This window comes from Pseudomonas sp. DSP3-2-3 (genome assembly GCF_049898225.1).
GTDB lineage: Bacteria > Pseudomonadota > Gammaproteobacteria > Pseudomonadales > Pseudomonadaceae > Aquipseudomonas.
This window is the reverse complement of the sequence record NZ_JAFCXH010000015.1, coordinates 115,343-173,013: the sequence shown is the minus strand read 5'-3', so window position 1 is coordinate 173,013 and position 57,671 is coordinate 115,343. Positions and strand designations below refer to the sequence as shown.

The window sequence follows — 57,671 nt, the reverse complement described above, 5'->3', positions numbered from 1 at the left end:
ACAAATAAGTGCGTGCCAGGGCAGCAGCGGCGGCGCCGTTGTAGCCGGCGATTTCAGCGTTAGTGTCGATCTGCGCGGTGAAGGCTTTGGCGGCAATCAGTTTGTTGTTCACAGCGCTGGCATCGCCAGGACCGGCTGCTTGCTGGATGGTCCACGAAGCCTGAGCCTGGGAGACTTTGCCGGAATCCAATTGTGCAACCCAGTAAGCCAGGCCTGCAGCTTCAGGCGCACGGCCAAAAGCGTTTTGATAGATGGCGGTAACTTTCTGCGCGCTGGTGGCGGTGCCGAACAAGGCAAGCGATTCGGCAGAGGCCGAGAAACCGGCAATAACGGAAGCGATGCTGCCATTGGCGGCGTCGATTCGGTCGGCCCAATAGGCTTGACCTACCGTGTCAGCCGGGCGGCCAAAGTAAGCGATATAAAGTTGTTGAACCTGATCAAAATACGTCGAGGCGGCCATTTTAATTCCTAAATCCATTAGTTAAATAATCCTGACGTTACGCAAAGCGTCTAAATCGGGATTATTGAAGGAAACTGAACGTACCACACATACGCGTAGGAAATAATGACAAGTGCCTGGTTCATGATCTGAGTCAGAGATTATTTTGGCTGAGGGTCAATTCATTTTGTTATATTCGGATTAGTTCCAAAATAAATATTAATATCGATGTCGGCTGACAGCCCCACCGGTTCAGCGCCGTCCCGGTAAGACCGGACTTGTCCGGGAAGATGTGTGGGTTACACAGTATTTGTGGGGAACGCGTTGCCTTGGTGGGAGAGGACTTGTCCTCGATAGCGGTGGCTCAAGCAATGAGCCGGGGCAGGCAGATTGAGGTTGGCTGGGCTGGCCTTATCGAGGACAAGTCCTCTGCCACCGGGTAGTGTGTAGTGCCCGGTAGGACCATAAACGCAAAAACCCCGCCTTCTTTTGAAAGGCGGGGTTTGTGTTTACGGCATAGCGCTTCACAACCTACCGACGCAGGGTACGCGATGAAACCCTCTAAAGCGAGCCTCATCCTGCACAGAGTCGCTAACTGGGTCACAAACTGGAGCCTGGCAGCGGCTTTTTTATGTCGTCGCCTCTGTTCAAGCCTTGAAACCCGTGAGCTAGAGCGGAAAGTCTCGCTCTAAAAAAATTTCCTCCCAGTAAGCAAAAAATACCCTACCAGCACGCGATTAACTGCGCGCGCGCTATGCTAATGTGCCATTACGGTATTTTGTGCCCCTCAATTGCGTGTACATGGAGTTCTACCAATGGCAGCTTCGACATATTTCGATCAAATTCAGCAGCTGTATATCGCCTACTTCGGGCGCCCAGCTGATCCGGTCGGGCTGGCCTATTGGGCTGCCAATGTAGATGCCGCCAATGGCAGCGTCGCGCAGGTGATTGCAGGGTTTTCCGCGTCCACCGAATCAGGCGTGCTGTACGCAGGCGCGACCACTGCGCAAAAGGTTTCTTCTATTTACCTGGCGCTGTTCAACCGTAATCCAGAGCCCGCAGGTCTGGCGTACTGGGTTGCCCAGATCGACTCCGGCACCGTGAACCCGGCGCAGGCCGCCTATCAGATTCAAACTTCGGCAGGCCCGGGCGATGCCACTTCGGTCGCCAACAAGCTGGCTGCAGCCAAAGCCTTTACCGCGCAGATCGATACCAGCGCCGAACTTGCCGGGTATGTCGGCACAACGGCCGCGTCCAGTGGCCGCGCCTTCCTTAATGGCGTCGATGCAACACCCGCTTCCCTTGTAGCTGCGACGTCCACCACGACGCTGGCCACCAGCGTGGCGACGGCCACCAATACAACCACGACCCCACCGGTTACGCCCGTTACGCCTGCCACGGGGCAAACGTTCACCCTGACTGCCGGGGCCGACAACTTCACCGGCACATCATTTAACGACACCTTCACTTCGACCCTCGTGGGTGGCTTCGGCACTGGCGATGTGCTCGACGGCGGCGCGGGCATCGACACGCTAACCGTCAGCGGCACATCCGCTATCAGCTCTGCGGGGCTAAAAGTCGCCAACGTCGAATCAGCGTCCTTCACCTCCAGCGGTAGTGTGGACCTGGATACGTCGAGCTGGACCGGCCTGACCAGCCTCACCGCTCAAAGCAGCAAAAGTCCTATGGAGATCCTGGCCGGGACAGCCACTGCTGTCACTGCAACAGCGCTTATTAACGGCGCCAACACAATAGTGGTGAATGGCGGTTCAACGGTCTCGGTAATCGCGAGCGGTTCAACCACGGGCTCAATCACTGTGGGCTCGACCCTTGCGCCGACTGGCACCGTCACCGTCAGCAACAGCTCCTCTGCTGCGGGGAGCATGGGCGCGACAACGGTCAAGGGCGGTACGGCTGTCAAAGTCGCCCAGATAGCCAGCAACGCCGTCAACACTGAGACCGAGCTAGGTTCAGTCACGGTTACCGGCACAGCCGTAACCACCACAGTGGACATCACCAACACCGCCCTGGCCACTGCCAGCGGTAGCGCAGCGGGTGTGATCACCAACAGCGTAACGATCACCGATGTAAATAGTGGCAGCGCAACTCTGGTGGGGACCATCAGCAACGTAGCGGTGAGCAATGTCACCAACATAACCATCTCCGGCACTGCACTGACCCATCTGAGCGTGAAAGGCGGGGTAGGCAACATCATCACCAGCAACAGCGGCCTGAGCGTCCCAGTCGTCACCACACTCAACTTGACGCTGGACGGCCAGTCGGGCGGAAGTCTGATCGACGCGGGTATTTACTCCACCCTTAACCTGACCACGACAGGGAGTGACTCGACACTCACCAATATTTTTGAAGGCGGCATTACCACGCTTAATCTCGCGGGCACCCAGGCGCTGACGCTGGCCAGCGCTACCGGCCTGTCATCACTGACCAGCCTTAAAGTCAGCGGCTCGGCAGGCCTCACTGCGGACCTGAGCAAGATCACGAAACTGACCTCGATTGACGCCTCCGCCACGTCAGGCAACGTTACCGTGAGCATCGACAGCACGAAAGCCAGCTACCTGGGCGGATCTGGTATCGATACGGTCACCCTGACCGGCATGGCTAGCCAAACCATCAACGGTGGTGCGGGTACGGCTGATGTGTTGAAGGTGTCAGCAACGAATGCGGCCACGCTGAACAGCGCTGCACTGGTTTCGGGTTTTGAGGAAGTGGTGTTCAGCGGCTCGACCAATCAAACCATCAATACCAGCAACTTCGTGGGGGCCACCCAGTTCACCACCAGCGGCGGCAATGGTCAGACGCTGTCCAACATGGTCAGCGGCAGCACGCTGCAACTGACCGGCGCAGGCACGAGGTATGTGGTTGACGGTGCCGGTTTTGCTATCGGGACCAACGACATCCTGAATATGAAGCTGACAGATAAGTCGACGGCGGGCGTTCAGTTCGCCAGCACAGGCATTAATGCCGTGAACGTCGAGAACATCGCGATCACTGTCACTGACGCCCAGGCCAACCCCACCGGTACGTTTAATGATTTTTTGACCCTGCAGGGCAATTCGGTCAACACCATCACCGTCGCGGGCAACGCGGGCCTGACCCTCACAGCAACCAGCACTGCCCTGACGTCGGTCGATGCCAGCGGCATTACCAAGGGTGGCTTTACCTGGACCTCAGGCAGCCTGGCCAATGCCATTACCGTGAAGGGCAGCGAGGCCGGCACTAACAACATCAATCTTTCGGGAGTCAGCGCCGCAGTGGTCAATTACACCGGCGGCAGTGGTAACAACGTCCTGACCACTGGCAACGGCAACGACATCGTCACCCTTGGCAATAGCGCTGGCACCAACATCATCATCTTTGGTTCAGGGACCGACAAACTGGTGCTGGCAGGCATTGCCACCACCAAGGCGGCCTACACCCAAACCACCGGATTAGGCATTGGCGACTCCATCGACTTTTCGGGGGCCAAAGGTGCGGCTATCAACTCTGTGCAAGCCAACCTTGGGGCCAAATTAACCGGGCAGGCCAGTCTGGATAATTACCTGGACGCAGCGACAACAACCAGCGTCACTGCGGGTGCCAGCGCTGTCCTGAACTGGTTCCAGTTCGGCGGTAATACCTACATCGTGCAGGACACTTCGGCGAACAGCGTCTTTACTGCGGGTGCCGATAGCGTCGTGATGTTGTCCGGTACGATTGAACTCTCAGGGTCCAGCGTGACAGCGGGCGTTGTTGCCATGAACCCCGTATAGAGCCTTCCCGCCAAGCAAAATCGAGGACAAGTCCTCTCCCACAAAGTGTGGTGCTGACAGCCTTGGTTGCCTGATTGGGATTCATTGCCTGAACCACCGCCTTCCCGGACAAGTCCGGTCCTACCGGATCTGCGCAAAACTTGTGGGAGAGGACTTGTCCTCGATAAAGCCAGCCCAGCCAACCTCAATCTGCCTGACAGAACTTCATCGCCCGAGCCACCGCAATCGGGGACAAGTCCCCTCCTACCAAAGCCACACACACCCGGTGGGAGAGGACTTGTCCTCGATGGGGCCATCAATGCACCGTCGCGCGTACCTGTTGGCTCTCGCTTGGCGCGCTGTCGATGATCCAGTCCGGCCAGATATCCAGCGTCCATTCGCCCTTGCGGCATTGGTCATGCAGGATCGCCAGCCATTGCCGCAGCGGTTGCTGGGCCATGAGCAGCGTGGCTTTCTGTTCGCCGAACTTGAACGTCAGGGCGACGATTTCCGGGGTGCGGACCACATCAATCGCGTCGATCAGCCATTTGCTGTCCTGCTGCGCAGCCTGCACGGGCGGTTGTTCGGGCAACTGGGCGATGGCGGCCTGCTGGGCGAAGCTCTGGATCGCATCGGTGTGGTAATCCGGCACCGGGGCCGCCGCATTGGCGCCCATGGCAGCCGGGTGCAACCAGCTCAACAGATGCGGCACCAGGCGTTTGACCAGGCGCTGGGTCAACCAGAACACCACCGGCCCGCCCGACTCCAGCTCGCCCACCACTTGCAGGCGGTCTTCGAGTTCATGCATCTCGGTGGTAATACGCTTGAGGTCCATCGGCGCAGGCGCCGGCGTAGCAGATTCCGTACTCACTCATACACTCCAGATTCAGTGCGCAGCCCGAAGATAAAGGCCGCAGTCCCTGTTGTAGATGGCCGCTAATGGGGCGGTTATCAAGGGCTGAGCGGGCAGACGGCTAAATTAGCCGGAGATGTCGGGAATATCGGTTCGATTTACGAAGGGATTCAAACGCAACAGAGCTTTATTTCCTACACGCACCGGCCCGCCTCGACCAATGCGCTGCATTTCGTCAGACTATCGGCCTGAATGGTGTAGGACATGACACCACCGAGCGTGGCTGTTAGGGTCGGGCACAGGTTTTTGGTCGCTTTGGGCGATGGTTTTTAACAGGAGTATTTAGATGTCGTATGTGCCGGTCAGCAGTGAAGTGCATAAAGACAAGCGTTGGTTGCGTCATCCTTCAATGGCATTTGCCAAGAAAGAAATCGTAACGCCGATTTTCGTCAATGAACTGGTAGACGCTATTCATACAATGCCTGTCGCTTTCGTCAGGCATGAAGATCGTTTTGTGTTGGTCGCGGTTATGGGGCTACGGACCGAAGAAAATTTGCTGCTGACCGAAAACAATGAATGGTTGGGAGGCGCTTATATACCGCTCAGCTATCGCGCTCGCCCCTTCCAGCTGCTGGAAATACCGGATAACAAAGAGCAACAAGTATTGTGCATTGAGGAGTCGAATCTGACCGATGGCATGCTGGGTGAAGCGCTATTTGGCGAGGACAACCAAATTGCTGAAGGCGTTAGCAAAATTTTCAAATTGCTGACCCACTACAACACTACTCGTTTTCTGACCGAGGATATCTGCGCAGCATTGGCCGAGCAGGGTCTGATTCAACCATGGGAATTGACTGTGCATGACGGTGAGACACAGCAGCCATTGACTGGCCTCTATCGCATTGATGAAACCGCCTTGAACGCTATTACCGATGAGGCTTTTCTGGCCTTGCGCAAGGCAGCTGCATTCCCGGTTATTTACGCTCAGCTCCTTTCAATGAATAACATAGTTTTTCTGTCGCAATTGCTGGTGAAGAAAACCAAAAAAGACAGCGCCAAAACTGAAGAGGCTGGCGGCGGAACCTTTAGTTTTGCAGGTCTGTGAACCTCCAATGCTAACGATATAAACGCGTAAAACGGAAAACCCCGCTTCCTGTGAAGGAAGCGGGGTTTTCTTGTTATCACCACACCTCTCACTTGCGTGAGAGGTGTGCCTCCGAGGAGACTTAGGCGATTACGTCAGTAGCGGTCAGAGTAACCAGACCAGCCAGCTTGATCACAGTGTCAGTAGCGGCTGTGAACGTGGCACCTGCAGTGTTATCACCAACAACGTAGGTGTTGGACTGGAACTGGAAGTACTTAACTTGGCCGGCACCAGTAGCGAGGCTACCGTCACCAGTAGCAGCCAGATCCAGAGCCTGAGCCAAGGTAGTTGCAGCAGTAACGTTTACTGCAGTAGCGGTGAACACACCAGTACCGTTGGAGAATGCAGACAGGTCGATCTTGTCTGTACCAGCAACGAAGTCAGTAATGGTGGTCATCGAAGTTGCAGACGACTGTACAAACGCAGGGCCAACTACGGTATCAGCGCCAGCGCCCAGAGTGATGGTATCTGCACCAGTCGACAGAGTGACCTTATCAGCACCAGTACCGCCGATGATCACGTCAGCCAGGGTCGAACCAGTCACGCTCAGTTTGCCAGTGAAAGCAGAAGCGTCAACTTTGGAACCAGTAGTAGTACCAGCAGCCAGAGTCAGAGTCAGGTCAGTAGCGCCCTTGACAGTAACAGTGGTGTTGTCGCTGTTGTTCAGGCCAACAGTGTTTGCAGCTGTACCGTTCGAAGTCAGACCCAGAGTGGTCAGGCCCGAAGTAGTCAGGGAGGTAACAGCAGTGCCAGCAGTAGTAGCAGTACCAACAGCGATTTCAGTAGCGGTGTTGCCCAGAGCAGCGCCCAGAGTCAGAGCAGCAACGTTAGCGGTAACGGCTACCGAAGTACCAGCACCCAGGTTGCTGATGGTGTCGCCAGTCAAGCCAACAGAGAAGGACTTGATAGCAGTCAGCTGAGCAGCGTCAACGGTAGTGTTGGTAACGCCCAGACCCAGAACTTCAAAGCCAGTAACGGCGTTCAGTTTGGTGTAATCAGCAGTTACCAGAGCGGCGTCTTTGATTACCAGAGTGTCGGTGCCAGCGCCGCCATTCAGCTGAGTACCAGCTGTCAGAACGCCAAGGTCGCCTGCACGCAGGGTCAGAGTGTCGTTAGCAGCACCGCCAGTGAAAGCGAAAGCAGCAACAGCAGCGTTAGCCGAACCGTCAACGCTTACAGCGCCAGTAGCGGTAGAAGCGTTAACCGAAGTCAGACCAGCTGGAGTAACAACGGTCAGGCCGCGGTCGCCAGTGATGTTCAGCGTTTTCAGAGCCAGACCAGTGTCGGTCAGGGTGATCGAGCTGTTTGCGCCAGTAACAGTCAGAGTTGCGGTAGCAACTTTGGTGCCTGCCAGGTCAACAGTGCTACCAGTCCAGCTGTTCAGAGTAACGTTCGCAGCGGTATCAGCTGTCGAAGCGATAGTCGTGGTGCCAGCCAGAGCGGAACCTTTCAGAGTTACGGCTTGGCCAGCAACAGTGTAGGTAGCGCCCAAAGCAACTGGAGCTTCGATGGTCAGACCAGTAGTGCCAGCAGCTGCTGTGTAAGCAGTAACGATGCCGCCGTTGATGGTAACGTTTTCAACGTTGTTCAGAGTTGGGTTGGTGAAAGAAGAGTCACCAGCAGCCAGGAACACACGCAGGGTGTCAACACCAGCGCCACCGTTGATGGTGTCAGCAGCGCCCAGAGTTTTAGCAGTCTGAGTGTTGTCAGCAGTGAAGATGTCGTTGCCCGAAGTGCCGGTCAGAGTGTCAACGCCAGCAGTCAGAGAGAAAGACGAACCAGTACCGCCAGCAGCTACAGCAGTAGCCAGAGCCGAAGGAGCGTTGGTAACAGCGGTAGCGCCAGTAGCGGCGGATACAACGGTAGCCAGGAATGCACGGCCTGCATCAGCAGCGCCAGTACCCTGGTAGCCAACGATTTCAGCAGTGGTGTCGATCTGAGCGGTGAACGCTTGAGCGGCAACCAGTTTGGCTTGAACTACAGCAGCGTCGCCAGCACCAGCGGATTGCTGGATGGTCCACGAAGCTTGAGCCTGAGTAACTTTACCGGAATCCAGTTGAGCAACCCAGAAAGCCAGGCCAGCTGGTTCTGGAGCGCGGCCGAATGCGTTCTGGTAGATCGCGGTCACTTTGTCGATAGTCGACTTGTTGCCGAACAGAGCTTGGGATTCGGTCGAAGCCGAGAAGCCAGCCTGAACTGCAGCGATGCTGCCGTTAGCGGCGTCGATTTGGGTAGCCCAGAAATTCAGGCCAATGGTGTCAGCTGGACGGCCAAAGTAGGCGATGTACAGTTGTTGAACTTGTGCAAAGTAGGTGGAAGCAGCCATTGTTTACTCCAGGAATCATTATAAAAAGAAGCTGACACACAAACGGACAATCTTTGTCTCGTTCATCAGCTGCCCAGCACTACCGTGCAGCCTTGGGCGGCACTCTAGCATAGGTAGTTGTGTATCTCAGCCATTACGGTAGGAAAAATTGCAATGTTTCGTAGGAAATTTTTCTAGATAGTATTTATCTATCGAAACATCCTACAGCTATAGTTCCCACCTACTAGGTCTCAATCATGTCGTTTTGACACTGATCGGCACCTAATAGGCAGCATTCAAAAACAAATGTAAAGGGAATTTTTAGCTAAAAGAGCGGCTTACAAAACCTTTCTTACGGAACGCACAGATCTTTCCTACGCGCTTCGTGGCTACACAATACTAGCTTTCGGCAGCGTTGTTAGAACCTTTAGGCCTAAGGCTGTTTGATTTTTTCCGCGCACCTGCAAGGCGTTCTCGGTGCGCCGTGCAACGAAGATGTTGCGCTCGTCTAACACAACCGGTTTTTCCAGTTCACGATACGCCGCAATTTGTTGCAGAGCTGTGTCAGGGTCACCTGTCACTGCACCGGACACCCAGAGCAATGCTGCTGCTTCAGGTTTGATCCAGTTGACGGGGATGAAGCACGGCTGCGTTACAGGTTGCGGCCGGTTGGCGGGGACCGGGGCAACTTCTTCGAGCACGGCGCTGAACGTTGCGTCCAGAGGTGCGCCGTGACAGGCGATCAGGCGCAACGACTCGCTGCGCTCGGTGGCCGGGGAAGACAGCAAGGCTTCAATTCGCTCGATCTGCAAACCGAACGCAAACGCCTGGATACGCTCACGGCTGGCTTTGCCGTGGGCGGCGATCTGCTCCGGGTTGGCGATGTAGTAACCCAGGCGCTCGGCCAGGTCTGCGGCATCGCCCGGCTCGGCCAGCCAGCCGGTGTGGCCTTCATCGACCAGTTCGGAAATACCGCCAATGCGCGACGCCACCACCGGCAGGCCGCAGGCCATGGCTTCGGTGATGGTGACGGGTTGGTTCTCGGGGCAAACCGAGGGCAGCACGAATACGTGGGCCTCGGCGAACCGCTCTGCAATGCGGGCATTGGGCAGGCGGCCCCAGAATTTGACCGAGACATTTGGGGCGTTTTTCTTCATGATAGCTATATAGCTAGCTAGCATATGACCATCGCCGACCAGGTCCAGATGGACCTTTTCCTGGGGCAATAACGCTACTGCATCGAGCAACGCGGGCACGCCTTTATGCCCACCCATGTAGCCGGTGAACAGGATACGCAGGCGTTCGCCGGGCGCAGGCGGCGCGGTATTAATGAAGCGTTCGAGTTCAATGCCGTTGGCGATCACGTGCATGCGCTCAGCGGGAATGCCGTTGAGGATGTATTGATCGGCCAGGTAGCGGCTCGGGGAGATGAAGTAATCCACGGCGTCGAGCTGCCAGCGCAGGTAGTCCTGGCGCATGCGTTGCGGCAGTTGCACGTCGTCGTCATGGATGTGTTCATGGCAGGTGTGGCACTGGGTGCTGTCCTGGCACAGGGTGTTTTGCGTGGTGATCCGCGTGCTGTTCATGCAGAAACCCCAGTGGTCGTGCAGGGTCAATGCGATGCGGATGCCGTGTTCGCGTGCCAGTTGCAGGATGCCCAAGGACAGGCCAGCCATGTGGTGGGCATGGATGACGTCAGGCTGCCAGTCGGCAATCAGGTTGAGGAAGATACGTTCCACGCCGGGGTGGCAGACGTTGTTGCCGGTCGGAGCGAAGTCGCGTTGGGTCAAGGACACGCGGGTGATGGGCAAACCATCGAAGACTTCGGTCTGGATCGGGTAGCCGGGCAAGCCATGGCTGTTGTCACCGGCCAGCACCCGGACATCATGGCCACGGTCCGCGAGAGCACGGGCTTGATGATGGGCGATGATTTCCGCGCCGCCGATGACGTGCGGCGGGAAAAAGTTGGAGATGACGAGGACTTTCATGGCTCGGTTCCTGCCGCTGCGTAAGGGAAGCGATAGCCGCGCAAGCCGGGCAGTTCGATGTCGGCATCAGCGGCCAGGCCCAGGGTCAGGGCAATACCGCTGGTGTTTTCCCCTTCTATTAATAGAAGGCCTTCGGCGCCCTGCCCTGTCACGCGACTGCCGAGCAGGTGTTGCAGGTCCAGGCTGTCGGTTTGATCAGCGGCGAGGATGATCAGGTCGATGTCGATTTCGTTGATCAGCAATTCATCGAGCAACAGCCGCAGCGCTTCCTTTATAGGCGCGTTGATGCGGCTGAGGTTGCCTTCGCGGGTCACCGAACCGGATGCATCGCCTTCGGCCAGTTGCCAGGCGCGCACAATGTGCCGACCGGCCAGCGCCGTGAGCCATTGCGGGTGCTCGCCGATGATCAAGGCGCAAGCCGCAGGACGATGGGTCAGCAAGGTGGCGAGGGCCAATTGGCCTGGCGCTTCTACTAAAGCAAGCTCCGGCGCGATGAGGAAGTGTTGCCACTGGCGCGGCAATGGCTTGAGGGCCAGGCGCGGGTTGTGGCTGGCCAGTTGACGCAGCAGTTCCCGGGCGTAGCTGCGCCAGGTCAGGATCGGACGGGCCACGGCTTCGCTGGCCAGTTCCAGATACTGCGCGGGCTGGGTCGCGAGTTCGTGGATCATGGCCGCCAATGCTGCGGGGTCGGTCATGTCGACGGTGCGGCAACCGCCTTCGGCAGCCAGTTCAGCCATGACGCCGCCGTTGTGGCAGATGCACGGGCGCGCATGCCAAAGGCTTTCAACGATGGGCATGCCATAGCCTTCGACCAGCGAGGCGTAAACGCTGACGTGGGCGCGGGCGTAATAATCGTTGAGGGTGTCGTCATCGACCACGCCGTGCCAGACGATGCGCGGATCGGCGGCGCTGGCTTCGCGCACCGCTTCTACTATGTAGTCGGCACCGGCGTAGCGGTTGCCGATCATGTCCAGCTGCCAGTCCAGATCCGGGTAATCCGCGGCCAGACGTGCGACGGCGGCGAGCAGGACTTTATGGTTCTTGCGCGGTTCCAGGGTCGAGACGCACAGAATGCGCAGCGGTTCGCCCGCACGCGGCGCGTCGGCCGGGGTAGTGGCGCGTGGCGAAGCGGTCAGTTCGCCGGGAATCCAGCAGGTGCGAACCTGGGCGCGCGGGGTGATGTTTTCCCGCTGCCAGAAGGCTTGCAGTTGTTTGCCGGCGTCCGGAGAGATCGGCAGCACGCGGTCGCATTCAGCCAGGCCGCTCATATAAGCCGCGTGGTTGTCGCGAATGCTGATGTCGGCGACCCATTCCGGGTGGGTCACGGGGATGGCATCGTAGAAAATGGCCGCGACTTGCAGGCCAAGTTCCCGCGCGGCTTCCCGGCGAGCCGGGCCCTGACGTTCGAAAACGATTTCACTTTGCAGCAACCAGCCACCTTTGAGGTGACGACCGCCAAGGCTGGCCAACGTTTGCGGCGCATGGGCCGGTGAACGCGGCAGCACGTAATGCTCCGGATCAGGCAGCGGGCCGCCGTACAAGGCCAGATTGCGGTATTCGGCTTCGGTGGGCAGCACGTAGGCGCGCAGGTTTTCGTTCCAGGTGACGAACAATGGCTGGCCGAAATTCTGCAATTTGCGGGTCAGGCTGCGTACCACGCGGGCCACGCCAGTGTTGGCGGTGTCGCGCAGGCAGGCGCTGGTGTCGATGACCAGTTGCGGCACCGGCAGATCCTGAATCGGCGCCAGGTCGGCGAGCAATTCAGCGTACGCCTTGATGGTGTGCTGCCAGGTGAAGGTCTGCTGGAAGGTGTCGAGGCGGGTTTCCCACTCGGCGCCGGTCAGCAGTTCACCGGCCAGCACGCGCAGGGCTTTTTCGGCGATGTCGTGTTCATCGCTGCACAGCTGTTGCTCGTCGGCGACGACTTCCGGATGGGCGCCGATGTTCAGCACCAGCACCGGTTTGCGCAGCTGCTGCATTTCCGCCAGCGGCAGGTTGAAGCCTTCCCAGTGGGAAACGCTGATGCCCAGATCGGCGTTGGCCATCAGGGTATTGAGGTCGGCATCGCTCGGGTGGCCCAAGGGCAAAATGTGCGCCTTGAGGTCGTCGGGCAAATCCAGTTCTTCGGCGGTGGCCAGCACACTGAAGCGTGCTTTGGGATGCACGGCGATGATTTGCCGGGCAATCGGGTACAGGCCTTCGCTGTTTTTGTAGTTGCCGGTTTCCCAGCGACCCAGGTTGATGATGATCGGGCCGTCGTCGGCATCGGCTGCGCTGAGTGCGCTTTCAGCCTGATGGCCGTTTTGCCAGAGGCTTTGATCGACGCCGCCGGTCAAATGGTCGGCGCCCAGGTGAATCATCGAAATCTTCACGCCGGGGCCGGCATCGGGCAGGCTTTGGGTGCGGGAAACGAAGTGGCTGATGGGCGTAACCACTTGGGCTTCGGGCAGGAATTCCCGACGCTGAGCGCGCAGACGTTCCTGAACCAGACGCGCCGGACCTTGCATGTCTTCATACGGCACGCCGCCACAATCGAGGGCCACGGTGGGAATGCCCCACTGACGGAACACGGCGATGGAGGCATAGAACGGCCAGCCGCCGATCAACGCTACAGTGCCGGCCGGATCATGACCGACCGGTACGAAGTGGTGACGGTTGTCACGCAGCCATTCGGCGGTGACCTGGTCGAGTTCGGTGTACGGGCCGTGGTGCAGCGGCGGCGTGTGGATGTCATCGGTGATGCTGCGCAACACGTCATGGTTGGCGCGCTGGGCGACGAAAGTGATGTGCCAGCCGGCCGCTTTCAGGCCTTGAGCAAGCAACAGCAAAACGCGGTCGACACCGAAACGAAACAGCAGGCGTTCATTGCAGATAATTAGATGCATGAGGTCAGTTCAGTCTTATTCAGGCGCATAGCCGATGGCGGCGTAGTCTTGCGCGCCAAACAGCAGTCGATTGAGAGGGCCGGTGATCGCTTCGTCGTTGCCTTTGAGGTGCAAGATCGGGTCGCCAGGGTGACGGCGGTCGATTTCGACGCGCTCGAAACCACGTGCCTTGAGCAGGAACCCCACCAGCGCCGGCGGCATCGGGTTGCGATGCGTCGGGTCGATGTAGAAGTTGCAGGCGCCGACGATCAGGTTTTCCGGGTTCGGCGTTTCGAACAGCACCACGCCACCGGGGCGCACGACGCGAAGGGCTTCGTCGAGCAGGGCAATGAACACGTCAATCGGGATGTGCTCGATGATGTGAAACGCGGTCAGGCCACTGAGGCTGTGGGCGGGCAAACTGGCCAGGTAGCGCAGGGCATCGCCGACATAGGCTTCAAGACCGGCATCGGTGCAGCACTGGATCATGGCGGTGTTGGTATCGACGCCAACGGCCGGGATGTTGGCTTCTTTAAGCAGTTGCAGCCATTCGCCACGGCCACAGCCCAGGTCCAGCACCGGATCGGTGGTCAATGCCGCGTCGGCATTGCTCATGAAATACGGCAGGTTGGCTTTGAGGCGCTCGCGGATCATTTCTTTCGAGCCACGGAAATTGGCTTCGAATTCCAGATACAGCTCAGGCGGCATGCCTGGTTCTTCGGCCTGCGCCGCAAACACCTGGTTGCCACTGCCCGCTTGTGCCTCGGACACCATCACCGCTTGTTCGCGCTGACGCTGTTCAAGGCGTTCCAGGCGCGTGACCAGGTATTGCTCGTTCTGCTCGATGGCCAGCGCGTGGGTGTAGAGACTTTGGTTGGTCTGGTTCTGGATCTGCAAACCGATGTTGCGCAGGCGGGTATTGCCGTCGGCGAGGTGGTATTCGAGGGCATTCATGCGCTCGGGCATATGGCGCAGAGCCATGCCGACATAGACCAGACGCTGCATGCCTGGAATGCGATAGACCACCGCACGCACGAGCATGATGACCACGTTCTTCACCGACGCACCGCCCGGTCGCTGCCGCGCACGGGTCAAGAAGCTCATGACCCGAGGATGACCGACGTATTTGCCGATCACCGGAATGCCACGCAGCTTGCGATACAGGCTCGGCGGCGGGATCTGCGCCTGGGCCGGCTGAGCGTCGCCGCTGGTGTCGTCGGTCATGGTCGGAATGTAGCGCTCCGGACCCGGCGGCAAATAGCCTTCGAGCTCCATCGGCTCGAAAGCGCGAATCAGGTCGTTGGGCAGATTGGCCGAGAGCTTCGACGCCTGGGCGCCCGCTGAAACACGCTCGTATTCGCGGCGATTGACTTCAGCCACGATGTCTTTTTGCAGTTTTTTAAGATCGATAGTCATTATTTGCGTTCAAGACCGGTTAGCAGCCAGTACATGCTGATGAGTTCATAACGCTATAAAGCTGCGTTATTTCGGGAATATGAAGGCGGCCATTCTACGCAGGTGAAGGGCTGGGTGGGAGGGGACTTGTTTTTGATTCGGATGTTGCGTGACTGACTGTGGGAAATTTCGTTGGTGGCCAGGGTTTGCGCTGAACCGGTAGGACCGGACTTGTCCGGGAACGGCGTTGGGTCAGGCAGATGGGGGGGGGCTGGGCTGGCCTCTTCGGGGACAAGTCCCCTCCTTCCGGGTTGGTGTGTGTCAGCTCAACCAGTCATGCTGGGTTGAGCTCCCCGGTGTGGATTCAAGCCATGCCGCATCCCACAATGGGTAGTCGCCGATGTATTGAACCAGGTTGGCACGCAGGGGATTGGCGATGATGTAGCGGGCCACGTTTATCAGCTCTTGATCACGGCGAATGGTCTGGTCGTGGAAATCCGCCTGCCACAAACGCCCATTGCTGCATCGGGCTCTATTGATGGCTATAGCACTGCGGGCTTTGACTTGTTGAATCAGGCAGCTCAGCGTGCCTTTCTGCAGCTGGAACAACCAGTGCAGATGATCCGGCATTACGACCCATGCCAAGGACTGCGCCAATTCTTGTTTTTGTGCGCGCCTCAATTCATTGACAACCAGGCGACCCAAATGAAAATCAGCGAAGACAGGCTGCCGGTCCTGTATGACCGAGGTCACCAGATAGATTTGACCTAGTTTAGAGAAACGTCCATAGCGTAGATGTGAACCTGGCATTCCCTTGCCCTCATGAGCGGATGAGCGGATGAGCGGATGAGCCGCCAGAATGCGTCAGGCAATAGTGGGATGCTGGTGCAGTGTTTTTCGGGGAATTTCAGAGGGGTGTCAGGCGAGGTGATGCAAGCCAATCCGACGCCTCGGGGACAAGTCCCCTCCTACCGGGCTTACATTGGACCGGTAGGAGGGGACTTGTCCCCGAATGGCGTTGGGCGCATCAATCCAGCTTGAACGAAGCTTCCAGCGCGCAGACGCCAGCGAAGTGTTTGTAGCCGGTATGTCCGGTTACGTTGAACACCGCGGCCTTGTCCCACCAGTCGAAGTTGTCTTCGATGTGGTCGGCGCCGCCATGCAAGGCCAGGGTCAGGCTGTAGCTGCCGGGTCCGATGTTCAGCGCCGGGATGGTCACGGTCAGGGTTTGTTCCACGCCCGCGTTGACGCCCAGGTCGCGCAATTCACCACGCAGCCAGGTGTTGGTGCCGAAGATGTCGTAGCCGGTGCGGTCCTTGAACATGAAACCCAGGGACAGATCGTAGATCGGCTCGTTGGCTTTGATTTTCAGGGTCAGGGTCAACGGCGCGCCAACTTCCAGCATGTGCGCGGCGTTGCCATTACTGCTGATGGTCAGTTCTTCAATGCGCGCCTTGCCATTGCCGGAGCGGCCAGCGTAAGGCGCGTTGACGGCCTGGGCCTGCAACGAGCCTTCTTCCTTGCGGGCGATCAGCGAGTTGTAGAAATCCAGCACGTCGTCCGGTTTGCCGTCCATGAGCATCTTGTGATCGCCCAGCAGGATGGCCCGGTCGCACAGACTTTTGATCGCGCCCGGATCGTGGGACACGAACAGCAACGTGGTGCCTTGCTCACGGAAATCACGAATCCGCGCGAAGGATTTGTGCTGGAAGTAGGCATCGCCCACGGCCAGCGCTTCGTCGACGATCAGCACTTCAGGACGCACGGCAGTGGCCACGCTGAAGGCCAGACGTACGAACATCCCTGAGGAATAGGTGCGCACCGGCATGTCGAAGTAATGACCGATTTCAGCAAAGGCCTCGATCGCGGGCATCAGCTCGATGATTTCATCGCGCTCCAGCCCTTGCATGCGACCGGCCAATGCCACGTTCTGGCGACCGGTGAATTCCGGGTGAAAGCCCATGCCCAACTCAAGCAACGCAGCGATGCGCCCGGTCGTGGTGATGGTGCCTTCGGTGGGCATTGCGGTGCCGGTGATGAGTTTGAGCAGCGTGCTTTTACCGGCGCCATTGACGCCGATGATGCCCACGGATTCACCCTGCCCGACCTTGAAGCTGACGTCGCGGATGATCCAGTTCTGATCGCGTTTGCACAGCCCGAGCCATGTGCCCAGTGCGTGCCAGCGACCTTTGAGTTTTGGATAGGCCTTCCCTACCTGGTCAACGAGAATAGTCATATCAGATCTGATCAAGTAGGTCGTTGTAGCTGCGCTTGTACAACAGCACAGCCAGAAGGAAGACGATAAGGCCGAACACCAGCGGGTAAACCAACGGGCGCATGCCCAAGGCTTCGCCCAACAGCGCACGTTGCGCGGTCAGTACCAGCGGGAACACCGGGTTCCACGACAGGATTTCCTGCACCCGCTCAGACAGAATGCTGAGTGGATAAACGATAGGCGTGGCCCAGAACAGTGCCTGGAAAAACACGTCGGACAGTTGCCCGATATCGCGGAAGAACACGTTCAGGGTCGCCAGCAATGCACCGACGGCAATGCCCAGCAACACGGTAATGCCCAGAATAGGCACCAGCACAAGGATGGTCGGCATAATCGGGTAACCCGAGATCAGCATGAAGCCGATCACCAGCACCAGCAGAATCAGGCTGTTCAGCGCCGCGACGGCAATCACCGGAATGAACAGGATGAATTTGGGGAAGCTGGACTTCTTGATCAGGTTGGCGTGTTCAAGAAACACCCCTTTGCCACGCTGAACCAGCTCCAGCAGCAAATTCCAGGTGATCAGGCCGGCACACAAATAGATGCTGTAGGCGTATTGGTGCTCGATGCCCGGCATTCGTGCCTGCATGAGGCGCGAGAAGATCACGGTATAGATAAACACCATGAAGATCGGGGGTACGACCAGCCATAAGGCGCCGAACGTCGAACCGGCGTAGCGGCTTTTTATCTCACGCAGGGTAATGGCGTAGATCAGCCCCCGAAAACGCAGGACATCTTTCAATAAGGAGAAAACTGACAAGGTCGTTTTCATTGTGCTCGGCTCGCCATGTTCAGGAAAGTTCCTAGTTGTAGGGCCACGTCATCCCAGGTGCGATAAAAGGGCTGGGCCGTTTTACGCTGGGCAAAAGTGTCGATGGCCTGGATTAGTTCGGGGAGGCTGTCTGGCTTTATGTAACAGGGCCATTGCCGGCCGGCTTCGCGTAATACCGGAATGTCTGCGGCAATGACCGGACAGCCCTGCATGGCAGCTTCAAGCACGGGAAGGCCGAAACCTTCGTCTCTGGGCACATAAATCAGGGCGGTGGAGTTCCGGATCAGCCAGAGCAGTGCAGGATCGCTCAGGTTGGCCGCATGAAACAGGCGCTCATTGAGCAGCGCGTGAGTTTGCAGACGCTCAAGCAACCGGTCAACCTGCCAACCGACATTGCCCACGAACAGCAACCGCGGCTGTTTGCCCTGGGCCCATAACGTGTCGAACGCATCGAGCACCAGGGCGTGGCTTTTGCGCGGCTCCAGCGTACCAATGACCAGAAACAACGGATCGTCAGCAGTGGCTGGAGCAGGCAGCGAAGCCTTGTAGCTGTGGATTTGCTCGGCGCTGGGCATCAGGGTGCAGAAATCACCGCCATGGGGCAGAACACTGACGGTTCCTTGCAGGTCATGTCGCGCCAGACGTTCCACCAGACGGCTGCGCACAGCCTGCGTGGGCACGAACAATTGCTCGGCGCGGCTGGCCAATGCGTGCAAGTGCTCGCTGAAGCGTTGCTCCAGACCGTCGCGAAACCATTCGGGGTGTTCCAGCGGCAGCAAGTCGTGGACCATGCCGACCAGTCGCGCGCCACGGGCCAATGCGGCATCCACTGCGGGCCATGGGTTGGCGTACCAGGAAGCATCGAACAGCAGGAGGATATCGCCGTCACCTGGTTCGATCTTTTGACCCGGGGGTTGTGCATGAATGCCCAGCCCCTGACAGGGGTGCGGAGCCAGACAGTCGAAGGCTTGCCACTGATCGCCGTCGAAGGTGACCGGCAGGATCTGCCAGCCCGGCTGACCGAATTGACGTTGCGCTGCGCTCAGCAGGCAACGCACGACACGCTGGATGCCCGTGTGCAAACCCGATTCAAGCAGGCGAGTGGCGTCGAACAGGAGACGGTTCATAGGCAGGCAGCCCATTGGTCGAGCTGGCTGACGCTTTCGGGGACAAGTCCCCTCCTACCGGCTTTGCACGAATTCGGTAGGACCGGACTTGTCCGGGAAACGTCGGCGCAGACACCGGATTGGATCAGGCGAAATGATGTCGGCCGATCCGGCGCCATCGGGGACAAGTCCCCTCCTACTGGGTTTATACGAATCTTGTACCGGGTTGTTACAGGCAGCAGGGATTTCATCGAGGGCAATAGATGTCTTGCATACAACAAATGGCTAAAGATACGGCTCACCAAAAGCAGGCGCGCCCGCCGGCAGAGCAGAGGCTCCAGCGGCGGGCGGCACATACTGAAACTTAGAAGGATTTACCGGTTTTTACGCGTTCCAGGTCAGCATCAACCATCAACTGGCACAGCTGCTCCAGGGTGGTCTTGGCTTCCCAGCCCAGCACGCGCTTGGCTTTTTCCGGATCGCCGATCAGCAATTCGACTTCAGAAGGACGGTAGAACTTCGGGTTGACCTGGATAACGGTCTTGCCGGTGTTGGTGTCGATGCCGTGTTCGTTGTCGGCGCTGCCTTTCCATTCCAGATTGATGTCAACGGCCTTGAAGGCCATGGACACGAAATCACGAACGGTTTCAGTGCGGTTGGTGGCCAGGACGAAGGTGTCCGGCTCATCGGCTTGCAGAATGCGCCACATGCCTTCGACGTATTCCTTGGCAAAACCCCAGTCACGCTTGGCGTCCATGTTGCCCAGTTCCAGGACGTCCTGCATCCCTAAGGAAATGCGCGCTACGGCGTCAGTGATCTTGCGGGTCACGAATTCTTTACCGCGCAGTGGCGACTCGTGGTTGAACAGGATGCCGCTGGAACCGAACATCCCGTAGGACTCGCGGTAGTTGATGGTCATCCAGTGGGCATACAGCTTGGCCACGCCGTACGGGCTGCGCGGGTAGAAGTCGGTGGCTTCGGTCTGCGGAACCTGTTGGACCTTGCCGAACATTTCCGAAGTCGAGGCCTGATAGAAGCGGATCTTCGGGTTAACGATGCGGATCGCTTCGAGCAGATTGACCGCGCCCAGACCGGTGATTTCAGCGGTGGTCAGCGGCTGGTCGAACGACACGCCCACGAAGCTCTGAGCAGCCAGGTTGTAAACCTCGGACGGCTCGGCTTTCTGTAGCAGGCGAATACTGGCGCTCAAGTCAGTCAGGTCGTGCTCGACCAGTTCCAGGTTCGGGTGGGTAGCGACGCCGACTTCTTCAAGACGCCAGAAATTGACCGAGCTGGTGCGACGATAGGTGCCGTAGACCTTGTAGCCTTTTTCCAGCAGCAGCTGGGTGAGGTAAGCGCCGTCTTGACCAGTGATACCGGTGATAACTACAGATTTGGTTGGTGCGTTCATTGTTTAGTATTCCGGTCGGGGACTGGGTCCGTTTTACTGTTATTGCTCAGCCAAATGTTGACGCTCTCGACGCTTTCATCGGACAGCTTGCCAGCCCAGCGGTTGAGGATGAACAGATTGGTAATGAAGTCATATTGTGTCTTGAGCAGATCACGACGAGCCTTGAACTCATTCTGTGTCGCGGTCAAAACATCCACAGCGTTGACGACACCGTAGGTAAAAGCTTTTTCAGAGGCAATGGTCGACTGCTCAGCGGATGCCAAGGCATTGCGATTGGCACGTATTTTTTCGACGCTTGAGTCTGCGGTCAAGTACGCATTGGTAGTTTCTTTGACGACCTGCCGACGAGTCGCTTCCAATTGCTGCTCGGCGGATATCTGGTCCTGCACCAAACCACGCACTCGCGCCGACGTCGAACCGCCGCTGTAGATCGGCACGGACAACTGCAGCCCTGCTACATAGCTGTCGGTTTTAGGTGCCAAGGCATTGTTATAGCCTTCGTTGGTATTTTGTGCACTCAGATTCAGGGACAAGGTCGGATAGTGTCCGCCTTTGCCGCCGCGCACCGCTGCGCCGGCAACTTCCACGGCGCTGAGGGTGGATTTGAGCGACGGGTTGTCCTGCATCGCCTGTTGTACCCAGGTGTCCAGACTCTCCTCCGACACCTTGAGCTCCACGTCGGAGCGGATGCGGCTGAGTTTTTCAGTCACCGGGCGACCGACGATTTCAGACAATGCAGCGCGGCTCAGGCGTACCTGATTGCGCCCGTCGACTTCCTGGGCGGCCAGGGTATCGACCCGCGCGCGCAGGTCGAGTACGTCAGTGATCATCGCGTACTTCTTCTCATACAGGGCGTTGACCCGGTCGAGGTTTTTTTGCGTGGCGCGGCGCTCGGCCTGGGTCAGCTCCAGCTCATCGTCCGCAGCGAGTGCGGCAAAATAGCGCTGGGCCAGGTCGACCGTGGCTTCGGCCTGAGCTTCAACGGTTTCTGCTTCGGTCTGCTTGATGGTCAGTTTGAACTTCTGATAGTTCTCCCAGGCCGCCTTGTTGTAGAGGGCCTGGCTCAGGCTAAGGCTGTAGTTTTCACTGTTGTAGATCTGGTTGGTGGTTTCATTGACCTGCTTGATGCGGTTGGCACCGGCATTGGCGGTCAACTGCGGCAACAACGAACCGAATGCTTCACGGGCGTGTTCCTTGCTGGCCTGGGCACGCGCGTAAGACGCCAGCACGCGCGGGTCTTCAAGACGCGACTCGCGGTACAGCGACATCAGGTCTGCCGAGTATTCCTTGGCGCTGACGCTGGTCGGTGGCGGCTTGGGCGTGGTCGGGACGGCGATTTTCGGTTCGGCGGCCTGCACTTGAAACGACAGCATTCCCAACATCATGTATGGAAACAGGAGGCGCACGATCATTCCTCGATCATCGATTCGGAGATAGCGTTGCGTGCCGGCTGCAAGATGTACTGCAACATGGTCCGCGAGCCGGTATTGATCAAGGCATCGGCCGGCATGCCCGGAACCAGCTTGCGATCACCCAGCTTCCTCTCGCCATCCTCGGTCACGCGCAAGCGAGCCAGGTAATACGGCGCGCCGGTACGCTCATCGGTCAGGCGGTCAGCCGACACCTGAGTCACGACCCCTTCGATTTCCGGAGTGGTTGCGCTGTTGAACGCACTGAAACGGATCTTGGCGGTTTTGCCGACGCCGATACGGTCGATATCGACTGGCAACACATGCACTTCGACGATCAGGTCAGAAATCGACGGTACGATGTCCAGCAACGGCGTCGCCGCGCGAACAATACCGCCCACGGTATGGACGGTCATGCCGATCACCATGCCATCATCCGGAGCACGAATGACGATGCGGCTCATACGGTCTTTGTAGGCAGCCGTACGTTCCTGCAGGTCGTAGACCTTGGTCTGGGTATCAGCCAATTGCTTGGCGACGTCGGAGTTGAAATCCTTGGTCAGCTGCACGATCTGCAACTGGGTTTCGTTGATCTGCAGGCGGGTCTTGGTGATCGTCGAGTTGTGGTCGGCAATCTCGGACTTGAGGCCGTCCAGTTTGCGTTCCTGTTCCAGCATGCGTTGTTTATCGACGAAGCCCTGAGCGAGCAGCTCGCGCAACTCACCAATCTCGCCAGCGTAGGATTTGCCCAGATTGTTCTTGGTACCGATCATATTGCCAAGACCTTTGATCTGCTCGTTCAGCTGACCAATACGCTCTTGCAGTACGGCGATTTCACCCATGCGCGAGTTACGGCGGGCATTAAAGATCTGGGTTTCGCTGAACTGTGCTTCCTGGCCACGCGTGGTATTGGGCTCGATTGCATCACCGAAATCGATGGTGGTCTTGCCATCACGCTCGGCGCGCAGACGCGCTTCGGTGGCCTTGGCAGCAACCAGCTGGCTGCGATTCATTTCATATTCAGCGCCGACCTGGGAGTCGTCGAGAATGATCAGCGGATCGCCCTTCTTGACCGTATCACCGTCATGCACCAGCAGCTCTTTGACGATACCGCCTTCCAGATGCTGAACCGTCTTGCGATAGGTTTGCACGGTGACGACACCGGGCGCGTTCGCGGCGCTGTCCAGGGGTGCAAATGCAGCCCAGGTCCCGAAGATGCCAAACACCACAAAAATGATGCCGAAGCCCAGCCGACGCGTCTTGGCGTCGGAAGTCGGCAGATCATGGAAGTTGTCGGCTGCGGTGGTAATCATAGTTTTCATCGACATCTTCCTGATCAGACGCTAGAAGGCGCTGCGCCTGAGGTAGCAACCGGGGTCGCTTTTTGTTGGGTTTTGGCTTTTGCGCTGAGCTCTGCAATCACTTGCTCGCTCGGGCCGTACATGCTGAGCAGCCCATCCTTCATCACCAGCAGGCGATCAAGTTGCGAGAGGATATTGGTGCGGTGAGTGATCACGAAAATGGTCGCGCCCGTCGCCTTCAGGTACTCAAGTGCGTAGGACAGTGCGCGTTCACCCACTTCGTCGAGGTTCGAGTTCGGTTCGTCGAGGATGATCAACCTTGGCGTGCCATAAATGGCGCGGGCCAGGCCGATGCGCTGACGCTGGCCGCCGGAAAGGTTTACGCCGTCACTGCCAATGACCGTGTCGTAGCCGTCTGGCAGCAACAGGATCATTTCGTGGACACCGGCGACCTTGGCAGCCTGGACCACCAGCTCAGCATCGACTTCGCCGAAACGGGCGATGTTTTCGCTGATGGTGCCTTCAAACAATTCGATGTCTTGCGGCAGGTAGCCGATGTACGGCCCCAGCTCTGACTTGTCCCAGTTGCTGATGTCGGCACCGTCCAGACGCACAGATCCGTGCTGCGGCGGCCAGATGCCCAACAGAGCTCGGGCCAGGGTCGATTTGCCGGAAGCACTTGGCCCGATCACACCGACCACGGTGCCCGCCTGAACGGCGAAGCTGATGCCCTTGATGATGGCCGAGCGCGAGCCCGGTGCACCGACAATCATGTTCTCGACAGTCACGTTGCCTTCCGGAGCTGGCAGCGCCATGCGTACCGGTTCCGATTGCAGCTTGCTGAGAATTTCATTGAGACGGCTGTACTGGCCACGGGCGGCAATGAAGCCTTTCCAGCTACCAATGATCAGGTCGATTGGCGCCAGGGCGCGCCCCAGCAACACGGAACCGGCGATGACCAGGCCCGGGCTGATTTCATGGTTGACCGCAAGGTAGGCACCCAGACCGAGAATCAGCGACTGCACCATCACCCGGAAGGTTTTCGACATGGACGTCACGACGCCACCGTTGTCGCTGGCCACCGATTGCAGCAGCAGGACTTTCTTCTGACGCAGCGACCAGCGATTGATCAGGGAATTGAGCATCCCCATGGATTCAATCACTTCAGCATTACGCAGATTTTTGGTGGTGTAGAGGCTGGCCGCGATGTTTTCCCGATTCGCATCGGCGATCGCTTTGCCGGTTACTTTTTCGTTGGCATACGCAAGGCAGATCAAAACGATCGCGCAACCGATGGCCATCCAGCCATACCAAGGGTGGAACATGAACATCACAGCAACGTAGATCGGCAGCCAAGGCGCATCGAAGAATGCAAATACGCCATTCCCCGTCAGAAACTGACGCAAACTTGTCAGGTCACTAAGCGGTTGCGCGGAAGCATTCATACCGCCGGTAGCCAAAGCCTGTTTGAAACTGGCGCGGTAAACGTCGCGACTCAATATCACATCAAGCTTGGTGCTGACCCGGACCATGATCCGCGAACGGATCCACTCCAGCAGACCCGTCGTGATGGTGAGAATGACCATGATGATGGTCAGCATTGCCAGGGTCGACAAGCTTCCACTAGTGACCACTCGTCCGTATACCTGGAGCATATAAAAGGTGGGGACAAGCATCAGGGCGTTAACAAACAAACTGAAAACACCGACTGATATGAAACTGCCTTTACAAGCTTTTAAAGCAGCCTGCAAGCTGTTTTCATCTACGTTGCGCATAATTTCCGAACTGCCACGGGGGTATGGAAAAGCGCGGGAGTGTATCACCCCCCTAACGTGCAATAAATGAAAAACCATTTATGGGAATCAGACGTCAGTCGTTTCCTACGTAGGAAAATTCTCTTATTTGTTGTTGCAACGTCCTCAAACGCAAGAGTAAAGTTCCGCGCATCTTCAATCCCCCATGTTGTTTCCTAACAACCAGTGGTTCAGCTGCGATCCAGTAATGTTTCAGTCGTGAACAACAGACGGGCGGTTTCCCTCTCGCAGTACCAGTGGGTTTGTCATGCGCGTTCTGCATTTTTTCAAGACTTATTACCCTGACACCACGGGCGGCATCGAGCAGGTCATTTTCCAGCTCTGCCAGGGCAGCCGCGCCTTTGGTGTTGAAGGCCGGGTGCTGACCCTGAGCCCCAACCCCTCCCCTGCCCGGCTGCAGGTTGCCGATCATCAGGTCACGCGGGTCAAAGAAAACTTCCACATTGCTTCAACCGGGTTTTCCCTGAAGGTGTTCAGCCAGTTCAAGGAAATGGCCGCCGAGGCCGATCTCGTTCATTTCCACTTTCCCTGGCCAATGATGGATCTGGTGCATTTCGCTACCCGTCATGGCCGACCGACGGTACTCAGCTATCACTCGGACATCATCAAACAGCGCACATTGCTCAAGCTTTACGATCCGCTGATGAACCAGCTGCTAAAGAGCATGGATCGCATCCTGGTGGCTTCGCCTAATTATCTTGAATCCAGCGAAACACTCAGACCCTTCAAAGACAAAACGACTGTGGTTCCCTACGGACTGGATCAGTCGGCATATCCAAAAGTCTCGACGCAAAAACAGGATCAATGGCGCAAGCGAGTGCCGGAGAAGTTTTTCCTGTTCGTGGGTGTGCTGCGTTATTACAAGGGTCTGGACAGCCTGCTCAGCGCCCTTGAAGGCGTGGATTATCCGGTGGTGATTCTCGGCGGCGGTCCGCAGGAGCAAGAACTCAAGGCCCAGGCTGAAAAGCTGCAGTTGCGCAACGTGCTGTTTCTGGGCCGGCTGGATGATGAAGACAAAGCCTGCCTGCTGCAGATGTGCTACGCGCTGGTCTTCCCTTCGCATCTGCGTTCAGAGGCATTCGGGATTTCCCTGCTGGAAGCTTCGATGTATGGCAAGCCGATGATCTCCTGTGAGATCGGAACGGGCACCACGTACGTCAACCTGCACGAAGAAACGGGTCTGGCCGTCCCGCCCAATAACCCGCTCGCCTTGCGTGAAGCGATGCGCAGACTGTGGGATAACCCACAGCAGACTCAAGACTTTGGCAGCAACGCCAAGGCGCGCTTTCAAAAACTGTTCACCGCAGAACGCATGTGCGCGACAACAACACAGGTTTATCGCGAGCTGTTAAAGACAGCCGATGCCACACACCCTATAAAAAATCACTGAACAACCGCTACCACGTCGGGCTTTGCGCTGCGCAAAATACCCGCATGATAGCTAGCTATATATCTAGATATATAGCTAGCTAGCCGCCATTCATCGCAGCCTCTCAACTCCCCTCCTGCCTTGCCGATAGTGTGAAATCCATCCAATAAAAAATCCCTTGATACGAGATCGCCGATGAAAACCGTCCAGGCTCGCTACACCGTGATTTTCATCGTACTGATCGCCGCCATCGCGCTGATTACCGCGCAGGGCATCGAGCATTTCGTCGCGCCGAAAATTCAGGCCACTGAGGAGCAGGTGGTGTTGCACAAGGTCGATCAGGTGGCCACGCGCATCCTGACGGATCTGGCTCGGGTCGAGGCGCAATCGCGAGGCATTACCCAGGCGGTTCCGCTGCTGGACAGCGACGGCATTGATCGGGTTATGCCAGGGTTGATCGATCAGTATGGGGACGCCAAGGTGTTTGGCGGCGGGATCTGGCCAATGACGCAAATGCGTACGCCAGGCCGCAACAAGCACAGCACCTTTTATCATCGGGATGCTTCAGGGAAGCTGGTGGTCAGCACGTACTGGAACTCTGATGCGGCGCCCAATTACTACGAGCAGCCATGGCACAAGGCTGGCCAGAATGCCCCCAAAGGGCAATGCGCCTGGGCGGCGGCTTATCAGGATGCAGCCAGCCCACAACCGCGCACCAACTGTGCAATGGGTATCTATAAGGACGGCGCGCTGTTCGGCGTGTCGACCATCGACGTTACCCTGGGCTTTTTCAATGGCCTGATTCAGGACAAACAAAAGGAAGTCCAGGGGCAGATCATGATCGTCGAACGCGACGGCAAGATCCTCACCAATCAGGAAACGATTCCCGGCGAGATCGTGCTCAAGAACGTCGCGGACTTCAGCAATCAGTCGCTGTTTGCCAAACAGATTCAGGAAGGCTTGCGCAGCATCTCCGGCAGCAACCTTTATCAGCAGGCCTATAAAGACCCGCAAGCCGGCGACCTGACGTTTTTCCTCAAAGCGGTGCCCGGCACGCCTTGGTTGATCGCGACCGCCCTGCCCACTTCGCTGCTGACTTTGCACAGCAATGAGGTGTTGAAGACTCTTGGGCTGATTCAGATTCCGCTGGTGATCCTGTTGGTGGTGGTGCTGGTTTTCGCCATCAGTCGCTTGATGGGCCGCTTGACCGTACTGCGCGGCAACATTGACACATTGTCGTCAGGCGAAGCGGATCTGACGCGACGTATTGCGATCAAGGGCGAGGATGAGCTGGATGCCGTCGGTAACTCGGTCAACCGCTTCATTGCCTATCTGCAGGGCATGATGGTCGATGTGGCCGCGGCGACCAGTCAGATCTCCGGGGAATTGGTGCAACTGCAGCAGCAATCGCGACACACCAATCAAATCCTCGATCGCCATGCCTCGGAAACCGATCAGGCGGTGACGGCGATCAACGAGATGAGCGCCACGGCTGACAGCGTTGCGCAAAGCGCCAACGAGACCGCGAGCTTTACGCAAAGCGTCAACGACGCTGCGCAAAAATCCAAAGAGGTGGTCGATCAGGCGTCAGTAAGCGTGTTGTCCCTGGTGGAAGAAGTAGAAAGCGCCACGCAATACGTTCAAGGCATGCAGAGCGACGCCAAGCGCATCACCGATGTACTGGGTGTGATTGGTGGCATCGCTCAGCAAACCAATCTGCTGGCACTCAACGCCGCGATCGAAGCCGCCAGGGCTGGTGAGCAAGGTCGTGGCTTTGCCGTGGTGGCTGATGAGGTGCGCGCCCTGGCCGGACGCACACAACAGAGCACTTCGGAAATCAACGAGATGCTGGCCAGGCTGGAGCAGGGCGTCAACGATGCCGTGGGGGCGATGGTCAAGACCAAGGCCAGTTGCGAATCCACAGCCGATCGGACTTCACGAGTCAATGAAGGGCTGGATGGTATGGCCAGCTCCGTGCTGCGCATCCACGATCTCAGCGCACACATCGCCACAGCCGCCGAAGAGCAAAGCGCAGTGACCGAAGAGATCAACCAGAACATGGTCGCCATCCGGCATATGGTCAGTGATCTGGTGAACAGCGGGCAGCAGGCCGACAAGAGTACCGAAGCGCTGCTGGCCTCCAATGAGCGGCTGGTAATCCTGGTCAACCGCTTCAAGGTGCGCTGACTTATAGGCTGTGACTGTAGGAAAAGACGAAAGCTTCCTCTACTACACGGCCTATCGACTACAAATTCCGGCTATGCCATTAGTCGGAATATTCCCTGCGTAGAAGCTGATTTTTGTCAGCTTTTATTGAGCCGTACTGTGCTAATGCGTTGTTTCCCGGACAAATCACGCTCTGGATCGCTGTTTTCAACCAAAAATGGCGAGCTTGAGCGCGTCTTCCGTTCATACCCGGAAATGAAATGTGCCTTGCAGGCCGCGTAGAACGGGCTATCGACTACAAATTCCGGCTATGTAACATTTATGAGAATGTGTTTTTTAGATAGCTATATAGCTAGCTAGATATCCATCTATCTAGCTACCCAAGGGCTGATATGTAGGGGGTTTACGGGCTTTTCAGGGATAAAAAGCGAAGAAATCTACTGAATCGGTCACACTTTGACCCATTGGTACATAAAAAACGAGGATACCGGGGGACGGAACAATTCGCTGAGATGCGCGCGATAGAGCAGCCAAGTGACCATGGCTGAAGGCTATCGACTACAAATTCCGGCTATGGCCAAAAGCCTTGTTTTAGCTAGATAGATATAAGGATAGCTAGATATATAGCTATATATCTTTAATTTAACTATCTGTTTCTAAAGGCAATTCATCAAGAAGAACAACACGTTCTGCCGGAATCACTTCCAGTCCGTCGCCCAGGGAGAGGCGCATTTGCGCAGCTTCCTGGAAGCGAAACATCAGGCTCTTCACCGTCTTGCCTTCGGTAATGGTCTGGTACGTGATGGTAATTCCCGACTTGGCCATGATCTCGTTGATGGACGGGGCTATGACGCGCTGACGCAGGTTGTTGAATCGTTTGTAGCTGTCACCAAGGTCCAGCAGGATGCGCAGTTTCTCGACCTCGATGATGAGCACGCCAGTGCTTTTGAACTGCATCATCAGTTCGAACAACCGGAAGCTGTGCATGGAGTTCAGATTGGCAACGCGACGCAGATCGTAGGAGGTCAGTTTGCTGTTGAGCATCGACAGGTAGGGGATGACATCGACCGTGAAGTTCAGGGTCACCCGGCCCTCGCCTTCGGCGTAAGTCGCCTTGTAGACCCAGCGGATACGCGTGCGGTTCTTGCCGTCAAAGGTCTGGATATCGCGCTCGTAGAGGGAATCCGCTGCTTCCTTGAGGTTGGTGTAGGCAAACCGGATCGGCACGCCATAGATCTCTGCGAAGCTCGCCGCAGTCACGGTGATCTTGGAGGGCATGGGTTTGCGGGGATCAACCTGGGCAATGGCTGCCAGCAGCAGGCGCTGTTCCTGAAGGGTCAGGCGATAGGACGCACTTATCAGATCATTGGCTTTGGTCACAAGCAATGATGAAGGTTCTCGGGTGGTCATCGACTAATCCTGGCGCGGTGAGGAGTCGATAGTAACAAGCTTGGGCGAGAAGTTTCTCCTCCCTTTTCATAGCCGGAATTTGTAGTCGATAGCAGGGCCATTGGCCATAGCCGGAATCTGTAGTCGTAAGATAGCAAAGAGCCATACCCGGAATTTGTAGTCGTATGTCCGGTACGGCATAGCCGGAATTTGTAGTCGTTACACGGAAAACGCAATTCCTGGGAAAAGGATTTCAGAATGTAACCTTGACTAAACATCGGACAAATGCCACCAGGCGTGCCATAGCCAGAATTTGTAGTCGATAGAAGCGCTTGCGAAGGCAGGATTTGTGGCAGCGCCGACCTCCTGATGCGTATAGCCGGAATTTGTAGTCGTTATCTGTCTTGCAGAACGTGCCTGCGAGACGATCTGGAGGGGATTTGCCTGTGGATAACAGCCGGAATTTGTAGTCGTAATAGCTGAAATTTGTAGTCGTAAGGGCTGAAATTTGTAGTCGCGTAGCCGGAATCTGTAGTCGTATAGCCGGAATTTGTAGTCGATGCACCTCTGGAGGCCACGTAATTCAAGGCCTGCAGAGGTGCTAAAAACAAGATTTAAAAACAAGCTTAAAAACAAGAAAAAAAGATTTTAAAAAGGGGCGTGAAGCTCATTTTTCCTGTTTGGGAAAATCAAAAGCCACAGCCAAAAGCAAAATCACCAGCCGAGCTCCTCAGAGCGCGCACAAGCAACAAACTCTGCATTTGGCGAGCTGGTGCGTGAAGAACACCCCGGTGGCGCGCTGAGAGGCCAATGAGCGCCCTGGACCTTGGTTTGAACAGAATATCTGCGACAGGTTTCCTGAAATATTCCTGAGTATGACGCGCATCCATCTTGAAACACCGAAATCAGCAGCCTCGGTTTCTATTTCAAAAACAGTTCAAAAACAGCGCCAGGCCCGTGAAGCATCAATGAACAAAGTGATTAATCCTTCAAAAAGTTCAGGTAGGTCTGTCATGGGCTATGCAAACGTCCTACACAAAAATAAGGCCAATCCCGCGTCTACAGGTATAGCTAGCTATCTATATAGATAGCTATACTGCTAGCTGTCTTATAGCTATCTATATAGCTATACATTGGAAAAGGGAACCACAGTGACCATTTTTGCTTGTGTAAACACCAAGGGCGGCGTTGGCAAAACCACAACGGCTGTGCACCTTGCAACGATGCTCGCAACACGCGGCAAAACTCTTTTGATCGATGGTGACCCGCAAGCCAGTGCGGCAAGTTGGGCAGCCTGGCGTCGTGACAACCCGGAATACAGCCCGAGCCCGACAACCGTTTGTTTGCAAGGCAAAGCCATCAACTCTGAAGGCCGTCACCTGGCCAGCTCCTATGAGCATGTTGTCGTTGATGCCGGTGGCCGCGATTCGGTAGGCCTGCGTTCGGCGTTGCTGCTGGCCGAAGTGGTCATTGTTCCGGTTGGAGCCAGTTCATTTGACGCCGCTGCCATGACTGACCTGTTGACCGTCGTCGATCTGGCACGAGACTACAATCCGGACCTGGACGTGCGTATGTTGCTCTCCAGGGTGGACACCCGCACCAAGGACACAGGTGAAATGTTGACCTTCCTTGAGGAGCAGTCATTCAGCGTGTTCAAAACCAAGATCTGTGAGCGTGTGGCTTTCCGTCGCTGCATCAGTGAAGGCGCCATCGTGCATGAGCTCAAGCGTGACCACGCCGCTATCCAGGAAATGAACGCTTTCTTTGCTGAGGTGTTGGGATGATCAAGTCCAAGCCAGACATCAAAAGCTTCAATAAGGACCCGAACGATTTTCTCGAAGGAGGGGAGGCGGACAAGGCGTTGTCCAAATCGCGCTCGGCTCCGGAGAAGGCTGCACTAGAAGACGCTACAGCCAACGCCATCGAAGCATTCAAGCCGGAACCTACAGTGCAGAAATTGTTCCGCCTGCGATGGGATATTGCCAACGCCTTGAAACTGGGCGCTGCTCAGGAATCAGCCAAGACGGGCAAGCGGGTTACTGAGACCGACATCATCCAGCAGCTCCTGAAGAAGCACTACAGTCTCAAATAAAATATATATCTATATAGCTAGCTATCTTTGAAACGCTATCCTTGCCACAAGGTAACGCCGAACCGGCATAGCCAGGTGAAGATCCAAGTAGGGCAGGGCAGGGCAGGGGTGATAGCTAGCTATATAGCTGGCTAGCTATCGATAGCGTTGTTAATACCACCCCTTGAAACCTAGAAGTGTTGATTGCTGCTTTTCCTTCTCGCTGGTTTCGACCGGCAAGGCGAGAGGGAAGAGCGCTTTGTAGATATAAGTGCTATGTTAGGGGTGGTATTAATATTCAGAGGCTCCCATGCATAGCGATATCACGGCAATCCACGCGCAATTGGTCAGTAAACTTAGCGCTTTCAATCAACTGTGGCCTGAATGGGTCGTCTCTGCGCAGGTCTGGCAGCTGCCATTGCTGGCCGAACAAAAGGCGCCTGACTTGATTGAGGTTCATCCCCTGGAAGGGGCTGCGGCTATTGAAGCAACGGTGCGGGCGATGACGCAGTTTGAACGGGCGCCTGGTCAGGCGCCGGGAACAGTGATGCGTTTGCCGGGTTACTTCGCGCTCAATCGGAGCGTCTTGCCTTGGATACAAGAGATCAACCAGTTGAAGGATGAGCTGATGGGGGCGATTGAACAGACGCGCATCGAACTGAATCTGGCGCCTACCGCACGCTCAAAAATCCTGCGCCAGGCGTTGGGTGTGCAATTCAGCATGAAGCAGCTGGCGCGTCATACCCAAGTATTCGATATCTGTCCGCGGCTGATTGTGTTCACCTGGGCGGGACACACCACGGGAGGCGAGCGCATCGCGGTGGGCAAAGTCAGGGAGTTGCTGAGCAAGGCCGCCGAACAGCAATCCGCCAGGGAAAGCATCGACATCGGACAAACCCTGGCCGGTGCGGAGCTGCGCCGTATCGTCAACCTGGCCGATCAGGCCAGCCTGATCAAATACAAAAAGGTCGCGCCGCATCCCCGGGCGATGGTGTATTTCTCGGCAAGCTCACGCTACGACGCGATGATTCACAGCAACTTGCCGATGTTTGTCCTGGCGGGTGAAGAGCCCACCACGGTGCATGAGCTGCGGCACTTTGATCGGCATGCACGTCAGGCCGAGCGACCCGACAAGAAATCCCGCATCGAAGTCATCCCGCGCATGAACCTGTACCTCAACCCCGATGACCTGGTGGGCCAGCGCAAGGCAGTCGTGCCTGCCAGTAAACCCAGCGATGTCGCATCGACGTATTCGGGCAACGTTCACAAAGATCCGGTTGAAGCTCTCCCTGTCGAAAAAGCCCAGCTGGGCCTCAACCTGGCTCCGGACAAGGATTGAACACCTCGGCCGCACCAGCCTGGATGAACTCGGCCCACTCGCTCATCAGCTGCCGGCGCTTTTCCAGCAGGTCGCCCCGGTTGTAAGCCGCCTCGACTTTGTCTTCCAGAGAGTGAGCCAGCGCCATTTCACAGACTTCGCGGGGGAACAGCGTGTTCTCTGCCGCCCAGGTACGAAACGTAGAGCGAAAGCCGTGGGGCACGAATTCGCTGGCCTGCAGTTGCTGCATGATGCGCCGCAGTGCATTGCCCGGCAAGCTCGCAGAGTGTCTGGCGTTGGGGAACACATACAGCGGATGCTTGCCTTGTTGTTGCTCCAGAACCTGGATCGCGCCCTGACACAGCGGGACACGGTGGACCTTGCCAGCCTTCATCCGCGCCGCATCGATGGTCCACAAACCCGCAGCCAGGTCGAATTCGGACCAGCGCGCATCGCAGACTTCCGAGCTTCGGCAAGCGGTGTAGATCAGCAATTCACAGGCCCGCGCTGCAGTACTGGCCAGGCTGTCCAGCCGGCGAATAAAAGGACCGACTTCCTCGGCCGGCATGGCGGAAAATGGCATTTTTGTGTGCTTCTGCCGAGGCAGCAGTTTGTCGAGATGCCCACGCCAGCGCGCCGGGTTTTCGCCTTCGCGCAATTTACGAGCCTTGGCCGCATCGAGCACCAGCTCCATGCGGTTACGCAATCGAAAGGCAGTTTCCGGGATGTTGGTCCAGATGGGCGTGAGCACATCCAGCACATGCTCGGTATCAACGCTGGCCACCGGCATGTCGCCCAGCAACGGATACACATGATCACGTAGCGAGTGCGACCACTGCTGAGCATGCCGGACATTTTTCCAGCTCTGCCTATGGGTTTTGATGTAGCGTTCGGCTTCGATGCGGAATGTCACAAGCTCCGGTGCCGACAACGTTTGCGAGGCGTCCAGCAAAACCCGCTTGCTCAGCGGATCAATACCTTGCGACAGATCCAGCCGATGAGTGTCGACCGCAAGCCGCGCGGCCTTGAGGGACACGGCCGGGAACGCACCCAAGCCCAAATCGTGACGTCGATTATTGAGCTGATAGCGCAGTAACCATTTCTTGGTGCCCACGGCGCTGACCCGCAGGATCAATCCGCGCTCATCGTGATAGCTGCCAGGCTTTTCGATGGTCCTGACGAAGGACTGCGTCAGTTTGCTCATTCGTGGTTCTTCTGGGAATTAGGTCAGGCGGACGTTGAATTCTACAGCGAAATGTACGCGGAGTATCCCTCTGCGTACATTGATCTCTAACTCCAATATTTTAGGGGATTTTAACCAAGATGCGCACAAAGGTCCCACATCAAGACCCACACCCGACGACAAGCTCGGGCCGGAGCCTGCACAAACGCGATGCCTGGGAGGAGGGTAGCTACGGTCTAAGGTGGAGGTTGAACTTATGCTCAGCAGGTGAATACTTCTGGGAGGTCATGCATATACCCATGACGTAATAACCTGAATTTAATATGGATATTAAAAACACTTTCTTCTGATAGGTTGAAAAGACCAAAAATAATGCGCCGCGCCCAATCAAAACAGCAGCCCGCTTTTATCTATTTCCGTGCAGACTGCTGAATTAATCTTCCACCCTCCGGTCGCATACTCGAATATTTCGCCACTTTTTTGAATACGGAATAATTTCCAAAATAAACATTCGATAAGATGCATAATAAATTTTCCAAATCCAATTGGAATGGTCAGCTGAGTGCATTAAGCTTTCTCGGCCTTTAGGCGTTGTAGGCAGTGGGGATCAGGATGGAAGGCGGGAAGATATATTCCAATGGCGCTTATATCGAGCCTGTTGATGTCGGCATTATTATTCTGGACTCTGAATTACGCATTCAGTACTGGAACAGTTTTATCAGTGTTGCCAGCCAGAAAGACCTGAATCAAGCCTTGTACCTTCCGTTTATCAGCGTATTTCCAGAAGCGGACACGCCGCATCTGAGCGCTATGATCAGCAAGGTGCGCAGTGACGGGCAGCACGTCTATACCCAGTGGCGAGAAACACCTTACCTGATTCGCCTGACCAACTCTGCAGCCGGGCATCCTGCTACTTTAATGCTGCAAAGTACGCTGCTGTTTCCATTTATCCAGGCCAACGGAGTGCTCTGTTTCGGGCTGCTGCTCTACGACAGCACTGATTTCGCCCGGACCCACGAACCCCTGAGCGCGGCACTTCAGGCGCTCAATACCAAGCAGCTGGAACTGGATCACATTGTCAGCAAACTGGAAAAAGCCCATGTCCAGCTGCTGCAATCAGAACGCCTGGCGGCGATAGGCCAACTGGCCGCCGGCGTCGCCCATGAGATCAACAACCCTATCGGTTATGTGTTCTCGAACCTGAAAACCCTGGGCGGTTATGTCAATGACTTGCTGCGCATCATCGATGCCGTCGATACGGTGGCAAGTGTCGATGAGCTGCGCAAACTCAAGCAAAGCCTGGAATATGACTACATTCGCAACGACGTCGAAGCATTGATTGTCGAGTCCGAAGATGGCATAGATCGGGTGAAGAAAATCATCACCGCGCTCAAGGATTTCTCTCATATCGAAGAGGATGAGTTTCTCTTGGCGGACCTGCAGCGAGGCCTGGATTCGACGCTGAACATGGTCAATAACGAACTAAAATACAAGGCGGAAGTGGTCAGGGAGTTTGCTGAAATACCCGAGGTGCAATGTATTCCGTCGCAAATCAATCAGGTAGTCATGAACCTGTTGATCAATGCCGCGCATGCCATCGAGCAGTTTGGCGTCATTACGCTGCGTTGCGGTCATGAAGACGATTGGGTCTGGGTGGAAGTACAAGACACCGGCAAAGGCATAGAACCTGCAGTCCTCAACCGTATTTATGACCCGTTTTTCACCACCAAACCAGTCGGGCAGGGCACCGGCCTGGGACTCACCCTGTCATACAACATTGTGCAAAAACACCACGGCCGACTGGAAGTACACAGTGAGCCCGGACAAGGCTCGCGCTTTCGCTTGTGGCTGCCGCTGCGTCAGCCCGATACTGGCTTCGCGGATAGTCAGCCATGACCGAAACAGCCTGTACCATGCTGCTGTTCAAGCCGCCCGGCAACACGATGGCACCTGAACCTCCTTGAAATCACACCCCGTAGACCGTTGAACCTTCGAGCCGTGATGTAAGGAATTTGATGAAAAACCGCTACGTAGTTGCCCAGATTTACATCCACCTCGTTGCCTTCGCTCTGGTTGCCTTCAGTGTGATCGGGTTGATCGGTTTTCTGTTCATCGAGCACTCCAGCCGCTTGAACGTGGTGCAGATTTCCGATGTGTCCCTGGCGGCATTGTTGATCTGTGCAGGCCTGCTCAGTGCCGCACACAGTCAGTATCAACTGGCTACGTTTTTCAGCAGTCTATTGATCGGTTTGTGTTTGTATACCCTTGGTCACAACGCCATGTCGGGGCTGGACGGGATTTCCCGGGTTAGCGGACTGTTGCGAATGCGCAGTCCGCTGGCGGGTCTGGTGCTTTGCATGGGCCTGGCCATGGCGTTTTCCCATCGTGGTACAGCGGGGCGCTGGTTGAGTCAAATCAGCGGATTTGTCCTGGTAATGCTGGTAGCCGTGACCTACACCAGCACCTGGTTGCCCGGCTTGGACCTCAATCACATCGGCTTCAGGCTCGAAAGCAATTACATCGCCCATCTGTTCACCCTGCTGATTGGCGTAGCGCTGATCCTGCTGCCGCGCCTTCCTGAACAGCGTGCGCAATTGCTCGACCGGCTAACCGTCAGTGCCGGCATCATCGGTGCCCTGACCACGGTTTTGACCTGGTACATGCTCAGCCAGCAACACCTGGCCAACCAGGATCCCGCCGACAGCTTTGCCGTGGAGTATTTGCCTAACCTGATTCTGGGGCTGGGGCTGATCTTCAGTTTCCTGATCATGACCAGCCAACGTCTGGCCCGGCTGGCGATCAAGCATTCCCAGCATCTGCATGCCGCCAACCAGGCGCTGCAGGCCAGTTTGCGTGAACATGCCAGCCTGCAGGCGCTGAACCTGCGCATCATGGAGTTTTCCGAAGACATCCTGTGCTCACTGGATGAACACAGTCGGTTTACCGAGCTGAGCCCTTCAACGGCCAGCGTGCTGGGTTATCGTCCGGACGAGATGATCGGTCAATCGCTGTTCGACTATCTGCTGCCCGAAGACCGGGCGTTTACCCAGATCACCCTGCAAGCCATGATCGATGGTGGCGAGCGGCATAATTTTCGCGGCAGTTGCCGACGCCAGGACGGCACTGTCGTGCACCTGCACTGGTCGGGACGCTGGTCTGCCAGCGAGCGCACGCTGTACGCCATGGCACATGACGTCACGCCGCTGGTGGACAGCGAAAGCTTCGCCAGGGAGCAGCGCGACATCCTCACCATGATCTCCACTGATCAGCCGCTGACGCAGATCCTCAACAGTGTTTGCGTGCTGGCCGAATCCCAGGCGGCGCAAAGCATGTGCTCGGTGCTGCTGGTGGACAAGGAGCAAAAACACCTGCTGCTTGGTTCGGCGGCAAGTCTGCCGCTGTCTTTTACCCGACTGCTGCATGGCATGGCCATCGGCCCCCGAGACAGCACCTGCGGCACGGCGGTGTTTCGGCGCAAGCTGGTGATCAGCGATGACATCGCCAGCGATCCGCTCTGGGAGAACCTGCACGAGGCGGCGCTGAGCAATGATCTGCATGCCTGCTGGTCGATTCCGCTGATTTCCCATCGCGGAGAAATCCTCGGCGCGTTCGCCATGTATCACCGGATTCCGCTCGCCCCGACCGCCGAGCACCTGCAACTGATCAGCACCGCCAGCCAGCTCGCGGCCCTGGCCATCGAACATCTGAATGACCGGCTGCGTTTGCAGCAGAGCGAACAGCGCTACCGCTCGCTGTTTACCTTCAACCCGGACCCGGTGTTTTCCTTCGATCTGCAAGGCCGTTTTACCAGCATGAACCAGGCCGGTTGTGAGCTGGCGGGCTACAGCGAAGAAGAGTTGCTCAACGAGCACTTGTCGCTGCTGGTCCACAATGAAGACCCGTCGAAACTCGCCGATTACATCAGCACCACCATCACCGGCGGCTCGTTGCGCGATGAAGGCCTGCTGCGCACACGCGACGGTCAATTGATCGACGTGGGCCTGACTCACCTGCCCATCGTCATCGATGAAAAGGTCGTCGGCGGCTTCGGCATCGCCAAGGATTTCAGCGAGCGCAACAGCACCCTGCGCGCCTTGCGCGAGGCGTTGCAACACTCCGAGCACCAGGCCGAACTGCTCGGCGGTCTGAGTGAGACTGCCGTGAACATCAACAGCATCATCAACAGTCACACTCACAACGATACCTTGCTCGACTACATGGCCGAACGCTTGCGTCTGTTGCTCGGCGCCCATCAGTCGGTCATCGATCTGAGCGAGACGCCAGAGGGCGCGCCGGCCATTCATTCGGTTTCGCTGTCCGAGAAATATTCCGACTGGCCTTATGAATCCATTGCTGCCGACGACCTGGATTTCAACGCCAAGATCCGTGACACCAACCAGCCGATCCTGCTGACCCGCGACGAGCTGGACAACCATTCGCGCTGGCACGCCAAAGGCGCCATGACGCGCACCTCGCCGGCCAAACGCGGCTGGCTGGCCGTGCCGCTCAAGGACCATGACGGAACCAACCTGGGTCTGTTGCAGCTCTCGGACAAGTACGAAGGCGAGTTCGACCAGGACGACCTGGCCATTGCTCAGCAGTTTGCACAAATGGCCGTGGCGGTCATGAAAAACAGTCAGCTGGTCCAGGCCGTCCTGGCCGGCGAACTGCGCTTGAAAACGCAGCTGGAATTCACTTCCGCCATCACCAACAGTGTCAGCGAAGGTTTGCTGGCGGTGGATCGCCAAGGACTGCTGACCTTCATCAATCCGACGGCAGCCGACTTGTTGAACCAGCCGGCCGAAGCGCTGGTGGGCCAGGCCCTGGAGCATTATCTGCCGCTGGCCCTCAGTGACAGCCAGCACAGCGCGCGCACCAGCAGCTACCACGGCGAAGTCAGCCGCTGGCGAGTGCCGCAGGGCGAGCGTTACCTGGCGTTCGACAGCGCACCGTTGATCAACGAGGAAGGGCCGCAAGGCTGGGTAGTGGCGCTGCGCGATGTCTCCGAACAGAAACGCTTTGAATCGGAGCTGGCCCATAACGCCAGCCACGATGTCCTGACCGGCCTGCCCAACCGCACGCTGCTGGAAGATCGCCTGATTCAGGGCTGCAAGATCAGCAACCGCTACAAACGCACCCTGGCGGTGATGTTCATCGACCTGGACGGTTTCAAGCCAATCAACGACAGCCTGGGCCACAGTATTGGCGATCTGATCCTGATCGAAGTGGCGCGGCGCATGGAACAACAGGTGCGGCCTGGCGATACCGTGGCGCGTCTGGGCGGTGACGAGTTCATTATCATTTTGCCGGACCTCGCCAAGGCCGAAGATGTCTTGCAGGTGGCCAACCGCTTGATTGAAAACATTGGTCGCGTCTACAAGATCGAGGGCACTGAACTGCAGATCACTGCCAGCATGGGCATTACCATGACCGATGGCACCATCGAGCAGCCGATGCATCTGATTCAGCAGGCGGATCTGGCGATGTACAAAGCCAAGCGTCAGGGCAAAAACAGCTATCAGTGGTACACCGAAGACCTCAATCAGAAAGTCAGCGAGCGGGTTTATCTACGCAACGAACTGCAAAAAGCGATCGAAGCCCAGACCTTGCAGCTCTACTACCAACCGCAGATCGACGCGCGCAGCGGCCGGGTGACCGGCTATGAAGCGCTGATGCGCTGGCAGCATGCCGAGCATGGTTTCATCCCGCCCATCCAGTTCATTCCCGTCGCCGAAGACACCGGCCAGATCATTCCCATGAGCGAATGGGCGCTCATTACCGCCTGCCAGCACGCACGCTTGCTATTCGATCAGGGCTGGAAGAATCAGGTCATGGCGGTGAACATTTCCCCGCTGCAATTCCAGCGGGCGAACTTCATCGACTTTGTGCAAACCACTCTGAAAAACACCGGTTTACCCGCCGAACTGCTGGAACTGGAGATCACCGAGTCGGTGCTGATGGACAACGCCGAGAAGGCCATTCAGACCCTGCAAGCGCTGAAGAAAATCGGTGTGCACATCGCCATCGATGACTTCGGCACCGGGTTTTCCAGCCTCAATTACCTCAAGCGCCTGCCCATCGACAAGGTCAAGATTGATCGCTCGTTCGTCCAGGAAATCATCAGCGACCGCAACGACGCAGCGATTACCCAGGGCATCATTTCCATGGCCCACCACTTGGGATTGAAGGTGATTGCCGAAGGCGTGGAAAACGAACCGCAGTTCGATTTCCTGAAGAAGAACCAGTGCGACGCGTTCCAGGGCTATTACTTCGCCAAACCGATGCCGCTCAAGGACCTGGAACAATTCCTCCACGAGCAGCAGCAACTCCTCCAACTGCAACGTCCGGCCCAGGGCATCAATGCCGGCGAGCAAACCCTGCTGCTGCTTGATGACGAAGAGAACATCCTGCGCGCCTTGAGCCGCGTGCTGCGCCGTGACGGCTACCAGATCCTGACCGCCAGAAACGCCGCCGATGCCTTTGCCTTGCTGGCCAAGCATGACGTGCACGTGATCCTGTCCGACCAGCGCATGCCGGAAATGAACGGCACCGAATTCCTCAGCCGGGTCAAGGATCTGTACCCCGAAACCGTACGCATTGTGTTGTCAGGCTACACCGACCTGAAATCAGTGACCGACGCGATTAACCAGGGAGCGATCTACAAATTCCTCACCAAGCCATGGGACGACAAGGAACTGCGCATGACCATCGCCCAGGCGTTTCAACACCATGATCTGATTATGAAAAAGGATGAAAGTCCGGTCGTGGGCGAGCTCAAGGAAGTTTGACCAAACAGGTAGGAGATTCCGTTGCGGCATCACGTTGGAGGCTTGCCCGCGAAGAACGATGACGCGGTAGATCTGGGCCATCGAGGCGCCTGATTCGCGGGCAAGCCTCGCTCCAACGGATCTGCACGTACAGCCGATGCATTTGCGTCTACTGGAATGCCGTCTTCCCGGCTAAAGCCGGTCCCACAGTGGGACCGGCTTTAGCCGGGAAGGCGTCGGTTCAGACAATACGTCTGGCGCCTGGCGGTTGCCCCCCGACATAGAATCTCCAACAGCGCGCTCATGGCATCTCTTTCAAAGCAGAAAATATAATTCCCGTTACACTAAATTATTCCTCAAGCCTGGCCGATAGTATTACAGGGTGCCCGGACTCTTTTGCAGTCGCGCCCCCGTTGATAAGCCAGTCTACTTGTTAACGAACGACGCACGGATTGCATTTCGTTGTCTTCCAATGAGAATAATCATGTACCTGAGAAATATAAATATCGCACCGCGGGCGTTTCTGGGATTTGCGTTTATCGCCTTATTGGTCATTGCTCTGGGTTTCTTTGCCCTCAATCGGATGTCTGTCATTCGTCAGGCGACTATTCAAATGGAGACCAATAGCCTGCCCAGCGTAGGCTATCTCGGGGACATCACGGAAAACGTGCTGCGTTTGCGCATTACTTCCTTCCGTATCTTGATCAATCGTGAGCCCGCCCTATTAAAGGGTACCGACGATCGAATGCGTGAACTTGCCGGCAAGGTTCAGCAAGCCAAGAGCAACTACGCGGCACTGCCTTCTGAAGGCGAAGAACTTGATTTATATAAACAATTCGACGCCACGCTGGACAAGTACCTGGTCGCTCAAAACGAGGCGCTAGAGCTGTCGCGGCAAGATAAAGTCGACGAGATGCGGACACTGATCAACAGCCGGATGAAAGACGCTTCGGACTTGATGGGTGATCAACTCAGGAAACTGGTGGCTATTAACAAGACTAATGCCAGCGCGGATTCAAAAATTGCCGGCGAACAATACAGCGGAGCGGCCCAGGCGATCATTGCCGTGGCAGTCGTGGCGGCACTGTTGACCGTGCTGCTGGCCTGGCTGTTGACCCGCAGCATCGTGACGCCTCTGAACCGGGCGGTGCGCGCGGCACAGGAGATTGCCGGGGGCAATCTCACCATGCCTATCGAGGTCGATGGCAAGGATGAATCCGCCCGTTTACTTGAAGCACTGGCAATCATGCAGCGCAACCTGCGCCAGACCATTGAACAAATTTCTGGATCTGCCACGCAACTGGCATCGGCGGCCGAAGAGTTGAGCGCTGTCACCGAGGAGTCCTCACGGGGACTGCAGCAGCAAAATAGCGAAATCGAACAGGCTGCCACCGCAGTCAACGAAATGACCGCCGCAGTGGAAGAAGTCGCACGCAACGCGGTCTCTACCTCCGAGGCTTCCCAGGCGTCGAATCAGACCGCGCGCCAGGGCCGCGATAAAGTGCTCGAAACTGTCAAGGCCATTCAGGCCATGACTCAGGATGTGCAAACCACTTCCAATCTGGTCGAAGGCCTGGCCGAGCAGGGTCGTGATATCGGCAAGGTGCTGGACGTGATCCGCTCCATCGCCGAGCAGACCAACCTGCTGGCCCTGAACGCGGCCATTGAAGCGGCGCGGGCAGGCGAAGCGGGACGAGGGTTTGCGGTAGTGGCTGACGAAGTTCGCGCCCTGGCGCACCGCACCGCTCAATCCACCCAGGAAATCGAGCAGATGGTGGCCGGGATTCAAAGCGGTACAGGCAATGCGGTGCAGTCCATGGCGCTCAACACCAATCGTACGCAGTCGACCCTCGAACTGGCGCGCGCTGCTGGCGATGCGCTGGAGCAGATCACTGAAGCCATTTCGCAGATCAACGAACGCAACCTGGTGATCGCCAGTGCGTCAGAAGAACAGGCTCAGGTTTCCAGGGAAGTGGACCGCAATCTGGTCAACATCCGCGATCTGGCGACCCAGTCGGCCACTGGCGCCAACCAGACCAGCGCGGCCAGCCATGAATTGTCGCGACTGGCAGTGGACCTGAACGCAATGGTGGCGCGATTCGTGGTTTGACCTGGCGCAAACCTGTACAGACTGTGTAGGAGGGGACTTGTCCCCGAGGCGTCGGCTGGGCCGGCAGCATTTCGCCTGACCCAGCCCGGTGTCTATGCCACCGCCTTCCCGCACAAGTCCGGCCCTACCTGATGTGGGCAATACCGGTAGGCAGGGCATCTTCCAGCCAGGCCTCGAACTGACTGGCCGGCATCGGCCGGCTGATCAGGTAGCCTTGGCCAGTATCGCAGCCGGCTCCTTGCAGGAACGCCAGTTGCTCGGGCGTTTCGATGCCTTCTGCGGTGACGGTGAAACCCAGGGCGTGACCCAGGTCGATGATTGCCCGGGTGATCGCGATGTAGCCTGCGCCATGGGGCAGATCCGAGATGAAGGTCCGGTCGATTTTCAGATTGTCGATGGGCAAGTTTTTCAGATAGGCCAGCGACGAATAGCCGGTACCGAAATCATCGACCGCCACCGTCAGCCCCATGGCCTGTAAACGACCCAGAACGTCTTGCGCCAACTCCTGACGCTCCATGACCAGGCTTTCCGTGACTTCGATTTCCAGCGCCTGAGGCGCAAGGTCATGGCGCTGCAAAGCCTGCTTTACGGTTTCCACGAAGTCACTGCGCTCAATCTGCAACACCGCCACGTTGACGGCGATACGCAGGTTGAAGCACCCGCTATCGCGCCAGCGTCGGGCCTGGCTGCACACCTGATCGAGCACCCATTCGCCAATCGGAATGATCAGCCCGGTGCGCTCGGCCAGCGGGATGAAATCCGCCGGCGAAATCAGACCCAGCTCGGGGTTGCGCCAGCGAATCAATGCTTCTGCGCCATCCAGAGCGCCAGTCGCCAGATCGAGCTTGGGTTGATACCAGATCTCGAACTCGTTGTACTCCAGGGCGTGACGCAACGCCCTCTCCAGGGAAACGCGGGCCTGGATGAGCGTAGTCATCTGCGCCTCATAGAACCGGTAGTCGTTGCGGCCGGACTCCTTGGCCGCATACATCGCCGTATCCGCCTGGGTCAGCAGGCCTTGCGCGGTGACCCCATGCTGCGGGCCCATGGCCACGCCGATACTTGCCGTCACCAATGCGGCGGTGCCTTGCAAGTCAAACGACTGATGCAGCGCCTGCAACAGCGTTTGCACCACTGGAATGGCATCGGTTGCGCTGTGCAGGTCATAGAGGATGAACGCGAACTCGTCACCGCCCAGGCGGGCCACGATGTCTGCGGGCCTGACGGCGTCGAGAAAACGCTGTGTCGCCTGCTGCAACAGCAGGTCGCCCATGGGATGACCCAGACTGTCGTTGACCAGCTTGAAGCCATCAAGATCCAGAATGAGCACGGCGAGGCTGGTGTCCGCCTGGATCGCCCGCTCAATGGCCTGGGCCAGGGACTTGTAAAACAAGACCCTGTTGGGAAGGTTTGTCACCGAATCGAAATGGGCCAGCCGCTCAAGCTCCTGCTTGGCTTTCTTGCGCTCGGAGATATCGCGCACGATGGCGTAAGTGACGTGCTCATGCGCCAGTTGCAGCGCACACAGTGTCACTTCAGCCGGAAAAACACTGCCGTCGGCGCGCTTGTGCAGCCATTCAAAGCGCAGCGCCTGCGCGTTATGCGCCTGCTCCAGCAAGACAGGCACTCTGTCTGCCGACCGTTGGCCGTCAGCCTGAAATTCCGGGGAGATGTCGAGTACGGTGAGGTCCTGAATGGATTCACGATCAAAACCCAGCGTCCGCAAAGCGGCAGAGTTGGCAAGATTAATCAGGCCACCGTTGCCGACAATCCAGATGGGATCGGGCGAACGCTCGAACAACGCGCGAAAGCGGTCTTCGCTCTGCACAAGCGACGAGGTGATGCTCTGGCGCTCGGTGATTTCTTCCCACAGTTCTATATTGCGTCGGCGAATCAAGCGGTGGCTCAAGCTCACCTGCAAGGCAAACAGGCTCAGCACAAGCGTGCCGCCCAAGGCCATGATGAACAGCGAGGAATCCAGCAGCGAGATCGACGGCCACCCTTCAATGGGCCGACCAGCCAATTGCCAGCTTCCACCTGGGATATTCACCGGGACCAGAATGGGTTGTCCCTTGAACAGGGCCGGGTCGCCGTGAATGATGTCGCCCGCCTCACCCAGCCCGTCGTGACCCCGCAGCGCCAGCGCCAGCCCGTTGTTTTCGCTGATACCGCCGGCCAGCAAGAGCCGATCAATATCGGCGACCACCGAAATGCTGCCCCAATACAGATCGCGCCCTGTATGGCCTGACAGGAAAACCGGACGCCGATAAATCAGCGCTCGTCCGCCTTGATAAAGGGGCAAAGGCCCTGCAATCAACGCAGATCTGGCCAGTCGGGCTTTCTGCAAAAGAGGGTATTGATCCGCCAGGGTTCGATAATCCAGGCGAACCACACTTTCATTGCCCTCCAGGGGATATACATCACTGACGATGTCATTGGGGGCCAGGACGACATGCCGGATATAAGGCACCGAATCAATTGCGCTCTGAGCCATGCTGCGTAAATGCGTCGACGAAATAAACCCATCGGCGCTCAACAGTTGGGCAATACCTTCGGTCTCGCTGAAAGCGGAACGAATATGTTTTTCCAGTTGCGCGCCAACTCCGCTGAGTTTCAGCGCGACTCTGGCGCGCTCACTGTTTTTTTGCCGCTCGTTATCGAGCCGTCCCACGCCGTAGGAAAGCATCACGCCAATAAGCAAAACGCCAACGGGCAATAAACAGGTGCTATAGAAGCGAGCAACATATCGTGCAGTCAACGGGGCATTATTCACACAACTACTCATTTATGCCTTGCGGGGATCAATCAGACTTTCAGCACGGTACGATGCCATTGCAGGCTTGCCTGCCGGGATCTGCCAAACCGCACCCATGATGCCATCTTCGCGCAACATTCAGCAGTGCACACGACACACGGCGTATCGGCGGCGCCTGGCACCATTGCTGAGCACTGAAGCGTTGCAACTATCAATTTGAGCAATGATTGGTACCAATCGCATTGACTTCTTAATAAATCCCAGCGGCGTAGCATTGCCTCCATACCGAGTTAACACCCCATTATTCGATCTGGAGCAACTACCATGAAAACTTCAAAACTGATCTTCGGCCTGGCTTTCTCTGTATTGGCTTCCAGCGCTTTCGCCCTGCCAGCCGTGAATAGCCACGAACAACTGAACGCAACTGTGATCGCTGCTGATGGTGCCGATCGCGTCGGTGCAAACCGCGTAGCCGCTGATGGTGCCGACCGCGTTGGTGCAAACCGCGTCGCTGCTGATGGTGCTGACCGTGTTGGTGCAAACCGCGTCGCTGCTGATGGTGCTGACCGTGTTGGTGCAAACCGCGTAGCTGCTGATGGTGCTGATCGTGTTGGTGCAAACCGCGTAGCTGCTGATGGTGCTGATCGTGTTGGTGCAAACCGCGTAGCTGCTGATGGCGCTGACCGTGTTGGTGCAAACCGCGTAGCTGCTGATGGCGCTGATCACGTTGGTGCAAACCGCCTGAGCTGATCCCTTCCCTGCTCTTCTCCAGCCCGGCTTTTGCCGGGCTTAATTGTTTTTGGCATTAAGTTTTTCCTGACCGCTTAATACTGTTTCATAAAGTTAACAGTTATCTCATTCCATCAACGCTTCGGCCAGACGCCCCGAAATAAGCGCCCCCAAGGACTTTCTGACCGTCCTGTCTTCATCATAAAAACCCCATCACATGCGCATAAATGCCAATAACTTGGCGTTAATATACAATCCTTGTAAACAGTCAATAAAACGACTATTCCTGAATTCCAGTAAGCCATCAAGTCTTGAATACCAGCATCGAGGGTCATATCGACTGGTGTTTCAACAAGGACAACGGCTGATCTTGATAAAGGAATATTGGGATGCAATTGACTCGACGTACTGTCCTGGCTGGACTGGCAATCACCAGTGCTTTGGTACCTGCGGGATATTTTGGGGGCCGCAAGGTCCATGCTTATCTTGAAAAACACGACGGAACACCACCCCAGCCACGAGTCGAGCCGGCAGATCTCTCTATTCAACGTCTGAGTAGCCGTCTGCGTGGCATATGGGCGGTAAAAATCACCGGCGACGCCGAAGGTTTGTACGGTTTGCCCGCCGATGGGCTGGAGCTGCTCCTCGACTCGGCAGAACGTGGCCGGGCGTTGCGGGGTTTCATCGACACGCCGGATAATCTCCGGACCCCGGCGCTTCCTCGATACAAAGTCATCGGCGACCTGGTGGGCGCCTCACCCACACTCATTCGCTGGCGACTTCTGGACCGGGACTCGGCGCGTTATGCGCCGCGCTATGAATTCACGGTCACCCTCGATGAGGCGCAGGCCACACTGGATGCCATGGGAACAGACGTTCTTGCCGGATCCATTCAGCCCGTCGATCCCCAGACAGGCGTAACGGGCCCGAAGCTGGGCTTCATGGCGCTCAAACGCGCTTTCCCCAAAGCTCATTATCGGATTGCCACCAGCCCTGAATTTGTTGCCTGGGCAACGGCACCGGAAAACCGCTTGTACCATCAGCTGTGGCACGCTTCCCGGGACCTCTGGCACGAATTGTCCGAAACGCGCCGCAATGCATTGCGCGGTTTAGGCTGGCAGCCCGGTCCACTGGGCGCGGAACGCCATGCTCGGGGGCGGAATATGGATCGCAATGGATCGGGGGTCGACTTTTTCTACATGCATCGGCACATGCTCACCATTGCCCGCCCCTTGAACGCGCCTCCCGCATGGCGTCACTTTCCTCTGCCCCAGCCAGCGGCAGATCAGGATTGGGCAGGCTTTGCCCGCTACTTCGAGAACGTCGACGGCTGCTCGGTCCCGCCAACATGGCTGACGCCTTCGGATGAGAAATTCACCGAAGGGGTCGAACTGATCAAAAGTCCGGAAACCTTTCATACCAACTTTCAGATGTGGGATTCCCGTTATCGCGATGCCGACTATTTATCCCGCGTGACGTTGGGGCAATTCGGTACGGAGCTGGAACTGGGTTTACATGACTGGCTGCATATACGCTGGGCGAGCATCCCACGTGATCCGGTCAATGGCAGTCCAGTGCCCGCCGGCCGGGAACCGGCGGACTTTTCGCACCGGTGGTTTACGCCAGAATACGACTGCCTCGTCGATTCGTTTTCATCCCACGTCAATCCGTTGTTCTGGTGTTTCCATGGCTGGATCGACGAGCGTCTGGAAGACTGGTTCGATGCCCATCAGCGCGTTCATCCGGGGCAGATCGTGCGGCGTCGCTTGATGGGTGTCGACTGGTTTGAGCCCGGTCCATGGGTTGAAATCGACGAACCCTGGATGGGACCGCTGACCCATGGCTGCTTCTCGCAGCCGGGCGTGACTGCCATCAAGCCGCTGGAGAAAGACATCGATATCATGAAGCTGGCGCTGGAAATTGCCTGCAATAGCGACGATGACCTTGCGCAGGCATTGCACAGGGCACCCAGCCGCTCACCCTATGCGCGCAACCTGCCCGTCCGCACTCATGTGGGCAAAGCCTGAGGCAGCTGATCGGAGCCTGAAACCCCAGGCTGCCGACCCCCTGATAGGCCGATAAGACCAGCCGGTCACTTTTTGATAATTCCCCGTTCAGCTATTTCATTCTCCGCCGATAGGTTGAACAAGTGTTTGCCCTGCTGGCTTAAAAAAACAACCTTCCAGCTGCCCATTAGAAAAAATAGACATTCCTGGAGGAAGTCGATGAATAGCTGGTTCGCTAATGTCAGCGTCAATATGAAGTTGGCCTTGGGATTCGGTCTTGTACTCTTTTTTACTGCCATCCTCGCTTTGACTGGCTGGAACAGTCTGAGCAAACTCATTGATCGCAGTAACTGGATGAGTGACATCACCACGCTCAACGCCCAGCTGACCAAGTTGCGGGTGGCGCGCCTGCAATACATGGTGGCTGACGGCGACGATACCGTTGCCCAGACCGTGCAGGTTGCGCTGGACGGCTTCAAGGCCCAGCAGCAAAAACTGCTCAAAAGCTTCAAAAGTCCTGAGAACGTCAAACTCCTGGAACAGCTGAGCACGGTCATTGCCGAGTATGAAAAGTCTCTGAACACCATGCGCAATGGCTACAAGACCATTAACACCGTACGCGCCGATATGGGCGCCAACGCCGAAAATGCTTCGGCGCTGATTGCGCAGATCAATGGTGATGTCTTGAAGTTGCCCGTCGATGACGAGCGACGCTTCGATCAGTATCAAACCATCATCAAGGCCAAGGAAGACTTGATGCTGGCGCGCTACGAAACGCGCGGTTATACCGGTAATGCCACCACCGAAAACGAGCAAAAGGCAATCGGCCAGCTCAACACCGCCGTGCAAGGCCTGCAGCAGCTCAACACGATGTTCAGCGGCAGCCAGGCTGATCGCGTCAAGCAGCTGGAGACCGCACTGACGAATTACCGCAAGGCCCTGCAAGCCTTCAAGGCGGCGACCAATGACGTCGCCACAGCGCGCAAGGAAATGACCGCTCAAGGTCAAACCATCGTCCAGCTCAGCGACGACATGTACAAAATCCAGCTGGATCGTCGAGACAGCGAAAGTGTCGATGCACGCAACATGCAGCTCATCTGCACCTTGCTGGCGTTGGTCCTTGGCGTTCTGGCTGCCGTGATCATCACTCGGCAGATCACCCGTCCGTTGCGCGAAACCCTGGCAGTCGTGGAGCGTATCGCTTCTGGCGACCTGACGCAGACCATGGCCGTGACCCGTCGCGACGAACTGGGTGTGCTGCAACAAGGCATCCAGCGCATGGGCAGCACCTTGCGTGACTTGATCGGCGGCATTCGCGACAGTGTGGTGCAAATTGCCAGCGCCGCCGAAGAATTGTCAGCCGTCACCGAACAAACCAGCGCCGGCGTCAACAGCCAGAAGGTCGAGACCGATCAGGTGGCCACCGCCATGCACGAGATGTCGGCCACGGTGGCCGAAGTCGCCCGCAACGCCGAGCAAGCCTCCGAAGCTGCTTCCACCGCCGATAAAGAAGCCCGCGCCGGCGACAAGGTGGTGGGCGAAGCCATCGTCCAGATCGAGCGTCTGGCCGCTGAAGTGTTGCGCTCTACCGACGCCATGACCTTGCTGGAACAGGAAAGCGACAAGATCGGCAAAGTCATGGACGTGATCAAGGCCGTAGCCGAACAGACCAACTTGCTGGCCCTCAACGCCGCCATTGAAGCGGCACGGGCCGGTGAAGCCGGGCGTGGGTTCGCCGTGGTCGCCGATGAAGTGCGTGGCCTGGCGCAACGCACTCAGAAATCCACTGAAGAAATCGAATCCCTGGTCGCCGGTTTGCAGAACGGCACACGCCAGGTGTCGAGCATCATGCTCAGCAGCCGCGAGCTGACCAACAGCAGCGTGATGCTGACCCGCAAGGCCGGCACTTCGCTGGAAAGCATCACCCTGACCGTGTCCAACATTCAGGCGATGAACCAGCAGATCGCCGCCGCCGCTGAAGAACAAAGCGCCGTGGCCGAGGAAATCAGCCGCAGCATCATCAGCGTGCGCGACGTCTCCGAGCAGACCGCATCGGCCAGCGAAGAAACCGCCGCCTCCAGCGTCGAGCTCGCGCGCTTGGGTGGCCAGCTGCAAACGATGGTCAGTCACTTCAAAGTCTAACTGTCAGAGCTTTCCAAGGCGCAATAAGATCAAGCCCGGCTAACTAGCCGGGCTTGATCGTTTCAGCCGCACGTATTTGCAAGATCCTCTGCCCGCCCTCTCTTCTATAGACTGAATCAGAAAAATGATGGCTTATCGCCATGTTTTTTGATATTCATACATTCATCTATATCAATCTAGACTCAAACTAACGCCCCCTCTAACAGCACTTAGCCGTGTCAGTCACTCACTGGCGCTGCTTCCTCAGCTTCAGCTCTGGCTGGAAAATCCAAGGAGAGTCATGAATACGTGGTTTGCAAATATCAGCGTCAAAATGAAACTGGCGCTGGGTTTCGGCGTAGTACTGGCTCTTACAGCCCTGCTTGCAGTCACTGGCTGGAGCAGCGTGAGCAAGCTGATTGAGCGCAGTGACAGAATGGTCGACATCACCCAACTCAACGCATTGCTGGACGATGTGAATTCAGCCCGCTTGCAGTACGTGGTGGATAACGGCGACGAGAAGAGCGCAGACACAGCACAAGCCGCGCTGAATCGATTCGATGCGCAGCAAAAGAGACTGTCGAGCGTTTTCCTCAGCCCTATCAACCTCGGCAACCTGCAGAAGATCAACAGCCTGACCGCCGACTATCAAAAGTCGCTGAGCAAGATGCGCGAGGCGTACAAAACCGATGCCACCGTACGCAAGGAAATGGGCGTGTATGCCGTCAAAGGCGCCGAGCTGATTGGGCAAATCATGGATGACGTCATGAAGATGCCAGCGTCCGATGAACGATTCCAGGCCTATCAAGACATCATGAAGGCCAAGGAAAACCTGGCCCTGGTGCGCTATGAAGTCCGCGGTTATACCGGCAACGCCACGGCCGCTACCCAGGAAAAAGCCACGCGCCAGCTTGAGACCGCACTCAAGGGCATGGAGCAGCTCAACGCTACATTCGGTGCCGAACATGGCGACAAACTCAAGCAACTTGAAACTGCGTTGATTGGCTACCGTGCCGCCGTGCAGCGCTTTACCGCTGCAAACGCGGATGTGGTCAACGCTAGCAAGGAAACCTTTGATCAAGGGCGTGCGATCACTCAAGTAAGTGACACCATGTACCAGTTCCAGCTCAACGCGCGGGAACAAAACGCCAGTCAGGCGCGCACCCTGCAAATCACTTGCACGCTGCTGGCCCTGGTGTTGGGCATCCTGGCGGCGGCGGTCATTACGCGACAAATCACCCGCCCGCTGCAGGACACGCTTAATGTTGTAGAGCGCATTGCATCCGGCGATCTCACCCACACGATGACCGTGACCCGTCGCGACGAGCTGGGCGTGCTGCAACAAGGCATCCAGCGCATGGGCAGCACCTTGCGCGACTTGATCGGCGGCATTCGCGACAGCGTGGTGCAAATTGCCAGCGCCGCCGAAGAACTGTCGGCCGTCACCGAACAGACCAGCGCTGGCGTCAACAGCCAGAAGGTCGAGACCGATCAGGTGGCCACCGCCATGCACGAGATGTCGGCGACGGTTGCCGAAGTCGCCCGCAACGCCGAGCAAGCCTCCGAAGCTGCTTCCACCGCCGATAAAGAAGCCCGCGCCGGCGACAAGGTGGTGGGCGAAGCCATCGTCCAGATCGAGCGTCTGGCCGCTGAAGTGTTGCGCTCTACCGACGCCATGACCTTGCTGGAACAGGAAAGCGACAAGATCGGCAAAGTCATGGACGTGATCAAGGCCGTAGCCGAACAGACCAACTTGCTGGCCCTCAACGCCGCCATTGAAGCGGCACGGGCCGGTGAAGCCGGGCGTGGGTTCGCCGTGGTCGCCGATGAAGTGCGTGGCCTGGCGCAACGCACTCAGAAATCCACCGAAGAAATCGAGGCCCTGGTCGCCGGTTTGCAGAACGGCACGCGCCAGGTGTCGAGCATCATGCTCAGCAGCCGCGAGCTGACCAACAGCAGCGTGATGCTGACCCGCAAGGCCGGCACTTCGCTGGAAAGCATCACCCTGACCGTGTCCAACATTCAGGCGATGAACCAGCAGATCGCCGCCGCCGCTGAAGAACAAAGCGCCGTGGCCGAGGAAATCAGCCGCAGCATCATCAGCGTGCGCGACGTCTCCGAGCAGACCGCATCGGCCAGCGAAGAAACCGCCGCCTCCAGCGTCGAGCTCGCGCGCTTGGGTGGCCAGCTGCAAACGATGGTCAGTCACTTCAAGATCTGATTTTAGAGCGACTTCAAAGCCCGGTTTTTGCCGGGCTTTGTTGTTTCTGGCAGGTCCGGTTCAACTATCAATTTGAGCAATGATTGGTACCAATCGCATTGACTTCTTAATAAATCCCAGCGGCGTAGCATTGCCTCCATACCGAGTTAACACCCCATTATTCGATCTGGAGCAACTACCATGAAAACTTCAAAACTGATCTTCGGCCTGGCTTTCTCTGTATTGGCTTCCAGCGCTTTCGCCCTGCCAGCCGTGAATAGCCACGAACAACTGAACGCAACTGTGATCGCTGCTGATGGTGCCGATCGCGTCGGTGCAAACCGTGTTGCTGCTGATGGTGCTGACCGCGTCGGTGCAAACCGCGTAGCCGCTGATGGTGCCGATCGCGTCGGTGCAAACCGCGTGGCTGCTGATGGTGCTGACCGCGTTGGTGCAAACCGCGTAGCTGCTGATGGTGCCGATCGCGTTGGTGCAAACCGCGTAGCTGCTGATGGTGCTGACCGCGTCGGTGCAAACCGCCTGAGCTGATCCCTTCCCTGCTCTTCTCCAGCCCGGCTTTTGCCGGGCTTAATTTTTTCTGGGCATAAGGTTTAGCAAGTGCCTGAGGTTTGCCCCAGATAATCGGCAACAGCAATCTGATCAGCCTTGCGCTTGCCTGCCGCGAGAAAGGCAACAAAAGCCACGTCTTTCCATAACCGGTCCAACTCTGCGCTCATCTCATCCACGGCCCATTGCGGGACCTCGGCACAGTCGAGCTCTACCCGATAGGCGTGCTGCAAGACCGTCAGCATCTTGCTGCGCAACTTATCCAGACCTTTACCGCTGGCCACGCGCTTGTAAGTAGACAGGAAGAAGGTCTCTCCCCGACCCGGGCCTTTGCTGGTGACATAAGCCACCGCACACAAACCAACGCCACTGCGTTTGCGCCAATGAACGGTTGAGCGTTGGTTCAGGGTCAACACATCGCTACCTTGCCAGGCATGACCACTGTGAGTCAGATGGCCAATGGCGCATTCCAATGCCCGCAACGTGCCGCCAAAACGCGCATCGTTGAAGCGCTCGGAGAGGATCAATTGCTTGTCTCTGATCGCCCGCACAATCCAGGCGTTGCCCTTGGCGTCGCGGTTGATCCCGCGTGGCACGTTGTAGGTGACACCGTCCACGACCTTGGCATAGGTTCTGAGACCCGAAGCGGACAGGCCAGCGCCAGATTCGTTGTGGTCCTGCTGGAAAAGCGGCTGATTGAGCGGATGACCGTTCTGGTGCAGAAACCGGAGTATTTCAATCGAGCCGGCGGTGACCTGGAAACTGGTCAGGAAAGGCCAGCGCTGATGGATGAACTCCCTGACAGCAGGCACGTCGGTAGGTCGACCGGTGCTGGCAAGTCCAGGTTCTTGCAGGGCCTTGGCTTCATGAACCACGTCATTGACGACCGCTTTCGCCTGATCAGGCCCCAGCAGCTCTTTGTAATGTTCGTAGATGCCGTCCAGGTCTGAGCTCGCCTTGCGCGTTAATCTTAAAATCACTCCAGGCCCCACTTGCTTTCAATATCAGTCAGTTCAATGAAGTTCCCTACCTTTGCATCATCCAAACCTTCCTGAATGGATCCAATCTGCCAGATCTGCTGTTCGATATAGTTAGCCAGCGCTTGTCGCAAATGATACGGCCGGTCCCGGTGAGTCGCTTCCACCAGAAGATTGAGCCGTTCAAAAAGTGCCGGATCCATACGAAACGAAACGACAGGGTTCATCGATTATGTCCTGTTTACCTTGAATTCAGGGTACAGCGTCATCTGCACGCAACCTGAAAAAAGCCTGTAATTGATAGCATCCTGCCATGTGCTTAGTTTTGAAACATGCGAAACTATAACAACTTTACAGCATATTTATCAATTAAGCATATAGTCGCTATCTGCCATCACCACGTATGCAATTCAATACAAAGTCATTACACAGCGTGTATAAAAGCCAACGAATCTTCTGAAATACTAATCATTTTTAAGCATTCCGTTAGTCGAAATCATTGCACAGTGCCTGCGGCATTTAATCACTTGCTATTTCAATATATGGATCATGAGTGAGTTAGTACGCATCAAGGTTGGCAATATAATCGGCAACGACAATGCGATCGGCTTTTCGTTTGCCGGCAGACAAGAATAATCTGAAATCATCGCTCAGCAATAATGCATCGATCTCGTCGGCTACCCGTTGATGCATCAATTCAGGCCCAGCCGGCACTTCCTGCGCCGTCATATAAGCGCTCTGCAGCACCTCGATCAGCCGCAGGCGAAATTTCTCCATGCCTCGACCACTGGCCACGCGCTTGTACGTCGACAGGAAAAAGGTCCCACCCCGCCCACGCCCCGGATTGGTGACATAGGCCACAGCGCACAGCCCGATTCCGCTGCGCTTGCGCCAATGCACAACTGCTCGGTCGCTCAGTTGCAGCACATCATCGCTGAGCGATGCATGCCCACTGTGCAGCAAATGAATAATCGCCGCATCCAGCGCATGCCGGACACTGCCAAACCGCGCATCGGTAAACCTGGCATTTACTACCACGCGGGTATCCTTGATCACACGAACAATCCACACCCGACCTCTCGCGTCGCGCGTGATACCGCGTGGAACCTTATAGGTGACAGCATCGACAACCTTGTCGTAACACCTTAGACCCGATGTATCGGTTTCTGAGGGTGTGGTCATTTGTGTTATCTGTGGTGGGTTAATAAGTGACTTCAGTCCGACTGTTGATGATGGGACATTATAGCTGGGAGGAATGAGTTAACCGGTAGCGGGGCAAACCAAAACTAATCTCATAGCTCGGGCACGAAACCCGTCTAAAGCTTAGATAACTTATCGTGTAAGCATTTCGTCGCGTCAATGAAGCCAGTTGCATACCATCGGCTACATTTATTCATCGTCCTGTCCGGCATGACAGGTGCGCATGTAAATTATTGAGGAACCGCACGATGCAAACCGAAAGGGAAGACAAGGCCTGGATCGACTACCGGGAGCGTTTCGCAGAAGTCTATGACGACTCAAACTATTCAAGCCCACTGCAGGGGTTCGTGATGCGAGCCAGCCATAGATTGGTGGAGAAAAATTATCGTGCCTCTGACCACATTGGAAAAGTCCTGGAAATAGGTGCAGGTACCGGTGAGCACCTGGCATTTGTGAAACATGGGTTCGACGAATACACACTCAGCGATCTGGACCCAAAAACCCTGAACATCGCCGAAAAGAAGCTGGCCAGCTACGCGCAAGGGAAATTGAAGTTTGCCGTTCAGTCAGGCGATCACCTGAGCTATCCCGATAGCACCTTCGACCGAGTCATTGCCTCCCACGTGCTGGAGCATATTTACCAACCTCACCTCGCACTCAAGGAGTGGATCAGGGTCCTGAAGCCTGGAGGAACTCTTTCAATCCTGATACCCACCGATCCTGGAATGGCTTGGCGCCTGGGCAGACATTTTGGCCCGCGTAAAAATGCCTTGGCTCAGGGTATCGCCTATGATTATGTTATGGCCAGGGAGCATGTGAACTCTTGCAATAACCTGATTGCGATACTTCGGCATTATTATGCTGACTCAGTTGAAAACTGGTGGCCGTTTCCGATAGCGTCGATTGATCTCAACCTGTTTTTTTCCTTCCATGCCATTGTTAAAAAAACGGACGATAATCTGTAACGAAAAAATGACAATTGCTTAAGTGTGTAATGAACTTGAAATCAAAAATTTCACATTTGCTCCCCAGGTCGTGCTGATAGTTGCGTCGTGAAATCCTAAAAAGTATAGTGCCCTAACCACCCCCGACAGATGAGCGCTTATCAGTTATAGCGTTTGCTTTTCTGAATCAATACATCAGAAAAACAAAGGCAGCCAATACAATGGCGTCAAATGTGATAAGCCTCGATATCAAAATAGCGGTAGTCATACCTTGCTTCAAGGTCACTCGGCACATTCTTGCGGTGATCAGTCACATCGGTCGCGAAGTGACTCGCATCTATGTCGTTGATGATTGCTGCCCCGAACAAACAGGGCTTTTCGTACAAGAGCGGTGCTCAGACCCACGGGTCCAGGTGGTATTCAATCCCGAAAATAGAGGTGTGGGTGGTGCAGTCATGTCCGGTTATAGGGCCGCGATTGCAGACGGTATGACCATCATCGTTAAAGTCGACGGCGACGGCCAGATGGACCCCAGGCTTATTCCAGACTTTATTGCGCCCATCGTGTCCGGCGAAGCCGATTACACTAAAGGGAACCGCTTCTTCAGCCTCGAAGAAATCCGCCAGATGCCCAAGACTCGGTTATTGGGCAACACCGTTTTGTCGTTCATGACCAAACTGTCCTCAGGCTATTGGGATCTGTTCGATCCGACTAACGGCTATACCGCCATTCACAGCGATGTTGCGCGGCATTTGCCGACTAAAAAAATCAGCCCCCGCTATTTTTTCGAAACCGACATGTTATTCAGGCTCAACACCCTCCGTGCGGTGGTGGTTGATATTCCAATGGATGCACGGTACGAAGATGAAGTCAGCAATCTAAAAATATCAAGAGTTGCCGGTGAGTTTCTGAGGAAGCACCTTCGCAATGCGTGCAAAAGAATTTTCTACAACTACTACCTACGGGACATGTCG

General features: G+C 56.6%; 37 protein-coding genes and 3 pseudogenes (2 of these 40 running past the window's edge). 20 read left to right on the top strand and 20 right to left on the bottom strand.

Annotated features, from left to right (window positions below; all coding sequences use genetic code 11):
- Nucleotides 1–460, bottom strand: the beginning of a protein-coding gene (locus ACP7E4_RS18470; protein ID WP_426116493.1) for a DUF4214 domain-containing protein. Its footprint begins 1,442 nt before the window's first position; 460 of the gene's 1,902 nt are visible here — the first part of the coding sequence; the start codon lies at nt 458–460; its stop codon lies off the left edge, out of view.
- A gap of 794 nt (nt 461–1,254) precedes the next feature.
- Here ACP7E4_RS18470 and ACP7E4_RS18465 point away from each other — a divergent pair.
- Nucleotides 1,255–4,209, top strand: a complete 2,955-nt coding sequence (locus tag ACP7E4_RS18465; protein WP_426116491.1) for a beta strand repeat-containing protein — start codon at nt 1,255–1,257, stop codon at nt 4,207–4,209.
- A 295-nt stretch (nt 4,210–4,504) separates the two neighbouring features.
- On the opposite strand, the gene ACP7E4_RS18460 is transcribed toward ACP7E4_RS18465, so the two are convergent.
- The gene (locus ACP7E4_RS18460) at nt 4,505–5,059 is read right to left on the bottom strand and encodes a hypothetical protein (protein WP_426116489.1); all 555 of its coding nucleotides are present in this window, start codon (nt 5,057–5,059) and stop codon (nt 4,505–4,507) included.
- Nucleotides 5,060–5,387: 328 nt separating this feature from the next.
- On the opposite strand from ACP7E4_RS18460, the gene ACP7E4_RS18455 reads away from it, so the two are divergent.
- On the top strand, nt 5,388–6,146 hold the full coding sequence (locus tag ACP7E4_RS18455; RefSeq protein ID WP_426116487.1) for a SapC family protein: 759 nt from the start codon (nt 5,388–5,390) through the stop codon (nt 6,144–6,146).
- 121 nt (nt 6,147–6,267) lie between these two features.
- Here the strand turns inward: ACP7E4_RS18455 and ACP7E4_RS18450 are convergent, their stop codons facing one another.
- From ACP7E4_RS18450 to ACP7E4_RS18395, 12 genes are all read right to left on the bottom strand, one after another.
- Nucleotides 6,268–8,511 carry a DUF4214 domain-containing protein gene (locus ACP7E4_RS18450; RefSeq protein WP_426116485.1) on the bottom strand — a complete coding sequence of 748 codons (2,244 nt, stop codon included), beginning with the start codon at nt 8,509–8,511 and terminating at the stop codon, nt 6,268–6,270.
- A 368-nt stretch (nt 8,512–8,879) separates the two neighbouring features.
- Nucleotides 8,880–10,478: a glycosyltransferase family 4 protein gene (locus ACP7E4_RS18445; protein ID WP_426116483.1), complete on the bottom strand. Its 1,599-nt coding sequence runs from the start codon at nt 10,476–10,478 to the stop codon at nt 8,880–8,882.
- The gene (locus ACP7E4_RS18440) at nt 10,475–13,363 is read right to left on the bottom strand and encodes a glycosyltransferase family 4 protein (protein WP_426116481.1); all 2,889 of its coding nucleotides are present in this window, start codon (nt 13,361–13,363) and stop codon (nt 10,475–10,477) included. The genes ACP7E4_RS18445 and ACP7E4_RS18440 overlap by 4 nt, the downstream gene beginning before the upstream one ends.
- A 15-nt stretch (nt 13,364–13,378) precedes the next feature.
- The gene (locus ACP7E4_RS18435) at nt 13,379–14,758 is read right to left on the bottom strand and encodes a class I SAM-dependent methyltransferase (protein WP_426116479.1); all 1,380 of its coding nucleotides are present in this window, start codon (nt 14,756–14,758) and stop codon (nt 13,379–13,381) included.
- 300 nt (nt 14,759–15,058) lie between these two features.
- Nucleotides 15,059–15,547, bottom strand: coding sequence for an REP-associated tyrosine transposase (locus ACP7E4_RS18430; protein ID WP_426116477.1), 489 nt, complete (start codon nt 15,545–15,547; stop codon nt 15,059–15,061).
- Nucleotides 15,548–15,764: 217 nt separating this feature from the next.
- A complete protein-coding gene (locus tag ACP7E4_RS18425; RefSeq protein ID WP_047579831.1) occupies nt 15,765–16,973 on the bottom strand; it encodes an ABC transporter ATP-binding protein in 1,209 nt (402 codons plus the stop codon).
- A 1-nt stretch (nt 16,974) separates the two neighbouring features.
- Complete coding sequence (locus tag ACP7E4_RS18420) at nt 16,975–17,772, bottom strand: ABC transporter permease (RefSeq protein WP_426116474.1); 798 nt, start codon at nt 17,770–17,772, stop codon at nt 16,975–16,977.
- 8 nt (nt 17,773–17,780) lie between these two features.
- Nucleotides 17,781–18,911, bottom strand: a complete 1,131-nt coding sequence (locus ACP7E4_RS18415) for a glycosyltransferase family 4 protein (RefSeq protein WP_426116472.1) — start codon at nt 18,909–18,911, stop codon at nt 17,781–17,783.
- Between the two features lie 343 nt (nt 18,912–19,254).
- Nucleotides 19,255–20,301 (bottom strand): GDP-mannose 4,6-dehydratase, encoded by a 1,047-nt coding sequence (gene gmd / locus ACP7E4_RS18410; protein WP_426116471.1) that lies wholly within the window; start codon nt 20,299–20,301, stop codon nt 19,255–19,257.
- Nucleotides 20,298–21,713: a TolC family outer membrane protein gene (locus ACP7E4_RS18405; protein WP_426116469.1), complete on the bottom strand. Its 1,416-nt coding sequence runs from the start codon at nt 21,711–21,713 to the stop codon at nt 20,298–20,300. Before ACP7E4_RS18405 ends, gmd begins: the two co-directional genes overlap by 4 nt.
- Entirely contained in the window at nt 21,710–23,023 is a 1,314-nt protein-coding gene (locus ACP7E4_RS18400) for an HlyD family type I secretion periplasmic adaptor subunit (RefSeq protein ID WP_426116507.1), read from the bottom strand. Before ACP7E4_RS18400 ends, ACP7E4_RS18405 begins: the two co-directional genes overlap by 4 nt.
- Before the next feature lie 23 nt (nt 23,024–23,046).
- Complete coding sequence (locus ACP7E4_RS18395; RefSeq protein ID WP_426116467.1) at nt 23,047–24,786, bottom strand: type I secretion system permease/ATPase; 1,740 nt, start codon at nt 24,784–24,786, stop codon at nt 23,047–23,049.
- Between the two features lie 286 nt (nt 24,787–25,072).
- On the opposite strand from ACP7E4_RS18395, the gene ACP7E4_RS18390 reads away from it, so the two are divergent.
- From ACP7E4_RS18390 to ACP7E4_RS18380, 3 genes and pseudogenes are all read left to right on the top strand, one after another.
- Nucleotides 25,073–26,215: a glycosyltransferase family 4 protein gene (locus ACP7E4_RS18390; protein WP_426116465.1), complete on the top strand. Its 1,143-nt coding sequence runs from the start codon at nt 25,073–25,075 to the stop codon at nt 26,213–26,215.
- 174 nt (nt 26,216–26,389) lie between these two features.
- A pseudogene (locus ACP7E4_RS18385) lies at nt 26,390–27,520 on the top strand (HAMP domain-containing protein); the annotation flags it as partial.
- 15 nt (nt 27,521–27,535) lie between these two features.
- On the top strand, nt 27,536–28,381 hold the full coding sequence (locus tag ACP7E4_RS18380; protein ID WP_426116505.1) for a methyl-accepting chemotaxis protein: 846 nt from the start codon (nt 27,536–27,538) through the stop codon (nt 28,379–28,381).
- Nucleotides 28,382–29,002: 621 nt separating this feature from the next.
- On the opposite strand, the gene ACP7E4_RS18375 is transcribed toward ACP7E4_RS18380, so the two are convergent.
- Nucleotides 29,003–29,770: a replication initiation protein gene (locus ACP7E4_RS18375; RefSeq protein ID WP_426116463.1), complete on the bottom strand. Its 768-nt coding sequence runs from the start codon at nt 29,768–29,770 to the stop codon at nt 29,003–29,005.
- 1,130 nt (nt 29,771–30,900) lie between these two features.
- On the opposite strand from ACP7E4_RS18375, the gene ACP7E4_RS18370 reads away from it, so the two are divergent.
- The 3 genes from ACP7E4_RS18370 (at nt 30,901) to ACP7E4_RS18360 (ending at nt 33,159) form a co-directional block, all read left to right on the top strand.
- Nucleotides 30,901–31,533: a ParA family protein gene (locus ACP7E4_RS18370; RefSeq protein ID WP_047579848.1), complete on the top strand. Its 633-nt coding sequence runs from the start codon at nt 30,901–30,903 to the stop codon at nt 31,531–31,533.
- Entirely contained in the window at nt 31,530–31,841 is a 312-nt protein-coding gene (locus tag ACP7E4_RS18365; RefSeq protein ID WP_426116461.1) for a hypothetical protein, read from the top strand. The genes ACP7E4_RS18370 and ACP7E4_RS18365 overlap by 4 nt, the downstream gene beginning before the upstream one ends.
- Nucleotides 31,842–32,130: 289 nt before the next feature.
- On the top strand, nt 32,131–33,159 hold the full coding sequence (locus ACP7E4_RS18360) for a DNA replication terminus site-binding protein (protein WP_426116459.1): 1,029 nt from the start codon (nt 32,131–32,133) through the stop codon (nt 33,157–33,159).
- Here the strand turns inward: ACP7E4_RS18360 and ACP7E4_RS18355 are convergent.
- Nucleotides 33,134–34,342 carry a tyrosine-type recombinase/integrase gene (locus tag ACP7E4_RS18355; protein ID WP_426116457.1) on the bottom strand — a complete coding sequence of 403 codons (1,209 nt, stop codon included), beginning with the start codon at nt 34,340–34,342 and terminating at the stop codon, nt 33,134–33,136. The genes ACP7E4_RS18360 and ACP7E4_RS18355 overlap by 26 nt on opposite strands.
- A 591-nt stretch (nt 34,343–34,933) precedes the next feature.
- On the opposite strand from ACP7E4_RS18355, the gene ACP7E4_RS18350 reads away from it, so the two are divergent.
- The 3 genes from ACP7E4_RS18350 to ACP7E4_RS18340 all read left to right on the top strand — a co-directional run bounded on the left by ACP7E4_RS18350 (nt 34,934) and on the right by ACP7E4_RS18340 (nt 43,198).
- The gene (locus ACP7E4_RS18350; RefSeq protein WP_426116455.1) at nt 34,934–36,217 is read left to right on the top strand and encodes an ATP-binding protein; all 1,284 of its coding nucleotides are present in this window, start codon (nt 34,934–34,936) and stop codon (nt 36,215–36,217) included.
- A gap of 119 nt (nt 36,218–36,336) precedes the next feature.
- Nucleotides 36,337–41,109: an EAL domain-containing protein gene (locus ACP7E4_RS18345; RefSeq protein ID WP_426116453.1), complete on the top strand. Its 4,773-nt coding sequence runs from the start codon at nt 36,337–36,339 to the stop codon at nt 41,107–41,109.
- Between the two features lie 463 nt (nt 41,110–41,572).
- The gene (locus tag ACP7E4_RS18340) at nt 41,573–43,198 is read left to right on the top strand and encodes a methyl-accepting chemotaxis protein (RefSeq protein ID WP_426116451.1); all 1,626 of its coding nucleotides are present in this window, start codon (nt 41,573–41,575) and stop codon (nt 43,196–43,198) included.
- A gap of 124 nt (nt 43,199–43,322) precedes the next feature.
- On the opposite strand, the gene ACP7E4_RS18335 is transcribed toward ACP7E4_RS18340, so the two are convergent.
- Nucleotides 43,323–45,971, bottom strand: a complete 2,649-nt coding sequence (locus tag ACP7E4_RS18335) for a bifunctional diguanylate cyclase/phosphodiesterase (RefSeq protein ID WP_426116449.1) — start codon at nt 45,969–45,971, stop codon at nt 43,323–43,325.
- A gap of 306 nt (nt 45,972–46,277) precedes the next feature.
- Here ACP7E4_RS18335 and ACP7E4_RS18330 point away from each other — a divergent pair, with 306 nt between their 5' ends.
- The 7 genes and pseudogenes from ACP7E4_RS18330 (at nt 46,278) to ACP7E4_RS18300 (ending at nt 53,558) form a co-directional block, all read left to right on the top strand.
- Complete coding sequence (locus tag ACP7E4_RS18330) at nt 46,278–46,703, top strand: hypothetical protein (RefSeq protein WP_426116447.1); 426 nt, start codon at nt 46,278–46,280, stop codon at nt 46,701–46,703.
- Nucleotides 46,704–47,071: 368 nt separating this feature from the next.
- Nucleotides 47,072–48,709, top strand: coding sequence for a PvdJ/PvdD/PvdP-like protein (locus ACP7E4_RS18325; protein ID WP_426116445.1), 1,638 nt, complete (start codon nt 47,072–47,074; stop codon nt 48,707–48,709).
- A 198-nt stretch (nt 48,710–48,907) separates the two neighbouring features.
- Nucleotides 48,908–49,927, top strand: a pseudogene (locus tag ACP7E4_RS18320) (methyl-accepting chemotaxis protein); the annotation flags it as partial.
- Complete coding sequence (locus tag ACP7E4_RS18315; RefSeq protein WP_426116503.1) at nt 49,913–50,830, top strand: methyl-accepting chemotaxis protein; 918 nt, start codon at nt 49,913–49,915, stop codon at nt 50,828–50,830. The pseudogene ACP7E4_RS18320 and the gene ACP7E4_RS18315, both read left to right, overlap by 15 nt.
- Nucleotides 50,831–51,110: 280 nt before the next feature.
- Nucleotides 51,111–52,127: pseudogene (locus tag ACP7E4_RS18310) on the top strand (methyl-accepting chemotaxis protein); the annotation flags it as partial.
- Nucleotides 52,113–53,030 carry a methyl-accepting chemotaxis protein gene (locus ACP7E4_RS18305; protein ID WP_426116501.1) on the top strand — a complete coding sequence of 306 codons (918 nt, stop codon included), beginning with the start codon at nt 52,113–52,115 and terminating at the stop codon, nt 53,028–53,030. The pseudogene ACP7E4_RS18310 and the gene ACP7E4_RS18305, both read left to right, overlap by 15 nt.
- Before the next feature lie 180 nt (nt 53,031–53,210).
- Nucleotides 53,211–53,558, top strand: coding sequence for a hypothetical protein (locus ACP7E4_RS18300; protein WP_426116443.1), 348 nt, complete (start codon nt 53,211–53,213; stop codon nt 53,556–53,558).
- A gap of 62 nt (nt 53,559–53,620) precedes the next feature.
- Here ACP7E4_RS18300 and ACP7E4_RS18295 read toward each other — a convergent pair whose 3' ends face one another.
- The 3 genes from ACP7E4_RS18295 to ACP7E4_RS18285 form a co-directional block, all read right to left on the bottom strand.
- On the bottom strand, nt 53,621–54,556 hold the full coding sequence (locus tag ACP7E4_RS18295; RefSeq protein ID WP_426116441.1) for a type II toxin-antitoxin system RelE/ParE family toxin: 936 nt from the start codon (nt 54,554–54,556) through the stop codon (nt 53,621–53,623).
- A complete protein-coding gene (locus tag ACP7E4_RS18290) occupies nt 54,553–54,780 on the bottom strand; it encodes a CopG family ribbon-helix-helix protein (RefSeq protein WP_426116439.1) in 228 nt (75 codons plus the stop codon). The genes ACP7E4_RS18295 and ACP7E4_RS18290 overlap by 4 nt, the downstream gene beginning before the upstream one ends.
- 331 nt (nt 54,781–55,111) lie before the next feature.
- Nucleotides 55,112–55,609 carry a hypothetical protein gene (locus ACP7E4_RS18285; RefSeq protein WP_426116437.1) on the bottom strand — a complete coding sequence of 166 codons (498 nt, stop codon included), beginning with the start codon at nt 55,607–55,609 and terminating at the stop codon, nt 55,112–55,114.
- A 392-nt stretch (nt 55,610–56,001) separates the two neighbouring features.
- Here ACP7E4_RS18285 and ACP7E4_RS18280 point away from each other — a divergent pair, with 392 nt between their 5' ends.
- Complete coding sequence (locus ACP7E4_RS18280) at nt 56,002–56,718, top strand: class I SAM-dependent methyltransferase (protein ID WP_426116435.1); 717 nt, start codon at nt 56,002–56,004, stop codon at nt 56,716–56,718.
- Nucleotides 56,719–56,918: 200 nt separating this feature from the next.
- A protein-coding gene (locus ACP7E4_RS18275; protein WP_426116433.1) for a glycosyltransferase family 2 protein crosses the window boundary here: on the top strand, nt 56,919–57,671 show its 5' portion. It continues 264 nt past the right edge of the window; only the first 753 of its 1,017 coding nucleotides appear in the window; its start codon is at nt 56,919–56,921; the stop codon falls past the right edge of the window.

Bases quoted from the DNA above. Each gene is read 5' to 3' on its own strand.
- ACP7E4_RS18465 (WP_426116491.1), top strand. From the start codon at position 1,255: ATGGCAGCTTCGACATATTTCGATCAAATTCAGCAGCTGTATATCGCC.
- ACP7E4_RS18455 (WP_426116487.1), top strand. From the start codon at position 5,388: ATGTCGTATGTGCCGGTCAGCAGTGAAGTGCATAAAGACAAGCGTTGG.
- ACP7E4_RS18450 (WP_426116485.1), bottom strand. From the start codon at position 8,511: ATGGCTGCTTCCACCTACTTTGCACAAGTTCAACAACTGTACATCGCC.
- ACP7E4_RS18445 (WP_426116483.1), bottom strand. From the start codon at position 10,478: ATGAAAGTCCTCGTCATCTCCAACTTTTTCCCGCCGCACGTCATCGGC.
- ACP7E4_RS18440 (WP_426116481.1), bottom strand. From the start codon at position 13,363: ATGCATCTAATTATCTGCAATGAACGCCTGCTGTTTCGTTTCGGTGTC.
- ACP7E4_RS18435 (WP_426116479.1), bottom strand. From the start codon at position 14,758: ATGACTATCGATCTTAAAAAACTGCAAAAAGACATCGTGGCTGAAGTC.
- ACP7E4_RS18430 (WP_426116477.1), bottom strand. From the start codon at position 15,547: ATGCCAGGTTCACATCTACGCTATGGACGTTTCTCTAAACTAGGTCAA.
- ACP7E4_RS18425 (WP_047579831.1), bottom strand. From the start codon at position 16,973: ATGACTATTCTCGTTGACCAGGTAGGGAAGGCCTATCCAAAACTCAAA.
- ACP7E4_RS18415 (WP_426116472.1), bottom strand. From the start codon at position 18,911: ATGAACCGTCTCCTGTTCGACGCCACTCGCCTGCTTGAATCGGGTTTG.
- gmd (WP_426116471.1), bottom strand. From the start codon at position 20,301: ATGAACGCACCAACCAAATCTGTAGTTATCACCGGTATCACTGGTCAA.
- ACP7E4_RS18405 (WP_426116469.1), bottom strand. From the start codon at position 21,713: ATGATCGTGCGCCTCCTGTTTCCATACATGATGTTGGGAATGCTGTCG.
- ACP7E4_RS18400 (WP_426116507.1), bottom strand. From the start codon at position 23,023: ATGATTACCACCGCAGCCGACAACTTCCATGATCTGCCGACTTCCGAC.
- ACP7E4_RS18395 (WP_426116467.1), bottom strand. From the start codon at position 24,786: ATGCGCAACGTAGATGAAAACAGCTTGCAGGCTGCTTTAAAAGCTTGT.
- ACP7E4_RS18390 (WP_426116465.1), top strand. From the start codon at position 25,073: ATGCGCGTTCTGCATTTTTTCAAGACTTATTACCCTGACACCACGGGC.
- ACP7E4_RS18380 (WP_426116505.1), top strand. From the start codon at position 27,536: ATGATGGTCGATGTGGCCGCGGCGACCAGTCAGATCTCCGGGGAATTG.
- ACP7E4_RS18375 (WP_426116463.1), bottom strand. From the start codon at position 29,770: ATGACCACCCGAGAACCTTCATCATTGCTTGTGACCAAAGCCAATGAT.
- ACP7E4_RS18365 (WP_426116461.1), top strand. From the start codon at position 31,530: ATGATCAAGTCCAAGCCAGACATCAAAAGCTTCAATAAGGACCCGAAC.
- ACP7E4_RS18360 (WP_426116459.1), top strand. From the start codon at position 32,131: ATGCATAGCGATATCACGGCAATCCACGCGCAATTGGTCAGTAAACTT.
- ACP7E4_RS18355 (WP_426116457.1), bottom strand. From the start codon at position 34,342: ATGAGCAAACTGACGCAGTCCTTCGTCAGGACCATCGAAAAGCCTGGC.
- ACP7E4_RS18350 (WP_426116455.1), top strand. From the start codon at position 34,934: ATGGAAGGCGGGAAGATATATTCCAATGGCGCTTATATCGAGCCTGTT.
- ACP7E4_RS18345 (WP_426116453.1), top strand. From the start codon at position 36,337: ATGAAAAACCGCTACGTAGTTGCCCAGATTTACATCCACCTCGTTGCC.
- ACP7E4_RS18340 (WP_426116451.1), top strand. From the start codon at position 41,573: ATGTACCTGAGAAATATAAATATCGCACCGCGGGCGTTTCTGGGATTT.
- ACP7E4_RS18330 (WP_426116447.1), top strand. From the start codon at position 46,278: ATGAAAACTTCAAAACTGATCTTCGGCCTGGCTTTCTCTGTATTGGCT.
- ACP7E4_RS18325 (WP_426116445.1), top strand. From the start codon at position 47,072: ATGCAATTGACTCGACGTACTGTCCTGGCTGGACTGGCAATCACCAGT.
- ACP7E4_RS18315 (WP_426116503.1), top strand. From the start codon at position 49,913: ATGGCCGTGACCCGTCGCGACGAACTGGGTGTGCTGCAACAAGGCATC.
- ACP7E4_RS18305 (WP_426116501.1), top strand. From the start codon at position 52,113: ATGACCGTGACCCGTCGCGACGAGCTGGGCGTGCTGCAACAAGGCATC.
- ACP7E4_RS18300 (WP_426116443.1), top strand. From the start codon at position 53,211: ATGAAAACTTCAAAACTGATCTTCGGCCTGGCTTTCTCTGTATTGGCT.
- ACP7E4_RS18290 (WP_426116439.1), bottom strand. From the start codon at position 54,780: ATGAACCCTGTCGTTTCGTTTCGTATGGATCCGGCACTTTTTGAACGG.
- ACP7E4_RS18280 (WP_426116435.1), top strand. From the start codon at position 56,002: ATGCAAACCGAAAGGGAAGACAAGGCCTGGATCGACTACCGGGAGCGT.